This window comes from Aciduricibacillus chroicocephali, assembly GCF_030762805.1.
In the GTDB taxonomy this organism is placed as follows: domain Bacteria; phylum Bacillota; class Bacilli; order Bacillales; family Amphibacillaceae; genus Aciduricibacillus; species Aciduricibacillus chroicocephali.
The window spans coordinates 97501-153814 of record NZ_CP129113.1; the positions used below are offsets into that span (position 1 = coordinate 97501).

At 44.4% G+C, this 56314-nt stretch carries 69 protein-coding genes and 2 other annotated features (1 of these 71 cut by a window edge); of the genes, 68 read left to right on the top strand and 1 reads right to left on the bottom strand.

Annotated features, from left to right (window positions below; all coding sequences use genetic code 11):
- The 11 genes from QR721_RS00565 to QR721_RS00615 form a co-directional block, all read left to right on the top strand.
- Window positions 1-251 carry the 3' portion of a CtsR family transcriptional regulator gene (locus QR721_RS00565; RefSeq protein ID WP_348028164.1) on the top strand. The gene continues 220 nt to the left of window position 1, outside the view, so the window shows 251 of its 471 coding nt (coding positions 221-471); its start codon lies beyond the left edge, outside the window; it ends in the stop codon at window positions 249-251.
- A 13-nt stretch (window positions 252-264) separates the two neighbouring features.
- Window positions 265-807, top strand: coding sequence for a protein-arginine kinase activator protein McsA (gene mcsA, locus QR721_RS00570; RefSeq protein ID WP_348028166.1), 543 nt, complete (start codon window positions 265-267; stop codon window positions 805-807).
- A complete protein-coding gene (mcsB, locus tag QR721_RS00575) occupies window positions 804-1868 on the top strand; it encodes a protein-arginine kinase McsB (protein ID WP_348028168.1) in 1065 nt (354 codons plus the stop codon). Before mcsA ends, mcsB begins: the two co-directional genes overlap by 4 nt.
- 16 nt (window positions 1869-1884) lie before the next feature.
- Window positions 1885-4311 carry an ATP-dependent protease ATP-binding subunit ClpC gene (gene clpC, locus QR721_RS00580; RefSeq protein WP_348028170.1) on the top strand — a complete coding sequence of 809 codons (2427 nt, stop codon included), beginning with the start codon at window positions 1885-1887 and terminating at the stop codon, window positions 4309-4311.
- Between the two features lie 138 nt (window positions 4312-4449).
- Window positions 4450-5832, top strand: coding sequence for a DNA repair protein RadA (gene radA / locus QR721_RS00585; RefSeq protein ID WP_348028172.1), 1383 nt, complete (start codon window positions 4450-4452; stop codon window positions 5830-5832).
- A gap of 193 nt (window positions 5833-6025) precedes the next feature.
- On the top strand, window positions 6026-7126 hold the full coding sequence (locus QR721_RS00590; RefSeq protein WP_348028174.1) for a PIN/TRAM domain-containing protein: 1101 nt from the start codon (window positions 6026-6028) through the stop codon (window positions 7124-7126).
- Window positions 7127-7254: 128 nt separating this feature from the next.
- Window positions 7255-8724 (top strand): glutamate--tRNA ligase, encoded by a 1470-nt coding sequence (gltX, locus tag QR721_RS00595; protein ID WP_348028176.1) that lies wholly within the window; start codon window positions 7255-7257, stop codon window positions 8722-8724.
- 57 nt (window positions 8725-8781) lie between these two features.
- Window positions 8782-9006, top strand: a binding site (T-box leader).
- 89 nt (window positions 9007-9095) lie between these two features.
- The gene (gene cysE, locus QR721_RS00600) at window positions 9096-9770 is read left to right on the top strand and encodes a serine O-acetyltransferase (protein ID WP_348029750.1); all 675 of its coding nucleotides are present in this window, start codon (window positions 9096-9098) and stop codon (window positions 9768-9770) included.
- Complete coding sequence (gene cysS / locus QR721_RS00605) at window positions 9751-11151, top strand: cysteine--tRNA ligase (protein ID WP_348028178.1); 1401 nt, start codon at window positions 9751-9753, stop codon at window positions 11149-11151. Before cysE ends, cysS begins: the two co-directional genes overlap by 20 nt.
- A gap of 95 nt (window positions 11152-11246) precedes the next feature.
- Window positions 11247-11990 (top strand): 23S rRNA (guanosine(2251)-2'-O)-methyltransferase RlmB, encoded by a 744-nt coding sequence (rlmB, locus tag QR721_RS00610; protein ID WP_348028180.1) that lies wholly within the window; start codon window positions 11247-11249, stop codon window positions 11988-11990.
- Between the two features lie 2 nt (window positions 11991-11992).
- Window positions 11993-12505: an NYN domain-containing protein gene (locus tag QR721_RS00615; protein ID WP_348028182.1), complete on the top strand. Its 513-nt coding sequence runs from the start codon at window positions 11993-11995 to the stop codon at window positions 12503-12505.
- A 102-nt stretch (window positions 12506-12607) separates the two neighbouring features.
- Here the strand turns inward: QR721_RS00615 and QR721_RS13865 are convergent, their stop codons facing one another.
- Window positions 12608-12703, bottom strand: coding sequence for an archaellin/type IV pilin N-terminal domain-containing protein (locus QR721_RS13865; RefSeq protein WP_431189526.1), 96 nt, complete (start codon window positions 12701-12703; stop codon window positions 12608-12610).
- On the opposite strand from QR721_RS13865, the gene sigH reads away from it, so the two are divergent.
- The 57 genes from sigH to cwlD all read left to right on the top strand — a co-directional run bounded on the left by sigH (window position 12660) and on the right by cwlD (window position 56181).
- Entirely contained in the window at window positions 12660-13265 is a 606-nt protein-coding gene (gene sigH / locus QR721_RS00620; protein ID WP_348029751.1) for an RNA polymerase sporulation sigma factor SigH, read from the top strand. The two genes, QR721_RS13865 and sigH, sit on opposite strands and share 44 nt — an antisense overlap.
- Before the next feature lie 90 nt (window positions 13266-13355).
- The gene (rpmG, locus tag QR721_RS00625) at window positions 13356-13505 is read left to right on the top strand and encodes a 50S ribosomal protein L33 (protein ID WP_348029752.1); all 150 of its coding nucleotides are present in this window, start codon (window positions 13356-13358) and stop codon (window positions 13503-13505) included.
- A 49-nt stretch (window positions 13506-13554) separates the two neighbouring features.
- Window positions 13555-13728 carry a preprotein translocase subunit SecE gene (gene secE, locus QR721_RS00630; protein WP_348029753.1) on the top strand — a complete coding sequence of 58 codons (174 nt, stop codon included), beginning with the start codon at window positions 13555-13557 and terminating at the stop codon, window positions 13726-13728.
- 226 nt (window positions 13729-13954) lie between these two features.
- On the top strand, window positions 13955-14488 hold the full coding sequence (gene nusG / locus QR721_RS00635; protein ID WP_348029754.1) for a transcription termination/antitermination protein NusG: 534 nt from the start codon (window positions 13955-13957) through the stop codon (window positions 14486-14488).
- 150 nt (window positions 14489-14638) lie between these two features.
- Window positions 14639-15064 carry a 50S ribosomal protein L11 gene (rplK, locus tag QR721_RS00640; RefSeq protein WP_348028184.1) on the top strand — a complete coding sequence of 142 codons (426 nt, stop codon included), beginning with the start codon at window positions 14639-14641 and terminating at the stop codon, window positions 15062-15064.
- Between the two features lie 204 nt (window positions 15065-15268).
- Complete coding sequence (gene rplA / locus QR721_RS00645; RefSeq protein WP_348028186.1) at window positions 15269-15958, top strand: 50S ribosomal protein L1; 690 nt, start codon at window positions 15269-15271, stop codon at window positions 15956-15958.
- 49 nt (window positions 15959-16007) lie between these two features.
- Window positions 16008-16161 (top strand) — a sequence feature (ribosomal protein L10 leader region).
- 35 nt (window positions 16162-16196) lie between these two features.
- Window positions 16197-16697 carry a 50S ribosomal protein L10 gene (rplJ, locus tag QR721_RS00650; RefSeq protein ID WP_348028188.1) on the top strand — a complete coding sequence of 167 codons (501 nt, stop codon included), beginning with the start codon at window positions 16197-16199 and terminating at the stop codon, window positions 16695-16697.
- A gap of 70 nt (window positions 16698-16767) precedes the next feature.
- Window positions 16768-17130: a 50S ribosomal protein L7/L12 gene (gene rplL, locus QR721_RS00655; protein ID WP_348028190.1), complete on the top strand. Its 363-nt coding sequence runs from the start codon at window positions 16768-16770 to the stop codon at window positions 17128-17130.
- A 104-nt stretch (window positions 17131-17234) separates the two neighbouring features.
- The gene (locus tag QR721_RS00660; RefSeq protein ID WP_348028192.1) at window positions 17235-17837 is read left to right on the top strand and encodes a class I SAM-dependent methyltransferase; all 603 of its coding nucleotides are present in this window, start codon (window positions 17235-17237) and stop codon (window positions 17835-17837) included.
- Window positions 17838-18316: 479 nt separating this feature from the next.
- A complete protein-coding gene (rpoB, locus tag QR721_RS00665) occupies window positions 18317-21853 on the top strand; it encodes a DNA-directed RNA polymerase subunit beta (protein ID WP_348028194.1) in 3537 nt (1178 codons plus the stop codon).
- Between the two features lie 116 nt (window positions 21854-21969).
- The gene (gene rpoC, locus QR721_RS00670) at window positions 21970-25584 is read left to right on the top strand and encodes a DNA-directed RNA polymerase subunit beta' (protein WP_348028196.1); all 3615 of its coding nucleotides are present in this window, start codon (window positions 21970-21972) and stop codon (window positions 25582-25584) included.
- Window positions 25585-25725: 141 nt separating this feature from the next.
- Window positions 25726-25983 (top strand): 50S ribosomal protein L7ae-like protein, encoded by a 258-nt coding sequence (locus tag QR721_RS00675; RefSeq protein WP_348028198.1) that lies wholly within the window; start codon window positions 25726-25728, stop codon window positions 25981-25983.
- 133 nt (window positions 25984-26116) lie between these two features.
- Window positions 26117-26536, top strand: a complete 420-nt coding sequence (gene rpsL / locus QR721_RS00680) for a 30S ribosomal protein S12 (protein ID WP_348028200.1) — start codon at window positions 26117-26119, stop codon at window positions 26534-26536.
- Window positions 26537-26571: 35 nt separating this feature from the next.
- A complete protein-coding gene (gene rpsG / locus QR721_RS00685; RefSeq protein WP_348028202.1) occupies window positions 26572-27042 on the top strand; it encodes a 30S ribosomal protein S7 in 471 nt (156 codons plus the stop codon).
- Between the two features lie 41 nt (window positions 27043-27083).
- Window positions 27084-29162, top strand: coding sequence for an elongation factor G (gene fusA, locus QR721_RS00690; RefSeq protein WP_348028204.1), 2079 nt, complete (start codon window positions 27084-27086; stop codon window positions 29160-29162).
- 122 nt (window positions 29163-29284) lie between these two features.
- Window positions 29285-30475 (top strand): elongation factor Tu, encoded by a 1191-nt coding sequence (tuf, locus tag QR721_RS00695; protein WP_348028206.1) that lies wholly within the window; start codon window positions 29285-29287, stop codon window positions 30473-30475.
- A gap of 414 nt (window positions 30476-30889) precedes the next feature.
- Window positions 30890-31198, top strand: a complete 309-nt coding sequence (gene rpsJ, locus QR721_RS00700; RefSeq protein WP_348028208.1) for a 30S ribosomal protein S10 — start codon at window positions 30890-30892, stop codon at window positions 31196-31198.
- A gap of 28 nt (window positions 31199-31226) precedes the next feature.
- Window positions 31227-31856, top strand: a complete 630-nt coding sequence (gene rplC / locus QR721_RS00705) for a 50S ribosomal protein L3 (RefSeq protein WP_348028210.1) — start codon at window positions 31227-31229, stop codon at window positions 31854-31856.
- Between the two features lie 26 nt (window positions 31857-31882).
- Window positions 31883-32506 carry a 50S ribosomal protein L4 gene (gene rplD / locus QR721_RS00710; RefSeq protein ID WP_348028212.1) on the top strand — a complete coding sequence of 208 codons (624 nt, stop codon included), beginning with the start codon at window positions 31883-31885 and terminating at the stop codon, window positions 32504-32506.
- On the top strand, window positions 32506-32793 hold the full coding sequence (gene rplW, locus QR721_RS00715) for a 50S ribosomal protein L23 (protein WP_348028214.1): 288 nt from the start codon (window positions 32506-32508) through the stop codon (window positions 32791-32793). The genes rplD and rplW overlap by 1 nt, the downstream gene beginning before the upstream one ends.
- Window positions 32794-32824: 31 nt before the next feature.
- Window positions 32825-33655 (top strand): 50S ribosomal protein L2, encoded by an 831-nt coding sequence (rplB, locus tag QR721_RS00720; protein ID WP_348028216.1) that lies wholly within the window; start codon window positions 32825-32827, stop codon window positions 33653-33655.
- Window positions 33656-33709: 54 nt separating this feature from the next.
- Window positions 33710-33988 (top strand): 30S ribosomal protein S19, encoded by a 279-nt coding sequence (gene rpsS, locus QR721_RS00725; RefSeq protein ID WP_348028218.1) that lies wholly within the window; start codon window positions 33710-33712, stop codon window positions 33986-33988.
- A 19-nt stretch (window positions 33989-34007) separates the two neighbouring features.
- Window positions 34008-34349, top strand: coding sequence for a 50S ribosomal protein L22 (gene rplV / locus QR721_RS00730; RefSeq protein ID WP_348028220.1), 342 nt, complete (start codon window positions 34008-34010; stop codon window positions 34347-34349).
- A 3-nt stretch (window positions 34350-34352) separates the two neighbouring features.
- Window positions 34353-34994, top strand: coding sequence for a 30S ribosomal protein S3 (gene rpsC, locus QR721_RS00735; protein ID WP_348028222.1), 642 nt, complete (start codon window positions 34353-34355; stop codon window positions 34992-34994).
- Window positions 34995-35012: 18 nt separating this feature from the next.
- Window positions 35013-35447: a 50S ribosomal protein L16 gene (rplP, locus tag QR721_RS00740; RefSeq protein WP_348028224.1), complete on the top strand. Its 435-nt coding sequence runs from the start codon at window positions 35013-35015 to the stop codon at window positions 35445-35447.
- Window positions 35437-35637: a 50S ribosomal protein L29 gene (rpmC, locus tag QR721_RS00745; RefSeq protein WP_348028226.1), complete on the top strand. Its 201-nt coding sequence runs from the start codon at window positions 35437-35439 to the stop codon at window positions 35635-35637. The genes rplP and rpmC overlap by 11 nt, the downstream gene beginning before the upstream one ends.
- 21 nt (window positions 35638-35658) lie before the next feature.
- Window positions 35659-35922, top strand: a complete 264-nt coding sequence (gene rpsQ, locus QR721_RS00750; RefSeq protein WP_348028228.1) for a 30S ribosomal protein S17 — start codon at window positions 35659-35661, stop codon at window positions 35920-35922.
- A 37-nt stretch (window positions 35923-35959) separates the two neighbouring features.
- Window positions 35960-36328, top strand: coding sequence for a 50S ribosomal protein L14 (gene rplN, locus QR721_RS00755; RefSeq protein WP_231095143.1), 369 nt, complete (start codon window positions 35960-35962; stop codon window positions 36326-36328).
- Window positions 36329-36362: 34 nt separating this feature from the next.
- Window positions 36363-36674, top strand: coding sequence for a 50S ribosomal protein L24 (gene rplX / locus QR721_RS00760; protein WP_348028230.1), 312 nt, complete (start codon window positions 36363-36365; stop codon window positions 36672-36674).
- A gap of 27 nt (window positions 36675-36701) precedes the next feature.
- Window positions 36702-37241 carry a 50S ribosomal protein L5 gene (gene rplE, locus QR721_RS00765; protein ID WP_348029755.1) on the top strand — a complete coding sequence of 180 codons (540 nt, stop codon included), beginning with the start codon at window positions 36702-36704 and terminating at the stop codon, window positions 37239-37241.
- A gap of 27 nt (window positions 37242-37268) precedes the next feature.
- Window positions 37269-37454 carry a type Z 30S ribosomal protein S14 gene (locus tag QR721_RS00770; RefSeq protein ID WP_348028232.1) on the top strand — a complete coding sequence of 62 codons (186 nt, stop codon included), beginning with the start codon at window positions 37269-37271 and terminating at the stop codon, window positions 37452-37454.
- 30 nt (window positions 37455-37484) lie between these two features.
- Window positions 37485-37883, top strand: coding sequence for a 30S ribosomal protein S8 (gene rpsH, locus QR721_RS00775; protein ID WP_348028234.1), 399 nt, complete (start codon window positions 37485-37487; stop codon window positions 37881-37883).
- A 30-nt stretch (window positions 37884-37913) separates the two neighbouring features.
- Window positions 37914-38450 carry a 50S ribosomal protein L6 gene (gene rplF / locus QR721_RS00780; protein WP_348028236.1) on the top strand — a complete coding sequence of 179 codons (537 nt, stop codon included), beginning with the start codon at window positions 37914-37916 and terminating at the stop codon, window positions 38448-38450.
- Between the two features lie 32 nt (window positions 38451-38482).
- A complete protein-coding gene (gene rplR, locus QR721_RS00785) occupies window positions 38483-38845 on the top strand; it encodes a 50S ribosomal protein L18 (RefSeq protein WP_348028238.1) in 363 nt (120 codons plus the stop codon).
- Between the two features lie 17 nt (window positions 38846-38862).
- Entirely contained in the window at window positions 38863-39369 is a 507-nt protein-coding gene (rpsE, locus tag QR721_RS00790) for a 30S ribosomal protein S5 (protein ID WP_348028240.1), read from the top strand.
- Window positions 39370-39382: 13 nt separating this feature from the next.
- Window positions 39383-39565, top strand: a complete 183-nt coding sequence (gene rpmD, locus QR721_RS00795; RefSeq protein ID WP_348028245.1) for a 50S ribosomal protein L30 — start codon at window positions 39383-39385, stop codon at window positions 39563-39565.
- A 30-nt stretch (window positions 39566-39595) separates the two neighbouring features.
- Window positions 39596-40036 (top strand): 50S ribosomal protein L15, encoded by a 441-nt coding sequence (rplO, locus tag QR721_RS00800; RefSeq protein WP_348028247.1) that lies wholly within the window; start codon window positions 39596-39598, stop codon window positions 40034-40036.
- Window positions 40036-41325 (top strand): preprotein translocase subunit SecY, encoded by a 1290-nt coding sequence (gene secY / locus QR721_RS00805; protein WP_348028249.1) that lies wholly within the window; start codon window positions 40036-40038, stop codon window positions 41323-41325. Before rplO ends, secY begins: the two co-directional genes overlap by 1 nt.
- Before the next feature lie 33 nt (window positions 41326-41358).
- A complete protein-coding gene (locus QR721_RS00810; RefSeq protein ID WP_348028251.1) occupies window positions 41359-42003 on the top strand; it encodes an adenylate kinase in 645 nt (214 codons plus the stop codon).
- Between the two features lie 317 nt (window positions 42004-42320).
- Complete coding sequence (gene infA / locus QR721_RS00815; RefSeq protein ID WP_348028253.1) at window positions 42321-42539, top strand: translation initiation factor IF-1; 219 nt, start codon at window positions 42321-42323, stop codon at window positions 42537-42539.
- Between the two features lie 31 nt (window positions 42540-42570).
- Complete coding sequence (rpmJ, locus tag QR721_RS00820; protein ID WP_010095733.1) at window positions 42571-42684, top strand: 50S ribosomal protein L36; 114 nt, start codon at window positions 42571-42573, stop codon at window positions 42682-42684.
- Between the two features lie 89 nt (window positions 42685-42773).
- A complete protein-coding gene (gene rpsM, locus QR721_RS00825; RefSeq protein WP_348028256.1) occupies window positions 42774-43139 on the top strand; it encodes a 30S ribosomal protein S13 in 366 nt (121 codons plus the stop codon).
- A gap of 22 nt (window positions 43140-43161) precedes the next feature.
- Window positions 43162-43554, top strand: a complete 393-nt coding sequence (gene rpsK, locus QR721_RS00830) for a 30S ribosomal protein S11 (RefSeq protein WP_348028258.1) — start codon at window positions 43162-43164, stop codon at window positions 43552-43554.
- Between the two features lie 225 nt (window positions 43555-43779).
- Window positions 43780-44724 carry a DNA-directed RNA polymerase subunit alpha gene (locus tag QR721_RS00835; RefSeq protein ID WP_348028260.1) on the top strand — a complete coding sequence of 315 codons (945 nt, stop codon included), beginning with the start codon at window positions 43780-43782 and terminating at the stop codon, window positions 44722-44724.
- 49 nt (window positions 44725-44773) lie between these two features.
- Window positions 44774-45127, top strand: coding sequence for a 50S ribosomal protein L17 (gene rplQ, locus QR721_RS00840; protein ID WP_348028262.1), 354 nt, complete (start codon window positions 44774-44776; stop codon window positions 45125-45127).
- Between the two features lie 147 nt (window positions 45128-45274).
- A complete protein-coding gene (locus tag QR721_RS00845; protein WP_348028264.1) occupies window positions 45275-46114 on the top strand; it encodes an energy-coupling factor ABC transporter ATP-binding protein in 840 nt (279 codons plus the stop codon).
- The gene (locus QR721_RS00850) at window positions 46090-46959 is read left to right on the top strand and encodes an energy-coupling factor ABC transporter ATP-binding protein (RefSeq protein ID WP_348028266.1); all 870 of its coding nucleotides are present in this window, start codon (window positions 46090-46092) and stop codon (window positions 46957-46959) included. Before QR721_RS00845 ends, QR721_RS00850 begins: the two co-directional genes overlap by 25 nt.
- Complete coding sequence (locus QR721_RS00855; protein ID WP_348028268.1) at window positions 46956-47756, top strand: energy-coupling factor transporter transmembrane component T family protein; 801 nt, start codon at window positions 46956-46958, stop codon at window positions 47754-47756. Before QR721_RS00850 ends, QR721_RS00855 begins: the two co-directional genes overlap by 4 nt.
- A 14-nt stretch (window positions 47757-47770) precedes the next feature.
- Complete coding sequence (gene truA / locus QR721_RS00860; protein ID WP_348028270.1) at window positions 47771-48526, top strand: tRNA pseudouridine(38-40) synthase TruA; 756 nt, start codon at window positions 47771-47773, stop codon at window positions 48524-48526.
- A 170-nt stretch (window positions 48527-48696) separates the two neighbouring features.
- Window positions 48697-49134, top strand: coding sequence for a 50S ribosomal protein L13 (rplM, locus tag QR721_RS00865; protein ID WP_348028272.1), 438 nt, complete (start codon window positions 48697-48699; stop codon window positions 49132-49134).
- A gap of 19 nt (window positions 49135-49153) precedes the next feature.
- Window positions 49154-49546: a 30S ribosomal protein S9 gene (gene rpsI, locus QR721_RS00870; RefSeq protein ID WP_348028274.1), complete on the top strand. Its 393-nt coding sequence runs from the start codon at window positions 49154-49156 to the stop codon at window positions 49544-49546.
- 733 nt (window positions 49547-50279) lie between these two features.
- Window positions 50280-51518, top strand: a complete 1239-nt coding sequence (locus tag QR721_RS00875) for an EAL and HDOD domain-containing protein (protein WP_348028276.1) — start codon at window positions 50280-50282, stop codon at window positions 51516-51518.
- 161 nt (window positions 51519-51679) lie between these two features.
- Window positions 51680-52252 (top strand): helix-turn-helix domain-containing protein, encoded by a 573-nt coding sequence (locus QR721_RS00880; RefSeq protein ID WP_348029756.1) that lies wholly within the window; start codon window positions 51680-51682, stop codon window positions 52250-52252.
- An 11-nt stretch (window positions 52253-52263) separates the two neighbouring features.
- Window positions 52264-53220, top strand: a complete 957-nt coding sequence (locus QR721_RS00885; protein WP_348028278.1) for an LCP family protein — start codon at window positions 52264-52266, stop codon at window positions 53218-53220.
- A gap of 75 nt (window positions 53221-53295) precedes the next feature.
- Entirely contained in the window at window positions 53296-53727 is a 432-nt protein-coding gene (locus QR721_RS00890) for a nucleoside deaminase (RefSeq protein ID WP_348028280.1), read from the top strand.
- A gap of 142 nt (window positions 53728-53869) precedes the next feature.
- Entirely contained in the window at window positions 53870-55336 is a 1467-nt protein-coding gene (locus QR721_RS00895) for an MFS transporter (protein WP_348028282.1), read from the top strand.
- Between the two features lie 107 nt (window positions 55337-55443).
- The gene (gene cwlD, locus QR721_RS00900) at window positions 55444-56181 is read left to right on the top strand and encodes an N-acetylmuramoyl-L-alanine amidase CwlD (RefSeq protein ID WP_348028284.1); all 738 of its coding nucleotides are present in this window, start codon (window positions 55444-55446) and stop codon (window positions 56179-56181) included.
- Window positions 56182-56314: the final 133 nt, after the last annotated feature.

A 56314-nucleotide genomic window follows, 5' to 3' on the forward strand; every position in this document is an offset into this window, starting at 1 on the left:
AGCATGAAGATCAAGCAGCCCTTATTGATGATGTCATTGGGATGATCGGGGATAGTGTAAGCCAACAGGCAGCAGTAGACGTCCTTGAAAGATTGGCTGAGGAAGAAGTCATTTCTCCTCGGGAGGCCAGAATCATGCTAAGTGCAGTGGAACGTAATACATTATCATTCCAGTTGCCATTACGTGATGAAGTTCGTGCAAGGATTCTTAAGGCAATGCTTTCAGCTTTAAAGTATATGAATGAGTCATAAAGGGGGATGGGTGATGGAGTGTCAAGATTGTCATGAACGTGATGCTACCCTCCACTTTGCACAATCTGTAAATGGACAGAAAAAAGAAGTGCATCTTTGTGAACAATGCGCCAAGGAAAGAGGGTACTTGTCCGGGCAAGAAGATGGCTATTCATTGCAGGACCTTTTGTTTGGTCTGTTTAATATGGAACCGGCATCTCAGAAGACAGAGCCGGTAAGTCAAAAGGAACCGACAAGATGCCCGAAATGCGGTATGAGCTTTACGGAATTTAAAAGGATTGGTAAGTTCGGCTGTGCTGAATGCTACTACACCTTCTCTGACAAGCTAGACCCAGTATTCCGGCGCGTACATAGTGGTAATATTCGTCATCAAGGTAAAATTCCAAAACGCAAGGGTGGATCTCTGCATATTAAAAAGCAGATACTCGGTTTAAGAAGCGAGCTTCAGCATTTAATTGAACAAGAGAACTTTGAGGAAGCCGCCGAGGTTCGTGATGAAATTCGCGCACTGGAAAGGAAGCAGACTGAACATCGGGAAGCAGGTGATGAAAGATGAGCCTGAATCATTTTATTGATGAAGCGTTGAGCCCGTGGATGAGAGAAGAAGGCCCGGACAGCGATATCGTCATGAGTAGCCGAATCAGACTGGCACGCAACTTCAGTGATGTTGTTTTTCCAATCATTGCAGATGAGCGTGAATTGCGGCGAGTGACAGATTTCATAGGAAATGAATTTGCTGACAAGTCCTTCAAAGAATATGAGAATTTCGAATATGTGCAGATGGCTAATTTGTCCACCATTGAAAAAAGGATGCTTATCGAGAAACATTTAATCAGTCCAGTGCTTTTGAAACGCACAGGTACATCAGCAATGCTGATTTCTGAGAATGAACAAGTATCCATCATGGTAAATGAAGAAGATCATATTCGACTGCAGCTTTATCTTCCAGGTTTTCAACTAGAGGAAACATTGAACCGAGCCTTTGAGCTTGATGATTGGTTGGAGCAAAAGATTGACTATGCATATGATGAAAAATGGGGCTATCTATCAAGCTGCCCAACGAATGCTGGTACTGGAATGAGAGCTTCTGTCATGATGCATTTGCCGGGTCTTGTTATTACGAGGCAGGTTAATCGCCTTATTCCCGCAATTAACCAACTTGGCCTTGTTGTCCGTGGCTTGTATGGTGAGGGAAGTGAAGCAAGAGGGAACATATTCCAGATATCCAATCAGATTACGATGGGCAAGTCGGAAGCAGATATTGTTTCAGATCTCGAGAGCATCGTCCGGCAATTGATAGACCATGAAAGAAAAGCTCGAAAGCATCTGCAGGAACAATCAGGTATGCGGCTTGAGGACAGAATATTCAGATCATACGGGGTGCTTCAGCATAGCCGGATTCTTGATTCCAAGGAGGCTGCAAAATGCCTCTCAAATGTTCGACTAGGAATTGATTTGGGAATAATCAAGGAGATTTCCGGTCAAATATTGAATGAGTTAATGATCCTTACTCAACCAGGTTTCTTGCAGCATTATGCAGATGGCGTTCTTGCTGCAGAGGATCGGGATGTATTGCGGGCAACGCTTGTGCGTGAGCGCTTGTTAATGGAGAATTGAACTGGAGGAATGCGATATGATGTTTGGACGTTTTACGGAAAGAGCTCAAAAAGTACTGGCACTTTCTCAGGAAGAGGCTGTCAGGCTCGGCCATAATAATATCGGGACAGAACATATTCTGCTCGGACTGATCCGCGAGGGTGAGGGAATAGCAGCTAAAGCATTGCAGTCACTCGGACTCGAGGCAGAGAAGATTCAGGAAGAAGTAGAAGAGCTGATTGGCACTGGTCAGCAGTCAATGCAGACAATCCATTACACACCGAGGGCAAAAAAGGTCGTTGAGCTTTCACAGGATGAAGCTCGCAAGCTTGGCCATTCTTATGTCGGGACAGAACATATTCTGCTTGGGTTGATTCGCGAAGGTGAGGGTGTAGCAGCTCGTGTGCTGAACAATCTTGGAGTAAGCTTGAACAAAGCACGCCAACAAGTTTTGCAGCTTCTTGGCAGCAATGAATCACAAGCTGGAAGACAAGGGCGCAATCAGGCAGCTACAGCAAGCACACCAACCCTAGATTCTTTGGCGAAGGACCTTACTGCAAGCGCACGTGACGGCAAGGTCGATCCGGTTATTGGCCGTGACAAGGAAATAGAGCGTGTCATTCAGGTGCTCAGCCGCCGTACGAAGAATAATCCTGTACTTATTGGAGAACCAGGTGTTGGTAAAACAGCTGTTGCTGAAGGTCTCGCTCAGCAGATCGTCGATAATGAAGTTCCTGAAACGCTTCGTGATAAGCGTGTCATGACACTCGATATGGGTACTGTTGTAGCTGGAACTAAATATCGCGGTGAATTTGAAGATCGTCTCAAGAAAGTGATGGAGGAGATTCGCCAGGCAGGCAATGTCATTCTGTTCATTGACGAATTGCATACATTAATTGGGGCTGGCGGAGCTGAAGGTGCTATTGATGCATCAAACATCTTGAAGCCTGCTCTATCACGAGGGGAAATTCAGTGTATCGGTGCGACTACATTAGAAGAGTACCGCAAATATATTGAAAAAGATGCAGCACTTGAACGTCGTTTCCAGCCAATTCAGGTTGATGAGCCAACAGTTGAGGAAACGATTCAGATTCTTAAAGGACTTCGTGATCGTTATGAGGCCCATCATCGTGTGAAAATTACAGACGAAGCAATTGAGGCGGCTGCGAACTTGTCAGAGCGTTATATAACTGAGCGCTTCCTTCCGGATAAAGCAATCGACCTGATTGATGAGGCTGGTTCTAAAGTACGGCTTAAGTCGTATACAATTCCACCAAACTTAAAGGAATTGGAGCAGAATCTAGATTCAGTTCGCAAGGAGAAGGACGCAGCTGTTCAGAGCCAGGAATTTGAAAAAGCTGCTTCATTGCGGGATTCTGAACAACGACTTCGTGAAGAACTTGAAGAAACAAAGAACGAATGGAAAGAAAAACAGGGCCAGGAAAATACAGAGGTCACTGTTGATGATATCGCAAGTGTCGTTTCTATCTGGACAGGAATTCCAGTTGCTAAGATGACAAAGGATGAAAGTGATCGTCTTCTCAGCATGGAGGAAACACTTCATAACCGTGTTATCGGGCAAGGTGAGGCAGTTACTGCAATTTCTAAAGCAATCCGAAGAGCGCGTGCGGGCCTTAAAGATCCAAAGCGACCAATTGGCTCGTTCATTTTCCTAGGTCCGACAGGGGTTGGGAAAACAGAGCTTGCGAGAGCTCTTGCCGAAGTTATGTTTGCTGATGAAGATGCCATGATTCGAGTTGATATGTCCGAGTATATGGAGAAGCACTCGACTTCGCGTCTTGTAGGTTCACCTCCTGGATATGTCGGTTATGAAGAGGGTGGCCAGCTTACAGAGAAAGTACGCCGCAAGCCATACTCTGTTGTGCTACTCGATGAGATTGAAAAAGCGCATCCAGAAGTATTTAACATCCTGCTCCAAGTACTTGAAGATGGTCGTCTGACGGATTCCAAGGGCCGTGTCGTAGACTTCCGTAATACAGTCATTATTATGACTTCCAATGTGGGAGCAAGTGAGCTGAAGCGGAATAAATTTGTCGGCTTTAATGTAGGAGACGAAGCGCAAGATCACAAGGATATGAAGTCTAAAGTGATGGGTGAGCTGAAGAAGACATTCCGTCCTGAATTCCTGAATCGTATCGACGAGATCATTGTGTTCCATTCACTTGAGAAGAAACATATGAAGGATATTGTGACATTGATGATCGACCAATTGCAGAAGCGTCTGCATGAGCAGGAAATCGACTTCACATTGACGGATAAAGCTATCGATAAGATTGTTGAAGATGGTTATGATCCTGACTATGGAGCTCGTCCGCTTCGTCGTTCTTTACAGAAGAACATCGAAGACCTGCTCTCCGAAGAGTTGCTGAAAGGATCTTTGAACAAAGGTGAAAAGGCAAAAATTGGACTGAGCAAAAAAGGTGAATTTACTGTACTCCCTTAAAAATTGGGAAAAGCCGGCAGATTTCGACACTGTCGGCTTTTCATATGTCTGCATATGGCGGATATTGAAAAAGGATTGTAATTTTTCGGCGGTGATTTTTCTATATAATGGATATATGGTGAAAGGGTGAAAAAAAGATTGGCCAAGCGTAAAACAAAGTTTGCATGTCAGGAATGTGGTTATGAATCTGCTAAATGGATGGGCAAATGTCCAGGGTGCGGTAAATGGAACACTTTTGTAGAAGAAGTAGAAATGACAGGAGCCTCTGCCAGTCGCCATACGTTTGGTTTTGGGCGTGATCAGTCCTTCAAAAGCAAACCTGAGAAAATTACGGCTATCGAGTCTGAGAAGGAACCTCGTGTCAAAACAGCCATGCCGGAATTCAACCGAGTCCTAGGTGGTGGTATTGTACCAGGTTCTCTTGTCTTGGTTGGGGGCGACCCGGGAATTGGCAAGTCCACACTTTTGCTTCAGATTTCTGCCCAGCTGGCAGATAAGGAGTTATCGGTTCTCTATATTTCTGGTGAGGAATCAGTAAGACAGACAAAATTGCGTGCAGATCGACTCGATATCGGCTCAGATCAGCTATATGTTCTGGCGGAAACGAATCTGTTTGATATTGCAAAACAAATTGAAGAGATCAAGCCGTCGTTCGTTGTAATTGATTCAATCCAGACAATTTTTAAAGAAGAAGTGACAAGTGCACCTGGTAGCGTATCTCAAGTCCGAGAGTGTACAGGTGAATTAATGAAAATCGCTAAGATGAATGGTATCCCAATTTTCATTGTCGGTCATGTTACAAAAGAAGGGTCTATTGCCGGACCGCGTATATTGGAACATATGGTGGATGCTGTACTTTACTTTGAAGGAGAAAGACATCACACTTACAGGATCCTCCGAAGCGTTAAAAACCGTTTTGGCAGTACGAACGAGATGGGAATCTTTGAGATGAAGGAAGAGGGTTTGAGAGAAGTGCTCAACCCGTCAGAGATTTTCCTGGAGGAGCGTTCTCAAGGAGCGGCAGGATCAACAATTGTTGCATCCATGGAAGGTACACGGCCTGTACTTGTCGAGATTCAGGCATTGATTTCGCCGACAAGCTTTGGAAACCCACGCCGAATGGCCACTGGGGTGGATCATAACCGAGTACCGCTGCTGATGGCTGTGCTTGAGAAACGTGTAGGGCTCATGCTGCAAAATCAGGATGCATATATTAAAGTAGCGGGCGGTGTAAAGCTTGATGAACCAGCAATAGACCTTGCCATAGCAGTTGCGATTGCTTCAAGCTTCCGAGATCAGCCAACAGAGCCACAGGATATTTTCATTGGCGAGGTTGGATTAACAGGAGAAATCCGCCGTGTCTCAAGAATTGAGCAACGAGTCCAGGAAGCGGCGAAACTTGGATTCAAACGTGTAATTTGCCCTGCGAAGAACCTGGAGGGCTGGACAGTACCGAACAATTTACAAGTAGTCGGGGTGAACTCTGTCCGTGAAGCTCTCGACGTTGGGCTTGGCAAGTAAAGTTGGGCAATAAAGAAGGGATTTTGTCCGAAATAAGGCAGTTTTGTAAAATCCAAGTAACTTAAATGGGATTGGCCTGTTTAAAATTGACTGGGAAAAATCGCTATGTTATGTTTTAGTGGATAAACTTTAAAAATAACAGATTAGTGTTTAATCATAAAGGGAATTATATATATGCTGGGAGGTGACGATTATGCTAAAAAAGATAGTACACTTGTTCTTTATTGTGCTTGGCGGGATGATGGGTTACTTATATCTCCCTGCTGTAGCGACACTTGCCGGACTCGGTGATTCACGTATTGCGACTTCTTCAATCTTTGGATGCATTGTCGGCGCTATTATTCTTTTTCTTCTCTCTTATTTTGTTGCGGACTATTTGGTCGATTTCTTCAAATGGGTGGAAGACGGACTTATTCGAATTCCGGCTGCGGATCTTTTCTTTGGGACGATCGGTCTCATCCTAGGCCTTGTCGTTGCTTTTCTAATCACGATTCCGCTTCAGGAAATCAAGTTTCGTATATTTTCTCAAGTACTGCCAATCTTTATTACCATTTTGGCAGGGTATATGGGCTTCCAGGTCGGGTTCCGGAGACGTGATGAGTTTACGAATCTGCTGAATCGAAAAGAAAGAAGACGGACGAAAGAAGAACATCAAGAAGAACAGAGGGAAATGGCAGGTGCTCAGCCTAAGCCTAAAATTCTTGATACGAGTGTCATCATTGACGGGCGTATCGCGGATATCTGTCAGACGAGTTTCCTTGAAGGGACGATTGTAATTCCTCAATTCGTGCTTGGTGAACTGCAGCATATTGCGGATTCATCCGATGCATTGAAGAGAAATCGGGGACGCAGAGGCCTCGATATTCTGAATCGTATCCAAAAAGAGCTGCCGATTCATGTTGAAATCTACGAAGGCGATTTTGAGGAAATTGCTGAAGTGGACAGTAAGCTTATTAAGCTGGCAAAAGTTATGGATGGTATCGTTGTTACAAATGACTTCAATCTGAATAAGGTTTGTGACTTCCAGGGTGTACCTGTATTGAACATTAATGATTTAGCCAATGCAGTTAAGCCTGTCGTGCTTCCTGGAGAACAGTTAGAAGTTCAGGTCATCAAAGATGGCAAGGAACACAATCAGGGTGTTGCCTATCTTGACGATGGTACGATGATTGTCGTGGAAGAAGGTAAAGAGTATATCGGTAAAACAATCAAAGTGTTGATTACAAGCGTACTGCAGACTTCTGCCGGCCGGATGATCTTCGCCAAGCCGAAATTACTTGAAAAAGCCCAGTAAATTCGGTATAACTTAATAGGATAAACAAAAAGTGATAACATAGATGTGTTATCACTTTTTATTTCTGGTTATGAACGGTTCAGCACATTTATTCAGGTAATTCTGCTCATTAAGAGAGGGGCATGGAAATGACAAACGAAGTACGAGTGCGCTATGCACCAAGTCCAACAGGACATTTGCATATCGGTAACGCACGCACAGCATTGTTCAATTATTTGTATGCAAGACATTTCGGAGGCAAAATGGTTCTTCGTATTGAAGATACAGACCAGAAGCGTAACGTGGAAGGCGGCGAGGAAAGCCAGCTGCATTTCTTGAAATGGCTCGGCGTGGAATGGGATGAAGGTGCTGACTTGGGCGGTGACTATGGTCCATATCGCCAAATGGAGAGATTAGACCTTTACAAGAAATATACGGACGAGCTTCTTGAACGTGGGCTCGCCTACAAGTGTTACATGACAGAAGAGGAACTGGAAGCGGAACGTGAAGAACAGCGAGCTAATGGTCAGGTACCAAAGTATTCTGGGAAGCATCGTAATTTGACAGCAGAACAGATTGCTGAGTTTGAAGCTGAAGGCCGTAAGCCATCTATCCGTTTCCGCGTACCGGAAGGCGTTACTTATACGTTTAACGACCTTGTACGCGACAATATTACATTTGAATCAAGTGACTTCGGTGACTGGGTAATTGTGAAAAAAGACGGCATTCCGACTTATAACTTTGCAGTTGCAATTGACGACCACCTAATGAAAATCAGCCATGTGCTTCGTGGTGAAGAGCATATTTCCAATACGCCAAAGCAGATGATGATCTATAATGCATTCGGTTGGGAGCCTCCACAGTTCGGCCATATGACGCTAATTCTGAATGAAGACCGCAAGAAATTGAGTAAGCGTGATCAGCATATTGTCCAGTTCATTGAGCAGTACAAGGATCTTGGCTATTTGCCGGAGGCTCTCTTCAATTTCATTTCTCTTCTTGGCTGGTCTCCAGTTGGTGAGGAAGAGATCTTTAATCGTGAAACATTGATTGAGATTTTTGACCCAGCGAGACTTTCTACATCAGCGGCTATTTTTGATGCTCAGAAACTGAAGTGGATGAACAACGAATATATTAAAGCTTCCGATGTTAAAGATGTCATTGCATTGGCTATGCCATATCTAATTGAAGCAGGAAGACTCCCTGCCGATATGGATGATGAGCAGCGTACTTGGGCTGAGCGTGTAATTGCGCTCTATCGCGAACAACTTCGTTATGGAGCGGAGATAGTCGATCTCACAGAGTTGTTCTTTAAAACTGATATTGATTATGATGAAGAAGCTATGGAAATTCTAAACGAAGAACAAGTACCAGAAGTTCTTCAAGTATTTACAGATAAGCTGATTCACCTTGATGACTTTACAGGTGATGAGATTAAGGCACAAATCAAAGCAACTCAGAAGGAAACAGGTCATCGTGGCAAGAAGCTGTTCATGCCAATCCGTGTAGCAACTACTGGACAGGTACATGGCCCTGAGCTTCAGACAGCGATTGAGCTGCTTGGTAAAGAGGTTGTTCTTTCGCGCCTTGACCAGCTTCTGAAAAAACTTGAAGCCTAATATCACTGTCACTGCACAGTTGATATTTTGAAACATACATTGAATTAAATCCAATACATGAAAGCATTGACGAGGAGAAGTAGCGGGAATAGTGTACCCATTCAGAGAGAGCTGCATTTGCTGAGAGCGGCTTTGGGAGCACCCTGTGAAATGCACCTCTGAGTCTGTTGTGGAAATTCAGTACATGGCAGCGGAAGTTCCGGCCGTTATCCGGAATGGAGCAGGAGGGAAGGTTTGATAGTCCCTCAAGCAGAGTGGAACCGCGCTTCAGGCGTCTCTGTGCAATTCGTTGCACAGAGACGCCTTTTTTATATACAGTCTGTTCTCTTGGTCACGGAGGCAGGCAAAAGGGGGGAATGATCGGAATGAATATGTTCAGGCGGATGAAAGAAGACATGGATACCGTATTTCATCAGGATCCGGCAGCAAGGACTTATATTGAAGTATTCTTGACTTATTCAGGGTTGCATGCAATTTGGTCACATCGGGTTGCCCACTTTTTCTATAAGCGGAGATTCTATTTTATTGCTCGGGTAATTTCTCAAATAAATCGTTTCTTTACTGGAATAGAGATTCACCCTGGAGCAACGATTGGAAGGCGCTTCTTTATTGACCACGGTATGGGAGTTGTAATTGGGGAGACGTGTGAAATAGGAAATGATGTGACAATCTATCAAGGGGTGACGCTTGGCGGTACTGGTAAAGAGAAAGGTAAGCGCCATCCTACAATCAAGGATTATGCACTTATTGCAACTGGAGCCAAGGTTTTGGGTTCTATAACGGTAGGAGAAGCTTCTAAGGTGGGAGCGGGGTCTGTCGTTCTGAAAGATGTTCCTGATCATTCGACTGTTGTGGGTATTCCAGGCCGTGTTCGTGTACAAAATGGTAAAAGAATTGGGCCAAGTGATTTGGATCATCATAAGCTTCCGGATCCGATGGCTGATCGTTTAAATGAGCTGAAGCTGCAAATAGAGCGGATGCAGGGAGAATTGAATATGTTAAAAGAAAAAGAGGAGCGGAAAAAAGATGCCAATCCGAATTTATAATACACTGACAAGACAAAAGGAAGACTTCAAACCAATTGTGGATGGAAAGGTCAGCATGTACGTATGTGGACCGACTGTTTACAATTATATTCATATCGGGAATGCACGTCCGGCTATCGTTTTTGATACAGTGCGCCGATATCTTGAGTATAAAGGGTATGAAGTTGACTATGTACTCAACTTTACAGATGTTGATGACAAAATTATAAATCGCGCCAATGAGCTTGGTGAGTCAGTGACAGAACTGGCAAATCGCTATATTGATGCTTACCTTGAAGATGTGAAGGCTCTCGGCGTAAAAGAAGCTACTTATAATCCGCGTGTCACAAATACGATGCAGGAAATTATTGATTTTGTGGCTGGACTGATTGATAAGGGCTATGCTTACGCGGTTAATGGAGATGTATATTTCAAACCACGAGCTTTTGACGGGTATGGGAAACTGTCCCACCAGTCAATTGACGAACTTCGTTCTGGTGCACGTATCCAGGTAGGTGATATTAAAGAGGATCCGCTTGACTTTGCACTCTGGAAAGGAGCAAAGCCCGGCGAGATTGCCTGGGAAGCACCTTGGGGAAGCGGCCGTCCGGGTTGGCATATTGAATGCTCGGCAATGGCGAAGAAGTACCTTGGAGAAACGATCGATATTCATGCTGGAGGGCAGGATCTTGCCTTCCCGCATCATGAGAATGAGATTGCTCAGTCCGAGGCACTAAACGAGAAAACCTTCGCTAACTATTGGATGCATAATGGATACATCAACATTGATAATGAGAAGATGTCCAAGTCACTTGGCAACTTTGTGTTGGCAAGGGAGTTAATAGAGAAGTTCAATCCGGCAGTGATTCGCTTCTTCATGCTGAGTGTCCATTACCGGAATCCAATTAACTTCTCCGAAGAGTTGCTTGGTGCTGCAGCGAACGGTCTCGACAGAATCAAGACAGCATATTTCAATCTGGAACATCGCAAAGGTGCGAGCACTAATCTCCCAGAAGGCCAGAAAGAGTGGCAGGAGAAGCTGGCAATGTTTAAGTCCCGATTCGAAAAAGATATGGACGATGACTTTAATACAGCGAATGCGATTGCAGTTCTTTTCGATATTGCCAAAGAGGCGAATGTTTATTTGCAGGAGAGACAGACTTCTGTAGAGACGATTGAAGCATTCCAGAGTACGATCCAAAGTCTGCTAGATGTTCTGGGTATCGGTCTTGAAGGAGAAGCAGAACTACTTGATGAGGAAATTGATGCGTTGATTGAAGAGCGAACACAAGCACGCAAGGACCGCAACTTTGCACGTGCAGATGAAATCCGTGATAAACTTAAAGAGATGAATATTATATTGGAAGATACGCCACAAGGTGTGCGCTGGAAACGTGGCTGAATAAGCGATAAATTTGAATCATAGGCGGGACTGGTAAATGAGACCAGCCCGCATTTTTTAAAGATCATTAGAAGTTTAAAAAAGGAGATTAAATCATGGAACAGGAAATCATCATTGGCAGAAATGCTGTAACGGAAGCTTTACGATCTGGTCATTCTGTTAACAAAGTACTCATTTCCTCAGGGCTCAATCCGAATACGCAGTCACAGATTAGCAAGCTGGCTAAGCAGGCAGGAACTATCATCCAGCAAGTACCAAAAAATAAACTGGATCAGATTTCGAGTGGGAACCATCAGGGGATCATAGCCTATGCCGCAGCTTATGCATATGCAGAAGTGGAAGATCTTTTCAAAGCAGCAGAGCAGAAAGGCGAGGAGCCATTCTTTATTATTCTTGATGAACTTGAAGATCCCCATAACCTCGGTTCAATTTTGCGAACAGCAGACTCTGTTGGGGCGCACGGGGTTATCATTCCAAAACGTCGTTCGGTCGGTTTGACGGCAACTGTGGCTAAGACGGCTGCCGGTGCCCTTGAACATGTACCTGTAGCTCGTGTAACAAATATGGCTAGAGTCATTGATCAATTGAAGGAGCGGAACGTATGGGTTGTCGGAACAGATGCGGACGGGAAGGAAGACTATCGCCAGCTTGACGGCACTTTGCCAATTGCGCTTGTCATTGGTAATGAGGGAAAAGGCATGTCAGCTCTTGTGCGGAAGAAGTGTGACTGGCATGTTAGGTTGCCGATGATAGGGCATGTGTCATCGCTTAATGCATCTGTTGCCTGCAGTCTATTGCTTTATGAAGTATTTCGCAGCAGGCATCCGCTTGGTGAGTAGAGATGAACATACTCGTAGTGGATGGCTACAACATGATCGGTGCCTGGTCGGAACTGCAACAGCTTAAGGACAAGGAGCTTGCAAAAGCGCGTGATCTGCTCATTGATTGGATGGCGGATTACCAGGCATACTCCGGTTCCAGAGTGATTGTTGTTTTCGATGCATATGAAGTGAGAGGGCTGCAGACGAACTTAAAGACTTATGATGTCGAGATTATTTTTACAAAGGAGCGAGAGACGGCGGATGAATGTATCGAGCGTCTTGTCAAATCGCTGAAAAACGTCAAAAACCAAGTATATGTGGCAACTTCCGATTTTGCGGAGCAACGGACAATCTTTGGACAAGGGGCCCTTCGCAAGTCTGCAAGAGAACTCTATATTGAGTTGAAGAATATTGAGAGAGAGATCGCAATAGAAATAGAAGAGTACTCTGCCGGGAAGTTTCAGCCCAAAATCCCTCTCGATCCCAAAGTGAGAAAAGCATTTGAAAAGATGCGCAGAGGTATGAAATATTAATTTTTTTTAATAGGCAGAATGCGACAGAATGTGTCATTGACCGGTTGGAAGCGCTTACTGTATAATATTTACTTATAACGGTGATCAGCAGGGCGGGGGGTCTTATACGGTGATAGCTAAAGAAATGGTAATTGCAACAAAGAGTAAAAATGCAATGATTGATGATGAACTTCTGCAGCGTATCCGGCTTGGTAACAGTCAGGCGGTCGACTTGCTCATTCATAAGTACAAAAACTTTGTGCGGGCAAAAGCTCAGACTTACTTCTTGATCGGGGCTGACCGTGAGGATATAATCCAGGAAGGCATGATTGGATTGTATAAAGCAATCAGGGACTTTGATGGAGACAAGCTCACGTCGTTCAAGGCATTTGCCGAACTGTGCATTACTAGGCAGATCATTACAGCGATCAAGACAGCAACTAGGCAAAAGCATATGCCTCTTAACTCCTACATATCTCTTGATAAACCGATTTTTGATGAAGAATCCGAGCGCACTCTGTTTGATGTGATAGAGGAATCAACCGCAGTCAACCCGGAAGAGCTGCTTGTGAGCAGAGAGCGGTTTGGTGATATGGAAATTAAGCTTTCTTCAGTGCTAAGCAGTTTGGAGAAACAAGTTCTTCATCTTTATCTGGACGGCTGTACATACCAGGAGATTTCCGAGAAATTAAATCGCCACATCAAGTCAATTGACAATGCTCTTCAGCGTGTAAAACGAAAACTTGAACAGCTCATGGAGACAAGCGAAATGCAACATTGAGCGGTAAAGGGGTACTTCCGGATATTGACAGGGTTTGGACAACCTGCTACATTTGTAGAAGCATATAAACCCGAATTGCGGGGTGAAACGGTGAATGTAAAGATTGTTTTGAGCTGTGCCGAGTGCAGCAGCCGCAATTATACAACGACGAAGAACAAAGCCGGAAATCCGGAACGTATGGAAGTCCGGAAGTTTTGCAAAGCATGCGGCAAGCATACTATGCACCGGGAAACGAAATAATCTCGTGCACATCACATGCTATGCAAAGTATGGGGGTACAAAGATGAAAATCTTCAAATTCTTTAGGAATGTCTCTCGGGAGATGTCCAAGGTCAGCTGGCCCAAAGGACGGGAATTATTCAATTACACTGTGACTGTCATTGCGACAGTGTTGTTTTTTGCCGTATTCTTCGGCCTTGTCGATTTCGGCATTTCCGAAGCATTGAACACATTCTTTGAATAATCTTCCTTGCATTATGCTATAATGTATTCGAATTGAATAGATTTCTTATAAAAAACCCGGTATTGACGGGTTTTTTAATATGCTTTTTTATTGCTGGTTATTATTGCTGTTTTTGATGAACGGATTCATTAAGTAGATTTGCTTGCGGATGAAATTTTTCTCCGCCAGTCATTATTTAGACAATGGTCAGAGGGAGGGAAAAGGACAAGCGAATTGTCCTGTTTTTATGGAGAAAAACTGGTATGTCATTCATACGTATTCCGGATACGAGAACAAAGTGCGCACGAACCTTGAACGTCGCGTCGAGTCAATGGGGATGCAAGATAAGATTTTTCGTGTGATTGTCCCGGAAGACGAAGAAACTGAAATCAAGGACGGAAAGAAGAAAGTTACAAAGAAGAAATTCTTCCCGGGTTATGTTTTGGCGGAAATGATCATGACGGACGATTCATGGTATGTTGTACGTAATACACCTGGTGTAACAGGATTCGTTGGTTCCAGCGGTCAGGGTGCCAAGCCGACACCGCTTTTGCCAGGTGAGGCAGAAACTGTTCTAAAACGAATGGGCGTAACTGACAAACCTGTTCAAAGTGATTATGAACTAAATGAAACAGTACGTGTCATGGAAGGTCCATTCGCGAACTTCGAAGGAACAATTGAACATATTGATATCGATAAAGCGAAGCTTAAAGTACATGTCAATATGTTCGGTCGTGAAACACCGGTTGAACTTGATTTCAACCAAGTTGAAAAATTATAGAGTTTTTCAAAGGCTGGTTGCATTATATCAATATGTATGCTAAAATTTTTATGTTATTCATGTCCTATATGATTTTGAGACAAGGACAACGATGAGTGGGAGGGGACAATCCCCAATTACCACATCACGGACTTTAAGGAGGTGTGTCTCGTGGCTAAAAACGTAATCAAGGTTGTTAAATTGCAAATTCCTGCAGGTAAAGCCAACCCGGCACCACCAGTTGGACCGGCATTGGGTCAAGCAGGTGTTAACATCATGGGATTCTGTAAGGAGTTCAACGCACGCACGCAAGATCAGGCGGGCTTGATCATTCCGGTTGAAATTTCTGTATTTGAAGACAGATCTTTCACATTCATCACTAAGACTCCGCCAGCTGCAGTTCTTCTTAAGAAAGCGGCAGGAATCGAAACAGCTTCAGGCGAACCAAACCGCAATAAAGTTGCCACTGTCAAGCGTGACAAGGTAAGAGAAATTGCTGAAACAAAAATGCCTGACTTGAACGCTGCTAGTGTTGAAGCAGCAATGCTAATGGTTGAAGGTACTGCACGCAGCATGGGTATTGTGATCGAAGACTGATCACCCATTATCATAGCAGGTTGCGATTTTGGTCTCCATTCTCGCAACCTTTTTTATGAATTGCATGTCATCCCGATTGAAAATAATCCGCGCATGGTTCTCCATGGCGGCTGATCGCCTCAGGCATCTGATGAGTGTGTGATGTACACGCTTGTTCAAGTGGGAGGGTAAACCCGCACGACCACATACGAGGAGGAAATATAAATGGCAAAAAGAGGTAAGAAGTATCAAGAAGCTTCCAAGCTGATTGATCGCACTAAATCATATGATGTAAACGAAGCAATTGAATTGGTCAAGAAGACAGCTAAAGCAAACTTCGACGAAACTGTAGAAGTAGCTTTCCGTCTTGGAATTGACCCTAAGAAAGCTGACCAGCAAATCCGTGGCGCAATGGTATTGCCACACGGTACTGGTAAAACACAAAGCGTCCTAGTTTTCGCTAAAGGCGAAAAAGCGAAGGAAGCTGAAGCAGCAGGTGCTGACTATGTTGGAGATTCAGACATGATCAACAAAATCAACCAAGGCTGGTTCGATTTTGATGTAATCGTTGCAACTCCTGACATGATGGCTGAAGTTGGTAAGCTTGGCCGTGTCTTGGGACCAAAAGGCCTTATGCCAAACCCTAAGACTGGAACAGTTACTTTCGAAGTTGAAAAGGCTGTTAATGAAATCAAGGCTGGTAAAGTTGAATACCGCGTTGATAAGTCTTCTAACGTACATGTTCCAATCGGAAAGATCTCTTTCGAAGACAACAAGCTTGCTGAGAACTTGCTTGCGATCGTCGACACAGTGATCAAAGCTAAACCACAGTCTGCTAAAGGCACATACATCAAGAACGTAGCCATCGCTTCAACAATGGGCCCTGGCGTAAAAGTTGACGTATCTGGTCGCTAATTGACTGTTGACACAGCTTTGCATATGGGATATAATCATATGCGTTGCATAAATTAAATACGTTGTACCGTAGACAGCAGGTGCCTGGTTAACCAGGCTTAATTTCCTGCCGAGGTGTTGATAACATATATCGCCGGCCACGCCTGGCTGGTATTTGTGATTAAGCCTCCTCATGTCTATGTGGAGGCTTTTTCTTGAGATTCCGAACGGTATGATGAATCTAACAGGAGGTGCAGGAATGTCCAGTGTACTCGAAACAAAAAAAGCACTAGTACAAGAAATCGCTGACAAGTTCCGCGCGAGCCAGTCTACAGTAGTTGTAGATTATCGTGGACTTGATGTAGGCAAAGTTACACAGTTGCGTAAAAATCTTCGTGAAGCCGGCGTTGAGTTCCATGTTTACAAGAACACAATGACTCGTCGTGCTGCTGAAGCTGCGGAACTTGGCGAACTTTCCGAACATTTGGTGGGACCGACAGCTATTGCTTTCAGCAATGACGATGTCATCGCTCCAGCGAAAGTATTGAGCGCATTTGCTAAAGAAAACGAAGCTCTTGAAATTAAAGGCGGCGTAATTGAAGGCAAAGTCGTTACAATCGATCAAATCAATGAACTTGCAAGCCTTCCAAACTACGAGGGTATGGTTTCTATGTTGCTTAGCGTATTGCAGGCACCAGTACGAAACTTTGCTTATGCTGTTAAGGCAGTCGGCGAACAGAAGGAAGAGCAAGGCGCATAATTACTGCTTAAAAGCAGAAGCCATTTAAATTTGGCTTATTACAATTTTAAAATACAGGAGGAAACAAATCATGACGAAAGAACAAATCATCGACGCGATTAAAGAAATGTCCGTTTTGGACTTGAACGACCTTGTTAAAGCAATTGAGGAAGAATTCGGCGTAACAGCTGCTGCTCCAGTTGCAGTTGCAGGCGCTGCTGGTGGAGATGCAGGCGCTGAAAAGACTGAGTTTGACGTAGTTCTTTCTGACGCAGGTGCTTCTAAGATCAAAGTTGTTAAAGCTGTTCGCGAAATCACTGGTCTTGGTCTTAAAGACGCAAAAGACCTCGTTGATAACGCTCCAAAAGCAATCAAAGAAGGCGTTTCTAAAGAAGAAGCTGAAGAAGTTAAGTCTAAGCTTGAAGAAGCAGGCGCTTCTGTAGAAGTTAAGTAATTTCAATATATAAATCGAAAGCTCGTCGTTTTCATAGCGACGGGCTTTCATTCTCATTAACAACTATCTTCCTTTTTTATAAATTCAGAAAAGCAGGTGCCTGAATGTCCGAGCATTACTTTTCAAAAAATCCCCATTCCAAAAGTTCACCAAAAAACTGGCACTACAATTTGAGGGGCCGTGATTTCCGTTTTGCCAGTGATGCTGGCGTGTTCTCTAGAGATACGGTAGATTTCGGTTCACGTCTTCTGATTGAATCATTCACTTTACCTCAAGTGTCAGGTGAGTTGCTAGATCTCGGTTGTGGCTACGGCCCAGTAGGGATAGCGCTTGGAGGAGCATATCCTGAGAGGCAAATTGTCATGTCGGACATTAATGAGCGGGCAGTAGAACTGGCTCGTCAAAATGCTGCTGACAATGGTATTGAAAACGTCGAGATCTTGCAAAGCGATGGTTTTTCAAATTTGAAAGAGCGTTCATTTGCAGCAATTCTTCTCAATCCACCTATCCGAGCAGGGAAATCAGTTATTCATAGTATGTTTGAGTACGCTGCTAAAGCAATTATTGAAGGCGGCGAGTTCTGGATTGTAATTCAGAAAAAACAAGGAGCTCCTTCTGCGAAAGAAAAGCTGGAAAGCCTTTTTGGGAAAGTTGAAACTGTAACAAAAGATAAAGGCTATATCATATTCAAATCTTCAAAAGTTTGACTCCTTATATCGTTTGTGGTAGTATATTAAAATGCTACTATAGACTTTTTATGTCAAGAACATTTTTCTCTCATTTTAGTGTATTTTTAGTACAACAGTGGGAGAGACTGTAGCAATACTGACATAATAGACCGGGATTCCGGTAGAGTTTCAATATTTTGAATAACTGAACCCGGAGGCGCTGCTGATTTTCTTGGTCACAATTGAGATAAGGTTTTCATTGGAAACCTTTTTTTAATTTCCTTCCAAGACAATGCGCGCCGCAGATTGCATGCATTCTGCCTACGGGTTGAATGCGTGAATGGGTAGGCTCCGCCAGCGGTTGTTTATCCAATTTTGCTGTGAACAATTACATATGTTCCGGCGATGAATCCAGAAATACGAGAAACATGGCATCAGCTCTGTGTTTTTCTATTATAATTTAAACATTTTTCACTTTATAATACGTTGAAAAATGCATGATTTGAGGGGTGAAGCAGTTGACAGGTCATCTAGTGCAATATGGTCGGCACCGCCAACGAAGAAGTTACGCACGCATCAGCGAAGTTTTGGAACTGCCAAATCTGATTGAAATTCAGACAGCTTCCTATGAGTGGTTCCTTGAAGAAGGATTGCGTGAAATGTTCCAGGATATTTCACCAATTGAGGACTTCGCAGGTAATTTGTCACTCGAATTTGTAGACTACAGTCTGGGAGAACCAAAGTATCCAGTAGACGAGTCGAAGTCGAGGGACGTAACATACAACGCGCCTCTGCGTGTGAAAGTTCGTCTTATTAATAATGAAACAGGCGAAGTGAAGGAACAGGAAGTCTTCATGGGTGATTTCCCGCTCATGACAGATACTGGTACGTTTGTGATCAATGGCGCCGAGCGCGTTATCGTTTCACAGCTCGTGCGATCCCCTAGCGTTTATTATAATGAGAAAATCGATAAAAACGGAAAGCGTGTCGTGGCGGCAACAGTTATCCCGAATCGGGGTGCTTGGCTTGAATTCGAAACAGACGCCAAAGATGTTGTGCACGTAAGAATCGACCGTACGCGCAAGTTGCCGATCACAGTTCTCCTCCGTGCACTTGGTTTCGGTACAGACCAGGAAATCATTGATTTGATTGGTGATAACGAATACCTGAAAAATACTTTGGAGAAGGACAGCACTGAAAATAGTGAAAAGGCGCTTCTTGAGATTTATGAGCGTTTGCGTCCGGGTGAACCGCCAACTGTTGAAAATGCAAAGAGCTTGCTCATCTCACGCTTCTTTGATCCGAAGCGATATGATTTGGCTCATGTTGGTCGCTATAAGATGAACAAGAAGCTTAATATTAAGAACCGTTTGTTCAACCAGGTTCTTGCAGAGACAATTGTAGACCCTGAAACAGGTGAAGTGCTTGCTGAGCGTGGCGATCGCTTGGAACGCAAGCTTCTCAATAAAATTATCCCTTACCTTGAACGCGAAGAGGATATGGTTGGTGAAGTAGTTGTTGAGCCACATGAGGGTATTGAAGAGTCTCCGGTTCGATTGCAATCCATTAAAATTATGGATCCGACAGATCCGAATGGCGAGCGTGAGCTGACTGTCATCGGTAATGCAAATGTAGATACGAGCATTAAGCATGTAACTGCGAGTGATATTCTTTCGGCAATCAGCTATTTCTTCAATCTTTTGCATAGAGTCGGTGACACGGACGATATTGATCATCTCGGAAACCGCCGCTTGCGTTCTGTTGGTGAATTGCTTCAAAACCAATTCCGTATTGGATTGTCCCGTATGGAACGTGTTGTTCGTGAAAGAATGTCGATTCAGGATACATCAAGCATTACTCCACAGCAGTTGATTAATATTCGTCCTGTTATTGCTTCTATCAAGGAATTCTTTGGAAGCTCTCAGCTCTCACAGTTCATGGATCAGACGAACCCGCTTGCAGAACTGACGCATAAACGTCGTCTTTCAGCACTCGGACCTGGTGGTTTGACACGTGAGCGTGCTGGTATGGAAGTACGTGACGTTCACTATTCACACTATGGACGCATGTGTCCGATTGAAACACCGGAGGGACCGAACATCGGTTTGATCAACTCACTCTCTGCCTATGCGAAAGTGAATAAGTTTGGCTTCATTGAAACGCCTTACCGCCGAGTTGACCCGGATACCGGACGTGTTACAGCAGCAATCGATTATCTAACTGCTGATGAGGAAGATAACTATGTTGTCGCTCAGGCGAATGCACCGCTTACCGAAGATGGCAGTTTTGAAAATGAAGAAGTCATCGCACGTTTCCGCGGTGAGAACACTATCGTGCCGCGTGAACAGATCGACTATATGGATGTATCTCCGAAACAGGTAGTATCAGCAGCGACAGCTTGTATCCCATTCCTTGAAAATGATGACTCCAACCGTGCACTCATGGGTGCGAACATGCAACGTCAGGCTGTTCCGCTCCTTAAGCCTGAAGCGCCAATCGTTGGTACAGGTATGGAGTACGTAGATGGAAAAGATTCTGGAGCAGCTATTATTTGCCGTCATGATGGAATTGTTGAACGTGTTGAAGCGAAAGAAGTACTTGTTCGTCGTATCTCTGAAGTGGATGGCAAGGAGGTTGAGGGTGACCTTGACCGCTATAAGCTTCAAAAGTATGTGCGTTCCAACCAAGGAACTTGCTACAATCAGCGACCAATTGTCGCTGAAGGAGACCGCGTGACAAAAGGTGAAGTTCTTGCCGATGGTCCATCAATGGAAAATGGTGAACTTGCGCTTGGTCGCAACGTACTCGTAGCATTCATGACTTGGGAAGGTTACAACTACGAGGATGCAATCATCATGAGTGAGCGCCTCGTGAAAGATGATGTATATACTTCCATTCACATTGAGGAATACGAGTCTGAATCCCGCGATACAAAGCTGGGACCTGAAGAAATTACACGAGACATCCCGAATGTTGGTGAGGATGCACTTAAGAACCTTAACGAACAGGGTATCATCCGTGTTGGTGCAGAGGTTAAGGATGGCGACATTCTTGTTGGTAAAGTAACGCCTAAAGGTGTAACCGAACTTTCTGCTGAAGAACGTCTTCTTCACGCGATCTTTGGTGAAAAGGCGAGAGAAGTCCGTGATACATCACTCCGTGTGCCGCACGGTGCTGGCGGAATTGTCCTTGATGTCCGAATCTTTAACCGTGAAGATGGCGATGAGTTGCCACCGGGTGTAAATCAGCTTGTACGTGTATACATTGTTCAGAAGCGCAAAATCCATGAAGGTGACAAGATGGCCGGACGTCACGGAAACAAGGGTGTAATTTCCAAGATTCTTCCGGAAGAAGATATGCCATTCATGCCTGATGGCACACCAGTTGATATCATGTTGAACCCATTGGGTGTACCTTCACGTATGAACATCGGACAGGTATTTGAGCTCCATCTTGGTATGGCAGCAAGAGCGCTTGGCATTCATGTCGCCTCGCCAGTATTTGACGGAGCTACAGAGGAAGATGTTTGGGATACACTTGAAGAAGCTGGGATGGCGAGAGATGCGAAAACGGTACTTTATGATGGACGTACCGGAGAAGCATTTGACAATCGCGTTTCAGTAGGAGTTTCTTACATGATCAAGCTTTCCCACATGGTTGATGACAAATTGCACGCACGTTCAACTGGACCATACTCACTTGTTACACAGCAGCCGCTCGGCGGTAAAGCGCAGTTCGGTGGACAGCGCTTCGGTGAGATGGAAGTATGGGCTCTTGAAGCTTATGGCGCAGCTTATACACTTCAAGAGATTCTTACAGTTAAGTCCGATGATATTGTCGGTCGTGTACAAACTTACGAATCTATTGTTAAGGGCGAAAATGTCCCTGAGCCGGGAGTGCCTGAATCATTCAAGGTACTGATCAAGGAATTGCAAAGTCTTGGTATGGATGTCAAGATGCTTGCTGCTGATGAATCTGAGATCGACCTGCGCGAACTTGAAGACGAGGACGATGCTGAGTCTGCAGGTAAGCTTAATCTTGATATAGAAGGTTAATTTGACCGTACAACCAAGAATTTGATAATAAGGGTTTGCCGGCATCCGAAAGTCTGAGTCGGTGCTGGCTTTCCCATTGTTGAGACAATACGGACCTTATAAGGGAGGTAGGCTCCTTGCTGGATGTTAATAATTTTGAGTATATGAAAATAGGATTGGCTTCACCTGATAAAATCCGTTCTTGGTCCTTCGGCGAAGTGAAAAAGCCGGAAACGATCAACTACCGTACATTGAAGCCTGAGAAAGACGGTTTGTTCTGTGAACGTATTTTCGGACCTACAAAGGACTGGGAGTGTCACTGCGGAAAATACAAGCGTGTCCGTTATAAAGGCGTTGTTTGTGACCGTTGCGGCGTTGAAGTAACGAAGTCAAAAGTTCGCCGTGAGCGCATGGGTCATATTGAACTAGCTGCTCCAGTTACACATATCTGGTATTTCAAAGGCATTCCGAGCAGAATGGGGCTTGTTCTTGACATGTCACCAAGAGCGCTTGAAGAGGTTATCTATTTTGCTGCCTATGTTGTCACAGATCCTGGAAGCACACCGCTTGAGAAGAAGCAGTTGCTTTCTGAAAAAGAATACCGAGCGTACTATGACAAGTATGGCAATACATTCAAGGCCCAAATGGGAGCGGAGGCAATTCGTAAGCTTCTTCAGGATATCGACCTTGATAAAGAGGCTGAGGTTCTGAAAGAAGAGTTGAAAACTGTTTCCGGACAGCGCAGAACACGTGCGATTCGCCGTTTGGAAGTTGTTGAAGCTTTCAGAGGTTCAGGCAACGACCCATCTTGGATGGTCCTCGATGTGCTGCCAGTTATCCCGCCGGAGATCCGTCCAATGGTCCAGCTTGATGGAGGCCGTTTTGCGACCTCTGACTTGAACGACCTCTATCGTCGTGTAATTAACCGTAACAATCGCCTGAAGCGTCTCCTTGATCTCGGAGCGCCTAGCATTATCGTCCAAAACGAAAAGCGTATGCTGCAGGAAGCTGTAGATGCGTTGATTGATAACGGCCGCCGCGGGCGTCCAGTAACAGGTCCGGGTAATCGTCCGCTTAAGTCTCTTTCTCATATGCTTAAAGGTAAGCAGGGGCGTTTCCGCCAGAACTTGCTCGGTAAGCGTGTTGACTACTCTGGCCGTTCTGTAATTGTTGTTGGTCCGCATTTGAAGATGTACCAATGTGGTCTTCCAAAAGAAATGGCACTTGAATTGTTTAAGCCTTTCGTTATGAAAGAGCTTGTTGAAAAGGGAATTGCCCACAATATCAAGTCAGCCAAGCGGAAAATCGAACGTGTCCACCCTGATGTTTGGGATGTACTCGAAGATGTCATTAAGGAACACCCGGTATTGCTTAACCGAGCTCCTACGCTCCACAGACTAGGTATCCAGGCTTTCGAGCCAACGCTTGTTGAAGGACGTGCAATCCGTTTGCACCCACTTGTATGTACAGCATATAACGCCGATTTCGATGGAGACCAGATGGCTGTTCACGTGCCACTTTCTGCAGAGGCACAAGCAGAGGCTAGACTTCTTATGCTCGCAGCGCAGAACATCTTGAACCCGAAAGACGGTAAGCCAGTTGTAACACCTTCACAGGATATGGTTCTTGGTAACTACTATTTGACTATGGAACGTGAAGAGGCTGTTGGTGAAGGTACTATCTTCAAAGATATAGACGAAGCGTTGATCGCCTATCAGAATGGCTACGTCCATCTTCATACGCGCATCGCAGTACATGCTTCATCTTTGAAAAACAAGACGTTCACAGAGGAGCAGAACAACCAGCTGCTTCTAACAACTGTCGGTAAACTTGTTTTCAACGAAATTCTTCCGGAATCATTCCCGTTCATCAATGAACCGACGAAGAGCAACCTTGAAATCAAGACGCCTGAGAAGTATTTCCTTGAAAAAGGTACTGATGTCAAAGAGGTTATTAAATCTCAAGAGACAATTCAGCCATTCAAAAAGGGTATTCTCGGGGATATTATCGCTGAAGTGTTCAAACGCTTCAAAATCAGTGAAACTTCTAAGATGCTTGACCGTATGAAGGATCTTGGTTTCAAATACTCTACGAAGGCCGGTATCACTGTAGGTATTGCCGATATCGTAGTATTGAAAGAAAAAGAAGTTATCCTCGAAGAAGCACAGAGTAAAGTTGATAAAGTCTTGAAGCAATTCCGTCGCGGTCTTATTACCGAGGAGGAACGCTACGACAGAGTTATCTCTATCTGGTCTGAAGCGAAGGATACGATCCAAGATAAATTGATGAAGTCCCTTCATAAACGCAACCCGATCTTCATGATGAGTGACTCCGGAGCCCGTGGTAACGCGTCTAACTTCACTCAGCTCGCAGGTATGCGTGGTTTGATGGCGAACCCGTCTGGCCGAATCATTGAACTTCCAATCAAGTCGAGCTTCCGAGAAGGTCTTACAGTACTCGAGTACTTTATCTCGACACACGGTGCACGTAAAGGTTTGGCTGATACGGCGCTTAAGACAGCTGACTCGGGTTATCTGACTAGACGATTGGTCGACGTTGCTCAGGATGTTATTGTCCGTGAAGCAGATTGTGGTACTGACCGTGGTTTAACAATCAGTTCTTTGACAGATGGAACAGAAATGATCGAGCCGTTGTTTGACCGACTTGTTGGAAGAACAGCCTTCGAAGATATCAAACACCCTGAAACTGGAAATACGATCGTCGCTGCAGATGAAATCATTTCTGAAGATCAGGCTGTTGAAATCACTAAGGCGGACATTGAGGAAGTCGTTATTCGTTCCGTATTCACATGTAATACGAAACATGGCGTCTGCCAGAAGTGTTACGGTCGCAACTTGGCAACTGGATCCGATGTAGAGGTTGGCGAAGCGGTTGGAATTATCGCTGCTCAGTCAATCGGTGAGCCAGGAACACAGCTTACAATGCGTACATTCCACACAGGTGGTGTAGCCGGAGCGGATATTACGCAGGGTCTTCCACGTATCCAGGAATTGTTTGAAGCCCGTAACCCTAAAGGGGAAGCTGTCATCAGTGAAATCTATGGGGTTGTCAAAGAAATCAAGGAAGTTAAAGACAAACAGGAAATCGTCGTACAGGGTGAAGTGGAACAGAAGTCATATGAAGTTCCTTACAATGCCCGCATGAAAGTGGCGGAAGGCGATGAAGTGGAAGCGGGCATGGCGCTCACTGAAGGTTCTATCGATCCGAAGCAGCTGTTGCGTGTACGCGGTGTTCAGGGTGTTCAAGACTATATCCTTCGTGAAGTTCAGCGTGTTTACCGTATGCAGGGTGTAGAAATTGGCGACAAGCACGTAGAAGTAATGGTGCGCCAGATGCTTCGTAAGATCCGTGTTGTTGATTCTGGCGATACAAACGTACTTCCAGGCTCACTTCTTGAAATTCACCAATTTAAGAAGGCAAATACGGATGTGCTTAAAGCTGGGGAGCAGCCGGCTGTTGGTAAGCCTGTACTTCTCGGTATTACAAAGGCATCCCTTGAAACAGAGTCCTTCCTGTCAGCAGCATCCTTCCAGGAAACAACTCGTGTCCTGACTGACGCTGCAATTAAAGGTAAGCGTGATGAACTACTTGGATTGAAAGAGAACGTTATTATCGGTAAACTTGTTCCTGCTGGTACAGGAATGCAGCGATACCGACGCATTAAAGCCGAGCTTGATCTTCCTAAAGGAGAAGAGTCGGCACAGCAAGAAGAAACAGAAACAATTCAGTAAATAAGAGGCAGGAGAACTGCCTCGTGAATTTATAAATTGGAAGCACCAAATTTGCTTATTTTTTATTGACATCAAAAAATGATGGTGGTAATATAAGCAAGGTGCTTCCGATATATTTGTTGCTTTGGAGGATATGTATCCATGTCTTATGAAAAAGTAGCTCAAAATCATTCGCGAATGATAATTGGTTTGAAGCAGACGCTCAAGGCCATGGAAAATGGTCAGGTTAGCGAAGTGGTTATCGCCGAGGATGCAGATGCGGCAATAACAAAAAAAGTTTCCAACAAGGCAGAGCAATTGGAAATACCGATTGTAAATGTCGACTCGATGAAAAAGCTGGGCACAGCTTGTGGAATCGATGTTGGAGCATCAACTGTAGCGATTACACGATCGAAATGACATGTCAGGTCGTTAAAGCTTCGTTTTTTTTACTCTATTAATAAACACCCGGTCGTGTGGTCTTATGGAATGCCATTAAACCAAGCATTAAACCGGTTGAATTTTTATTCGATTATCGAAGGGAGGACATATCATGCCTACAATTAACCAGCTAGTACGCAAAGGTCGTGTCAGCAAAGCAAAGAAAACTGACTCTCCTGCGTTGAACAAAGGTTACAACAGCTTCAAAAAGAAGTTGACTAATGACAACTCTCCACAAAAACGTGGTGTTTGTACGCGTGTCGGCACATTGACTCCGAAGAAACCGAACTCGGCTCTTCGTAAATATGCTCGTGTGCGTTTGTCAAACAACATGGAGGTAACTGCTTACATTCCAGGAATCGGTCACAACCTACAAGAGCACAGTGTTGTACTGATCCGTGGCGGTCGCGTAAAGGATTTGCCGGGTGTACGTTACCATATCGTTCGTGGTGCGCTTGATACAGCAGGTGTCGATGGACGCATGCAAAGCCGTTCTAAATACGGTGCTAAGAAACCAAAAGAGAAAAAATAATAATATAATTGCTTTTCCAGAAAGGAGGAATTACTATGCCACGTAAAGGTCCAGTTACTAAACGTGACGTATTGCCGGATCCGCTTTACAACTCTAAGTTGGTGACTCGTCTCATCAACCAGATCATGATTGATGGAAAGCGCGGCAAAGCTCAAACAATTCTTTACAAGGCGTTCGAGTTGGTTCAGGAAAGAAGTGACCAGAGCGCTATGGAAGTATTTGAGCAAGCTATGAAAAATGTAATGCCTGTATTGGAAGTCCGTGCACGCCGTGTCGGAGGTTCTAACTACCAGGTGCCAGTTGAAGTACGCCCTGAACGCCGTCAGGCTTTGGGACTTCGCTACATCGTAAACTATTCCCGTCTTCGCGGTGAAAAAACGATGGAAGAGCGCCTTGCCAATGAAATTCTTGATGCTTCAAACAACACAGGTGCTTCAGTTAAGAAACGTGAAGAATTGCATAAAATGGCTGAAGCCAACAAAGCATTCGCTCACTATCGCTGGTAATCTCTACTACAATTACTTAGTCACTAGGAGGAGAAGTATACATGGCAAGAGAGTTCTCCTTGGATAAGACACGCAATATCGGTATCATGGCGCATATTGACGCCGGAAAGACAACGACTACCGAGCGTATTCTTTTCTACACAGGACGTATTCACAAGATCGGTGAAACTCACGAAGGTGCTTCCCAGATGGACTGGATGGAGCAGGAGCAGGAACGTGGTATTACAATCACTTCCGCTGCGACAACAGCCCAGTGGAAAGGTCATCGAATCAACATCATTGATACACCAGGACACGTAGACTTCACAGTTGAAGTTGAACGTTCCCTGCGTGTACTTGATGGCGCGGTTACTGTACTTGATGCTCAGTCAGGTGTAGAACCACAGACAGAAACAGTATGGCGCCAGGCTACAACTTATGGCGTTCCACGTATCGTATTCATCAACAAGATGGATAAAATCGGTGCAGACTTCCTTTACTCTACAGGAACACTAAAAGACCGTCTTGGAGCTAATGCTCATCCGGTACAGCTTCCAATCGGAGCTGAGGACAACTTCGAAGGCATCATCGACTTGATCGAAATGGAAGCTCACTTCTATACTGATGACCTTGGAACAACAGATGAGTCTCGTGAAATTCCTGATGAATACAAGGACAAGGCTGAAGAGCTTCGTGCTGGACTAATCGAAGCAGTTTCAGAACTTGATGAAGAGCTTATGGAGAAATTCCTCGAAGGGGAAGAAATCTCCAACGAAGAATTGAAAGCTGCAGTCCGTAAAGCTACATTGGATGTAGAATTCTACCCAGTGTTCTGTGGTTCTGCTTTCAAAAACAAAGGTGTTCAGCTAATGTTGGACGGCGTACTTGATTATCTTCCAGCTCCAACAGATGTTGCTGCAATTGAAGGTACTATTCCAGGCACAGAAGAAAAGATTACACGCCCTGCAGGCGACAACGAGCCATTCTCTGCTCTTGCTTTTAAAGTAATGACAGATCCATTCGTTGGTAAGCTTACATTCTTCCGTGTGTACTCAGGTACACTTGAGTCTGGCTCTTACGTCAAGAACTCTGTAAAAGGCAAACGCGAACGCGTTGGTCGTATCCTTCAGATGCACGCAAACTCTCGTGAGGAAATCCCTGTCGTATACTCTGGTGAGATTGCAGCAGCAGTCGGCCTAAAAGATACTACAACAGGTGACACACTTTGTGATGAGAAGAATGAAGTAATCCTTGAGTCTATGGAGTTCCCTGAACCAGTTATTAGTGTTGCAATTGAACCTAAAACTAAAGCAGACCAAGACAAAATGGGTATTGCTCTTTCTAAGCTAGCTGAAGAAGATCCAACTTTCCGTACAGAAACAAATCCTGAAACAGGCCAGACAATCATCTCTGGTATGGGTGAACTTCACCTTGATATCATTGTTGACCGTCTAAGACGTGAATTCAAAGTGGAAGCAAACGTGGGCGCGCCACAGGTTGCTTACCGTGAGACATTCCGCACAGCTGCCGAAGTTGAAGGTAAATTTGTACGTCAGTCTGGTGGACGCGGTCAGTACGGTCACGTATGGGTCAAGTTCGAACCAAACGAAGAAGGCGCTGGCTTCGAATTCATCAACAACGTTGTTGGTGGTGTTGTTCCGCGTGAATACATCCCATCTGTTGGCGCTGGTATCGAAGAGTCAATGGCAAATGGTGTACTCGCAGGCTATCCGCTAATCGATATCAAAGCTTCATTGTTTGATGGAAGCTACCATGATGTCGACTCCAACGAAATGGCCTTCAAAGTTGCCGCTTCAATGGCTTTGAAAGCAGCTAAAGCTAAGTGTAACCCTGTTCTTCTTGAGCCAATGATGAGAGTAGAAATCGTCATTCCTGAAGAGTACATGGGAGACATCATGGGTGATGTAACTTCACGCCGTGGACGCGTTGAAGGTATGGAAGCTCGTGGTAATGCACAGCTAGTTAAAGGTTTCGTTCCACTTGCTGAAATGTTTGGTTACGCAACAGCTTTGCGTTCTAACACACAAGGTCGTGGTACTTACACTATGACATTCGATCACTATGAAGAAGTGCCGAAGAGCATTTCTGAAGAAATCATCTCCAAAAACGCTGGCAAATAATTGATTTTTGCAAGTGTGTAGGATATAACTTGTATTGAGATGTGGAAACGGATCCCGGGCCGCTTCTTCATCATGGTACAAACCCACTTTAAATTTGCTTATAAACCGAGGAGGATATACAAATGGCTAAAGAAAAATTTGACCGCTCGAAAGACCACGTTAACATTGGTACTATTGGACACGTTGACCATGGTAAAACAACTCTAACTGCTGCTATCACTACAGTTATGAACAAAAGAAACGGTTCTGGTGTAGCTATGGCTTACGACCAAATCGATGGTGCTCCTGAAGAAAAAGAACGTGGTATTACTATCTCTACTTCTCACGTAGAATATGAAACAGAAACTCGCCACTATGCACACGTTGACTGCCCTGGTCACGCTGACTATGTTAAAAACATGATCACTGGTGCTGCACAGATGGACGGAGCAATCCTTGTTGTATCTGCTGCTGATGGCCCAATGCCACAGACTCGTGAGCACATCCTTCTTTCTCGCAACGTAGGTGTGCCTGCAATCGTAGTATTCCTTAACAAAGTTGACATGGTTGACGATGAAGAGCTTCTTGAACTAGTTGAAATGGAAGTTCGTGATCTTCTTTCTGAATATGACTTCCCTGGCGATGATGTTCCAGTTGTTTCTGGTTCTGCTCTTAAAGCTCTTGAAGGCGATGCAGATTACGAAGAAAAAATCGTTGAACTTATGAACGAAGTTGATGCTTATATCCCAACTCCAGCTCGTGAAAACGATAAGCCATTCATGATGCCAGTTGAGGACGTATTCTCTATCACTGGACGTGGTACAGTAGCTACTGGTCGTGTTGAGCGCGGTGAAGTTCGTGTTGGTGATGAAGTTGAAATCATCGGTCTTAACGAAGAAGCTGGCAAAACAACTGTTACAGGTGTTGAGATGTTCCGTAAGCTTCTTGACTACGCACAAGCTGGTGACAACATCGGTGCATTGCTTCGCGGTGTAACTCGTGATGACATCAACCGTGGTCAGGTTTTGGCTAAGCCCGGTTCAATTACTCCACACACAAACTTCAAAGCTGAAGTTTATGTTTTGTCAAAAGAAGAAGGTGGACGTCATACTCCATTCTTCGCTAACTACCGTCCGCAGTTCTACTTCCGTACAACTGACGTAACTGGTGTTGTTCAGCTTCCAGAAGGAACTGAAATGGTAATGCCTGGCGATAACATTGAAATGGGCGTTGAGCTTATTTCTCCAATCGCGATCGAAGAAGGTACACGTTTCTCCATCCGTGAAGGTGGACGTACTGTTGGATCAGGCGTTGTAACTACAATCCAGAAGTAATTTCTAAACAATAAGCAGGTTTCCTTGCGTGACGACGTGAGGAAACCTGCTTTTTTATTTAATATAGGAGGCGTGAAATTCTACGGTGAGATAGAACCGTTATTAGAGAGAGAAGTAATGCCAAGTTTTGTAGATTACCCAATTCATAAAGGTGTAAACCTTTTTTGATTAAAAATGCCCGAAATCCCTTGCTTTATGGGCTCTGCGTCCGTATAATATGTAGATGTGCAATCAGTTTGTGTGTCTAAGAGAAAAAGGTTGCATTATCAGCATTTATTCTATATACTATGAATGTTGGTCATGAAGCGATGAAGTGGAAGGTTGTTGGCACACCCGGCCCCTTTGCCTTGGCGGGGTCGTCAAGAAATTTCCACGGAGAATGTCTATTAACAAATGGGCGAAGGAGGGAAAATGATGGCAAAAGATAAAATCCGTATCCGCTTGAAAGCATACGATCACCGTATTCTGGATCAGTCCTCGGAGAAAATTGTTACAACAGCGAAACGTTCTGGTGCTAATGTATCCGGTCCGATTCCACTGCCAACTGAGAAGAGTGTTTACACTATTCTTCGTGCAGTCCACAAGTACAAAGATTCTCGCGAACAGTTCGAAATGCGCACACATAAGCGCTTGATCGATATTATCGATCCGACACCACAAACAGTCGATTCGCTAATGCGTCTTGATCTGCCTTCTGGTGTTGACATCGAAATCAAACTATAATTTTTCTATTTAACAGGAGGTGTAACGGATGACGAAAGGAATCTTAGGTCGTAAAATCGGCATGACTCAGCTATTTGCCGAGACAGGCGAGTTGGTCCCTGTAACTGTAATCCAAGCTGAGCCAAACGTAGTTCTTCAAAAGAAAACTGCTGATACAGACGGCTATGAAGCAATCCAGATTGGCTTTGCTGACTTGAAGGAGTCTCGCTCCAACAAAGCACAGAAAGGTCACGCTGCAAAAGCTGAAACAGCCCCTAAGCGCTACGTTCGTGAAATCCGTGACGCTGATCTTGATAGCTATGAGCTTGGTCAAGAAGTCGGCGTTGATATTTTTGAAGCAGGAGACATCGTAGATGTAACTGGTACTTCAAAAGGTAAAGGATTCCAAGGTTCAATTAAGCGCCATAATCAATCACGCGGACCAATGTCTCACGGTTCACATTACCACCGTGCTCCAGGTTCAATGGGTCCAGTTGATCCAATGCGTGTATTCAAAGGCAAAAAACTTCCAGGTCACATGGGTTCCGTTCAGGTTACAATCCAGAACCTTGAAATTGTCAGCGTTGATGCTGAAAAGAACCTTATCCTTGTAAAAGGTAACGTACCTGGTGCGAAAAAATCTTATGTTAAGATTACGAGTGCGGTTAAAGCTAAATAATCTCGTACAGGAAGGGAGGAAATGTCATGCCTAAAGTAACAGTTTTCAAACAAGACGGATCTCAAACAGGGGATTTCGAATTGAATGAAGCAGTATTCGGCATCGAGCCAAATACACACGTATTGCACGAAGCAGTTCTTATGCAGCGCGCGTCCCGCAGACAGGGTACACACGCAGTAAAGAACCGTTCTGAAGTTCGCGGCGGAGGACGCAAGCCTTGGCGCCAAAAAGGAACTGGACGCGCTCGTCAAGGTTCCATTCGCTCACCACAGTGGGTTGGAGGCGGAGTTGTCTTCGGACCAACACCACGTAGCTACAGCTACAAGCTTCCTAAGAAAGTTCGTCGTTTGGCATTGCGCTCTGCATTGTCTTCTAAAGTACAGGAGAACAGTCTTGTAGTATTGGAAGGTCTTGCAATCGATGCTCCAAAGACAAAGGAAGTTGTTAAACTTCTAAGCGCTTTGAACGTAGAAAAGAAAGCTCTTATTGTTACAACTGAAAAAGACGAAAACGTTTTGCGTTCTGCAAACAACCTTCAGTCTGTTAAGGTTTTGACAGTAGAAGAAGTAAACGTACTTGATCTTCTAACGCATGACCAGTTGATCATTACTAAAGACGCCGCTGAAAAAGCAGGGGAGGTGTTCGCGTAATGAAAGAACCACGTGATATCATTAAGCGCCCCGTCATCACTGAGCAATCAGCTGACTTGATGGCTGACAAAAAATACACTTTTGAAGTGAGCCCGGAAGCAAACAAGACTGAAATCAAGTTTGCAATTGAGCACATCTTCGGTGTAAAGGTACAAAAAGTGAACACTTTGAACGTAAAAGGCAAATTCAAGAGAATGGGCCGCTACGGCGGATATCGCTCTGACCGCAAAAAAGCGATTGTCCAGCTAACTGAAGAAAGCAAAGAGCTCGACTTCTTCGAAAGCTGAGCCAACCAATACATGAAGGAGGGAAACAACGATGGCGATTAAAAAATTCAGACCTACATCGAATGGTCGACGCAATATGTCCGTTTTGGACTTCGCAGAGATCACAACCGATAAACCTGAAAAATCCCTACTTGCACCGCTTTCTAAGCGTGGCGGACGCAACAACCAGGGTAAACTGACAATGCGTCACCAAGGTGGCGGTCATAAGCGTCAGTATCGCATTATCGACTTCAAACGCGACAAAGATGGAATACCAGGACGCGTTGCTACAATTGAGTACGATCCAAACCGTACTTCAAATATTGCTCTAATCCACTATGCTGATGGTGAGAAGCGTTACATTCTTGCTCCTAAAGGCCTTAAAGTGGACATGAAAATTGTATCTGGACCGGAAGCTGACATCAAGGTCGGTAATGCTTTGCCACTTGCAAACATTCCAGTCGGTACAGTAATTCACAACATTGAACTTAAGCCTGGCCGCGGCGGACAGCTTGCTCGTTCTGCTGGTGCAGAAGCACAAATCCTTGGCCGTGAAGAAAAGTACACTCTTGTACGTCTTGCTTCTGGTGAAGTTCGTCTTATTCTATCCACTTGCCGTGCTACAATCGGCCAGGTAGGAAACCTTGAACATGAACTTGTACGCGTTGGTAAAGCTGGACGTTCACGCTGGTTGAACAAGCGCCCAACAGTCCGCGGTTCCGTAATGAACCCGAATGATCACCCACACGGTGGTGGTGAAGGACGCGCGCCAATCGGTCGTAAATCTCCAATGTCTCCATGGGGCAAGCCGACACTTGGTTACAAGACACGCAAACGCAACAAGCATTCCAGCAAGTACATCGTTCGTACTCGCAAAAAATAATCACCTGGGAAACGTATCTTTGATCGTTTCTTATGTTGGAAAGGAGGCCTATCCATGGGTCGCAGCCTGAAAAAAGGACCTTTCGCAGATGACCATCTTCTTAAGAAAGTTGATGCTCTGAACGAAGGCAACAAAAAGCAAGTGATTAAAACATGGTCACGCCGTTCCACTATTTTCCCGACTTTCATTGGCCACACAATTGCTGTTTATGACGGACGTAAGCACGTTCCTGTCTATGTAACAGAAGACATGGTTGGACATAAGTTGGGTGAGTTTGCCCCTACACGTACGTATAAAGGGCATGCTGCAGATGACAAGAAAACTAAACGCTAATTGAGAGGAGGCACTCCACATGCAAGCTAAAGCTGTTGCTAAATCAGTTCGTATTGCTCCTCGCAAAGTACGCCTGGTCGTCGATCTGATCCGTGGTAAAAAAGTTGGCGAAGCGATTGCAATTCTGCGTCATACACAGCGCGGCGCTTCTCCAGTTGTAGAGAAAGTACTCAACTCTGCGATCGCTAATGCAGAGCACAACTACGAGATGAACGCTGACAATCTTGTGATTTCAGAAGCATTCGTAAACGAGGGCGCAACGATGAAACGTTTCCGTCCACGTGCACAAGGCCGTGCAAGCAAAATCAACAAGCGCACTAGCCATATCACAGTAGTCGTTACTGAGAAGAAGGAGGGATAATCAGTGGGTCAAAAAATTCACCCGACTGGTCTTCGTGTTGGTATCATCAAAGACTGGGAATCCAAATGGTACGCTGACAAGGATTATGCAGATCTTTTGCATGAAGACATCAAAATCAGAGAATATCTTGACACGCGTCTAAAAACAGCTGCTGTTTCTTCTGTAGAAATCGAGCGTGCTGCAAACCGTGTTAACGTCACAATTCACACTGGCAAGCCAGGCATGGTCATTGGTAAAGGCGGTTCCGAAGTCGAAGCACTTCGCAAATCCCTCAACAATTTGACTGGCAAACGTGTTCATATCAATATCGTTGAAGTTAAGCGCATTGATATCAATGCTAAGCTTGTTGCAGAAAACATCGCTACACAGCTTGAAAACCGTATTTCATTCCGTCGTGCACAAAAGCAGGTTATCCAACGTGCAATGCGTGCAGGTGCAAAAGGAATCAAAACACAGGTTTCAGGTCGTCTTGGCGGAGCAGATATCGCTCGTGCTGAACATTACAGCGAAGGTACTGTACCACTTCACACACTTCGTGCAGACATCGATTATGGTACTGCAGAAGCAGACACTACTTACGGAAAACTCGGTGTTAAAGTGTGGATCTACCGTGGAGAAGTCCTTCCAACTAAAAACAACAAATAAGGAAGGAGGCAGACACTTATGTTGATGCCTAAACGTGTTAAACATCGTAAGCAACATCGTGGCCGCATGAGAGGCCAAGCAAAAGGCGGTACTACTGTAGCTTTCGGAGAATTCGGTATGCAGGCTACTGAAGCTTCTTGGATTACAAGCCGTCAAATCGAAGCTGCTCGTATCGCAATGACTCGTTACATGAAACGTGGCGGTAAAGTTTGGATCAAAATTTTCCCAGACAAACCTTACACTGCAAAGCCTTTGGAAGTTCGTATGGGTTCCGGTAAAGGTGCGGTTGAAGGCTGGGTTGCTGTAGTAAAACCTGGTAAGGTATTGTTTGAAATCGCTGGTGTATCTGAAGAAGTTGCTCGCGAAGCGTTGCGCCTTGCTTCACATAAACTGCCGATCAAAACAAAGTTTGTAAAACGTGAAGAAATTGGTGGTGATATCAATGAAGGCTAATGAAATCAAAGAACTAACCACTGCCGAAATTGAACAGAACGTCAAGTCTCTTAAAGAAGAGCTTTTCAACCTGCGCTTCCAGCTTGCAACAGGACAGTTGGAAAACACTGCACGCATTCGTGAAGTCAGAAAGTCTATCGCTAGACTTAAGACTGTTGCTCGTCAGCGTGAATTGAGCGCAACTAACTAATAACGGGAGGAGGCTGTCTCAATGAGTGAACGCAACAATCGTAAAGAGTACACTGGACGTGTTGTTTCTGATAAGATGGACAAAACAATCACTGTACTTATCGAAACTTATAAGTTCCATAAATTGTACGGCAAGCGCGTTAAATATTCTAAGAAATTCAAGGCTCATGATGAAAACAACCAGGCTAAAACTGGCGATATCGTTCGCATCATGGAAACTCGTCCACTTTCTGCAACAAAGCGTTTCCGCTTGGTAGAAGTAGTCGAAGAAGCAGTAATTATCTAATTTCGCTCGGAAGATTTCCGAAGGGAGGTAAAAGCGCATGATCCAACAGGAGACTCGCTTAAAAGTAGCAGATAACTCTGGTGCTCGTGAAGTACTTACAATTAAAGTGCTTGGTGGTTCAGGACGCAAGACTGCCAATATTGGTGATGTTATTGTGTGCACTGTCAAACAAGCAACACCAGGCGGCGTTGTCAAAAAAGGTGAAGTTGTTAAAGCGGTAATCGTTCGTACTAAGTCAGGTGCACGTCGTAAAGACGGTTCGTACATCAAGTTCGACGAAAACGCAGCAGTTATCATTCGTGATGACAAGAGCCCAAGAGGTACTCGTATCTTCGGACCGGTTGCTCGTGAATTGCGTGATGCAAAATTCATGAAAATCGTTTCCCTAGCTCCAGAAGTACTATAAAGCTAAAGCAAAACCCAGCAGGGAGGTGCACTACATGCATGTAAAAAAAGGCGACAAAGTCAAAGTATTGTCCGGTAAAGATCGCGGTAAAGAAGGTGTAATCCTTGAAGCTTACCCGAAGAAAGACCGCGTTCTCGTTGAAGGTGTTAACATGGTTAAGAAACATGCAAAGCCTTCACAGGACAATCCGCAAGGCGGAATCCTCAATAAAGAGGCTGCAATTCACGTTTCTAACGTATTGCCAATCGATCCTAAGACAGGTGAACCTACTCGTGTCGGCTACGAAGTGCGCGACGGCAAAAAAGTCCGCGTTTCTAAGAAGTCGGGCGAAGTTCTCGATAAGTAAGTTTTCAAGTGAAAGGAGGGCGACATGATGAACTCGCTAAAGAAGAAATATGAAGAAGAGATTGCTTCTTCACTTACAAGCAAATTCAACTACAAATCTGTTATGCAAGTGCCTAAATTGGAAAAAATCGTAATCAACATGGGTGTTGGTGACGCTGTACAAAACTCCAAAGCACTTGATACGGCTGTTGAGGAGCTGGCTTTGATCTCTGGTCAGAAGCCTGTAATCACTCGTGCCAAGAAATCCATCGCAGGCTTCCGTCTTCGTGAAGGCATGCCGATTGGTGCAAAGGTAACGTTGCGCGGCGAGCGCATGTATGAATTCTTGCAAAAGCTGATCTCCGTATCACTTCCGCGTGTACGTGACTTCCGCGGTATTTCCAAGAAATCATTCGATGGTCGCGGCAACTACACTCTTGGTGTTAAAGAACAGCTAATTTTCCCGGAAATCAACTACGATAAAGTAAACAAAGTCCGCGGTATGGACATTGTCATCGTAACTACTGCCAACACTGATGAGGAAGCACGTGAGCTTCTTGGTCAAATGGGCATGCCTTTCCAGAAGTAAGATTTCATAAGAAGAGGAGGGAAAACTGTGGCTAAGAAATCCATGATCGCCAAGCAACAGCGCCCGCAAAAGTTCCAAGTACGTGAATATACACGTTGCGAACGCTGTGGCCGTCCGCACTCTGTAATTCGCAAATTCAAGCTTTGCCGTATTTGCTTCCGTGAACTTGCCCATAAAGGTCAAATTCCTGGTGTCAAAAAAGCAAGCTGGTAAACCCCCATTCAGGGAAGGAGGTAATGAATAATGGTTATGACTGATCCTATTGCAGATATGCTCACTCGCATCCGCAACGCCAACATGGTAAAGCATGAAAAGCTTGAGCTACCTGCTTCCAACATCAAAAAAGAGATTGCTGATATTCTAAAGCGCGAAGGTTATATCCGCGATTACGAGTACATCGAAGACAACAAGCAAGGTGCTTTGCGCATCTTCCTTAAGTACGGTGCTAACGAAGAACGCGTTATTACTGGAATTAAGCGTATCTCTAAGCCTGGTCTTCGTGTTTATGCGAATGCATCCGAAATGCCTCGCGTATTGAACGGTCTAGGTACGGTAATCGTTTCTACATCCAAAGGTGTGCTTACTGATAAAGAAGCACGTTCGCAAGCTGTCGGCGGCGAAGTTTTGGCATACATCTGGTAATTCATTTTCATTTGACAGGAGGTGCAAGACATGTCACGTATTGGACTTAAGCCAATTACTATTCCACAAGGCGTGGAAGTTAAACTTGATCAGCATACAATTTCAGTTAAAGGCCCGAAAGGCTCTTTGACTCGTAAATTGCATCCTGATATGCAAATCAACATCAGCGAGAGCGAAATTAATGTTGCTCGCCCAAGCGATGCAAAAGAACATCGTTCATTGCATGGTACAACTCGTAGCATCATCAACAATATGGTTGTAGGTGTCAGCGAGGGGTATCAGAAAGAGCTTGAAATCATCGGTGTAGGTTACCGTGCTCAGTTGCAAGGTTCTAAGCTTGTAATCGGTGCTGGTTACTCTCATCCGGTTGAGATTGATAAAATCGAAGGCATCGAGTTTGAAGTACCAAAACAGACTCAGCTTTTCGTAAAAGGTATTGATAAGGAACTCGTTGGTAAGATTGCTGCAAACATCCGTGCAATCCGTCCGCCAGAGCCGTATAAAGGTAAGGGTATCCGCTATGCTGGCGAACATGTACGCCGCAAAGAAGGTAAAACTGCCAAGTAAGAATTGAAACAAAGCAGAAAGGAGTGACTTGAATGATTACTAAGCAGGATAAAAACGTTACTCGTAAAAGACGCCATGCTCGTGTACGCAAAACTGTAACTGGTACTGTAGAACGTCCACGTTTGAACGTTTATCGTTCAAATAAGAACATCTACGCTCAGTTGATCGATGACGCTAACGGCACAACAATTGTGAGTGCATCTACTGTTGATAAAGAGTTCGGCTCTGATGCAACTGGAAACGTAGAAGCAGCGAAAAAAGTTGGAGAACTAATCGCGAAGCGTGCTCAGGAAAAAGGTTTGAAGTCTGTAGTCTTTGACCGCGGAGGATACCTTTACCACGGACGTGTGAAAGCATTGGCTGAAGGTGCTCGTGAAGCAGGACTTGAATTCTAATTGTTAAGGGAGGGACAATGATGCAAAAGGTTATTGATCCAAGCAACTTGGAACTTGAAGAACGCGTTGTTACAATCAACCGCGTAGCTAAAGTAGTAAAAGGTGGTCGTCGTTTCCGTTTTGCTGCACTTGTTGTAGTCGGTGACAAGAATGGCCATGTCGGCTTCGGTACTGGCAAGGCTCAGGAAGTACCTGACGCTATCAAAAAGGCAGTTGACGACGCCAAGAAAAATTTGATTGAGGTTCCACTCGTAGGAACTACAATTCCACACGATATCCATGGACGTTTTGGTTCCGGTAACGTATTGATGAAGCCGGCAGCAGAAGGTACTGGGGTTATCTCCGGTGGTCCGGTTCGTGCGGTACTAGAACTTGCTGGTGTTGGTGACATCCTTACTAAATCTTTGGGTTCAAACACACCAATCAACGTAATCCGCGCAACTCTGAACGGTCTCACAAACTTGAAGCGTGCAGAAGAAGTTGCAAAACTTCGCGGCAAGTCTGTTGAAGAACTGCTAGGTTAAGGAGGGAAAGTCGATGTCAAACAAACTGGAAATTACCCTCAATCGCAGTGTGATCGGTGCTAAAAAGGACCAGAAGCTCACTGTACAAACACTCGGTCTCAAAAAAATCCGTCAATCCGTTTTGCGTGATGATACGCCAGCAGTCCGCGGCATGATCAACAAAGTATCTCACCTTGTAACGGTTAAAGAGGTTTAATATTTTACTAAACAAAGAGGAGGTGCTCGGATGAAACTACATGAATTGCATTCAGCAGAAGGCGCACGTAAAACTCGCAACCGTGTTGGACGTGGTACGTCTTCAGGTAACGGTAAAACTTCAGGTCGCGGTCATAAGGGTCAGAAAGCACGTTCTGGCGGTGGAGTACGCCCAGGATTTGAAGGTGGACAAATGCCTTTGTTCCAACGCTTGCCTAAACGCGGCTTCACTAACATTAACCGTAAAGACTATGCAATCGTTAACCTTGATACGTTGAACCGTTTCGAGGACGGTGCAGAAATTACACCAGAATTCCTAAAAGCTCAAGGCGTTGTAAAAGACCTTAAAGCTGGTTTGAAAATTCTTGGTCAAGGTTCTGTAGACAAGAAGTTCACAGTTAAAGCGAACAAATTCTCAGCTTCTGCTAAAGAGGCGATTGAAGCAGCGGGCGGTAAAACCGAGGTGATCTAATGTTCCGCACAATTGCGAATTTCATGCGGGTAAAAGACATCAGAAACAAGATTATATTTACTCTCTTGATGCTGATCGTTTTCCGCTTAGGTACCTATATTCCTGTTCCTTATACGAACAAGGAAGCAATTAACTTCATGAATCAGCAGAACGTATTTGGTTTCCTGAATACTTTCGGCGGTGGAGCTTTGAAGAATTTCTCCATCTTTGCGATGGGAATCATGCCTTACATCACAGCTTCGATTATCATGCAATTGCTTCAGATGGATGTAGTACCAAAATTCACGGAATGGAAGAAGCAAGGTGAAGTCGGGCGTAAAAAAATCGCCCAAATCACCCGCTATGCAACAATTGTCCTGGCGTTTATCCAGGCAATTGCTTTATCGATCGGGTTCAATACGATGGCTGGTGGTATGCTTATTAGCGATTCCAGTTGGAGCAAGCTTCTTATGATTGCAGTTGTCTTAACTGCAGGTACAGCTTTCCTAATGTGGGTCGGCGAGCAAATTACAGCAAACGGTGTTGGGAACGGGATTTCCATTATCATCTTTGCAGGTATTGTTGCAGCTATTCCAAACGGAGCGATGCAGCTCTACAGCCAGTATTTCACCAACCCGGGTGAGGATCTGTTTATCAATATTGTGATTGTGGCACTGATCGTACTTGTCATTATCGCTGTTACAGTTGGGGTCATCTTTATCCAGCAGGCACTAAGGAAGATTCCAATTCAGTATGCCAAGAAGGTTGTAAACCGCTCTCCAGTGGGCGGTCAATCTACTCACTTGCCACTGAAAGTGAATGCAGCTGGCGTTATTCCGGTTATCTTTGCGGTAGCCTTCATTATGGCTCCACGAACGGTTGCTGGATTCTTTAAAGGAGATGTCGCCAGCACGATAGAGCGTATTTTCGACTATACACAGCCGATTGGTATGGTACTGTATGTAGTGCTTATTATCGCGTTTACTTACTTCTACACATTTGTCCAGGTTAATCCTGAACAAATGGCGGAGAATCTGCAAAAACAAGGCGGCTATATTCCGGGCATCAGACCTGGTAAAAAGACAGAAACATATCTTACTACTGTCATCAATCGTCTGACTTTCGTAGGGGCGCTGTTCCTGGCGGCCGTTTCTGTATTGCCTATCTTGCTTGGCGGGCTTGCCAATTTACCGGAATCGGTACGTGTTGGCGGCACAAGCTTGCTCATCATCGTTGGGGTTGCGCTTCAGACAATGAAGCAGCTAGAAACTCAGCTGGTGAAAAGGCATTATAAAGGTTTTATCAGGTAGAGGTTTTGCTGCCGCGAAAGCGGGGAAAAATAGTTGAATTTGATTTTGATGGGTCTGCCTGGAGCCGGTAAAGGTACTCAGGCAGAAAAGATCAGTACAGAGTTTGGCATTCCGCATATTTCCACTGGCGATATGTTCCGCTTGGCGATCAAAGAGGAAACACCGCTTGGAAATAAGGCGAAAGGCTACATGGACAAAGGTGAACTTGTTCCAGATGAAGTCACAATTGGGATTGTGGAAGATCGCTTGAAGAAGGGTGACTGCGCTAAAGGGTTCTTGCTTGATGGCTTTCCGCGTACGATAGCACAGGCTGAGGCTTTGCAAACACTTCTTACAAATCTGAATAAGAACATTGATCATGTATTGCATATTGATGTGCCAGAGGAAAAACTAGTGGAGCGCCTGACCGGTCGTAGAGTTTGTCCAACATGCGGAGCGACCTACCACGTAATCTATAACCCTCCAAAGACTGAGGGCGTATGTGATCGTGATGGTTCGCAGTTGATTCAGCGAAAGGATGATTCGCCAGAAACGGTTAAGAACCGTCTTGCGGTCAATCTTGAGCAGATGCAACCGTTATTGGATTTTTACAAGGATAGAGGTTATCTGGAAACAATTGATGGAGATCGGGATATTAACGAAGTCTTTAAAGACGTTCGTAACCTGATCGAGAAGTAATCACTGCTTCCAATCATTGCCTCGGGGATGAAATTTCCCGTTAGAAAAGGTATAATGTTTGGGTGACTTTGATTTGTTTCTCCAGTTGCACCAGTTGCCTGATCCCGGATAAGCCCAAGTGAAGGCGATGTTCGTCTGATCGAAGCTGACTCAGTTCCTCAATCAGGTCAAATTGTTCGTAATCTGCCAATGCAACCATTGGCAAGGCCGGAACAGTTTTTCATGATACCGGTCGCATCAAAGCTGGGATATTGCTTTGGCAAAGGACCAGGGATTAAACGAGGTTGTGACTGATTTGATGAAGGGAGATCAACACATTGGCGAAAGATGATGTAATTGAAGTGGAAGGCACTGTTATTGACACATTGCCAAATGCAATGTTCAAGGTCGAGCTTGAGAATGGCCACACAGTGCTGGCACACGTTTCCGGTAAGATCCGCATGCACTTTATCCGGATCCTTCCTGGAGATAAAGTAACGGTTGAACTTTCTCCGTATGATTTGACAAAAGGGCGAATCACGTACCGTTATAAATAAGCGAGCTCCGATATAAAAGGAGGTAGGGACGATGAAAGTAAGAGCGTCTGTAAAACCTATTTGCGAAAAGTGCAAAGTGATTAAGCGCAAAGGCAAAGTAATGGTCATTTGCGAAAATCCAAAACACAAACAAAAACAGGGCTAAGCCTAGAGCACAAGCTTTTCTTATCCTGAATTTGTTCCATATAATCGGCTAGTGGCCGACCAAAAGATTAACAGGAGGTGCATCGATCAATGGCACGTATTGCTGGTATTGATATTCCACGTGACAAGCGCGTGGTCATTTCATTGACATACATTTACGGAATCGGCAAAAAGACATCCCAGGATATCCTTGCTGAGGCCGGCGTTTCAGAAGATACTCGTGTTCGCGACTTGACTGAAGACGAATTGGGACGCATCCGTAAAGTAATCGACCAATATACGACTGAAGGTGATCTTCGTCGTGAAGTATCCTTGAACATCAAGCGTCTGATTGAAATCGGAGCTTACAGAGGTGTTCGTCATCGCCGCGGTCTTCCGGTTCGTGGTCAGAAGACAAAGAATAACTCACGTACACGTAAAGGCCCACGTCGTACTATGGCTAACAAGAAGAAGTAAGTAAAGGAGGTAAGCTGAAGACATGGCTCAAAAAAAGGGAAATACACGCAAACGTCGCGTGAAAAAGAATATTGAGACTGGTGTTGCTCATATCCGTTCCACTTTCAACAACACGATCGTGACAATTACGGATACTCAAGGTAACGCTGTATCTTGGAGTTCTGCAGGTTCACTTGGCTTCAAAGGTTCCCGTAAGTCTACTCCGTTTGCTGCTCAGATGGCTGCTGAAACTGCTGCAAAAGGCGCAGTTGACAATGGCATGAAGACTTTGGAAGTAACAGTTAAAGGACCTGGTGCAGGTCGTGAAGCTGCAATCCGTTCACTTCAGGCTGTAGGTCTTGAAGTAACTGCGATTATTGATGTTACTCCAGTTCCTCACAACGGCTGCCGCCCGCCAAAACGTCGTCGCGTATAATTATACGTATAAAATTTGCCAACTATCCCCATACTGGGTGCAGAGGCTGAATGCTCAAGACATGGCGGGACTTCATTTATTCTGAGGACACCTTGTCTTGGCTTTCTGTTTGGCAAAGGCGTATGAAAAGAAGACTATAGAGCAGTAAAGCTAACTGCCTATTTGAGGAATTTCGGCCAGAATTTTTCTTGCCGGGGTTTCGACGTTTTAAAGGAGGGCTTTGGATTGATCGAAATTGAGAAACCTAAGATTGAAACGGTTGAGATCAGCGATGACGGTTCGTTTGGCCGCTTTGTCGTTGAACCGCTTGAGCGTGGATATGGTGCAACTCTAGGAAACTCCTTGCGTCGTATCCTGTTATCCTCACTACCAGGCGCTGCTGTCACATCTGTTCAGATAGATGGAGCACTTCACGAGTTTTCAACTGTGGACGGTGTAGTTGAAGACGTGACGACAATCATCTTGAATCTGAAAAAACTTGCATTGAAAATCTACTCCGACGAAGAGAAGGTGTTGGAGATTGACGCTCAAGGCGAGGGGCAAGTAACTGCTGCCGACCTGACATATGATAGTGATGTAGAAGTCCTCAACCCGGATCTTTTGCTTGCTACTTTGAATTCCAAAGGCAACCTTCATATGAAAATCACTGCTAAGCGCGGTCGTGGCTATCGTCCTGCTGACTTGAATAAGAAGGAAGATCAGCCGATCGGCGTCATCCCGATTGACTCCATTTTCACTCCTGTGTCTCGTGTGACTTATCAGGTAGAAAATACACGTGTCGGTCAAAGCGCCAACTTTGACAAGCTTACTTTTGAAGTTTCAACTGATGGAAGTATCCGTCCAGAAGAAGCTGTCTCTTTGGGAGCAAAGATCTTTACTGAGCATCTGAATATCTTTGTTGGGCTTACGGATGAAGCGCAAAACGCAGAAATCATGGTAGAAAAGGAAGAAGATCAGAAAGAGAAAGTGATGGAAATGACCATCGAAGAGCTTGATCTTTCCGTTCGTTCCTATAACTGCCTGAAGCGTGCCGGAATCAATTCGGTACAGGAACTTGCGAACAAGTCTGAAGATGACATGATGAAAGTCCGCAACCTCGGACGCAAGTCTCTTGAAGAAGTGAAACAGAAGCTTGAAGAGCTTGGGTTGGGTTTGCGCAACGACGACTGATTGAGTTTCAGACTACAATATAGATTATTGGAGAAGGAGGGAATACCCCATGGCTAGAAAACTAGGTCGTACTACAGATCACCGCATGGCTTTGCTTCGTAACCTTGCTTCGGATCTAATTATCCACGAGCGTGTTGAAACAACACTTGCGAAGGCAAAGGAATTGCGCTCTGTCTCTGAAAAAATGATCACTCTTGGCAAGCGTGGAGACCTTCACGCACGTCGTCAAGCTGCGGCATTTTTGTACAATCAGGCAGCGAACGAGAATGAGAACGTTGTTCAAAAACTTTTTGATGACGTTGCAAAACGCTACGAAGAGCGCCAAGGTGGATACACTCGTATCCTTAAATTGGGTCAGCGTCGTGGTGACGGTGCAGAAATGGCAATCATCGAGCTTGTTTAATGATTCCATGCATCAAAGGGCAGGACTGAATCTCTTCTTTCGCAAGAGGTGCATCCCGGCCCTTTTTTTGCATCTGCATATTTTTTGAAAACGCCGTTAGTAGGCAGACAATGCTTCTTTTGAAGAGCTGGGGGAGGTTGAGCAGAGATGAGCAAGACGATCGCAGAGTTCCGTAATGTTTCCTTCAGATACGACGAGGAACAGCCTTGGGTATTGAAGAACGTTTCCTTTACGATCAGAGAGAATGAGTGGGTAGCCATCATTGGTCATAATGGTTCTGGTAAGTCTACAATCGCTAAGCTGATGAACGGACTTCTCTTTCCGGAAGAAGGAGAGATCTTCATAGACGGATTGGCAGTAAATGAAGAAACCGTATGGGATGTTCGAAGAAATGTCGGTATGGTATTTCAGAATCCAGATAATCAATTTGTTGGTACAACGGTACAAGATGATGTGGCGTTTGGTATGGAGAATCGCGGTTTTCCGAGAGAGCAGATGATTCAGCGCATTAAAGAGACGCTGCATGCTGTCAGGATGGACAAGTATTTGCTGACTGAACCTCATAGGCTATCTGGAGGACAGAAGCAGCGCGTAGCCATTGCTAGTGTTTTGGCAATTTCTCCGCAAATTCTTATACTCGACGAGGCTACAGCTATGTTGGATCCAAAAGGAAGAAAGGAAATCATGGAGACGGTTTCCGAAGTGCAGAGAACTCAGGAGCTTTCCTTGATTACAATTACACATGATTTACACGAAGTTGTTCAGGCAGAACGTGTAATTGTCATGAATGAAGGCCAAATCTGGAAAGAAGGCACACCACGAGAGATTTTCCTGGAGAAAGAGGCACTCCGGCAAATCGGTCTTGACGTGCCATTTGTGACGTTGTTGGCAAATGAATTAAATAAGCACGGTTTACAAATTGCTGATGAACCGCTGAATCACGAGGAGCTATTGGAGGACTTATGGACATTGCATTCAAAGATGTAAGCTATATTTATCAGCGCAATACGCCATTTGAACACCGGGCCCTCGACAAATTAAGCTTTGAAGTACCCTCTGGCTCTTTTCTTGCAGTTATTGGGCATACGGGTTCAGGAAAATCGACACTTATTCAGCATTTGAATGGTCTTGTGCAACCAACTGAGGGAGAAGTGCGGATTGGCGACTTTGTGTTAAAGGCTGGACAGAAGAATAAGGATTTGAAAAGGCTTCGTAGCAAGGTTGGAGTTGTTTTTCAATACCCGGAACACCAGCTTTTTGAAGAGACAATTGCGAAAGATATCGCTTTTGGGCCGACAAATTTTGGTGTGGAGCAAGAGGAAATCGAAAGGCGTACCAAGGAGATCCTTCCGGCAGTCGGGTTATCCGAGAAGTATTTGGAACGCTCGCCGTTTGATTTGAGTGGGGGTCAAATGCGCCGTGTTGCAATTGCAGGCGTTTTGGCTTCTAAACCGCGCGTGCTCGTACTTGATGAGCCAACAGCAGGTCTGGACCCTCGTGGTCAGAAAGAAATCATGGACATGTTCTATGATCTCCATGTGCGTGAAGGTCTTACTACTGTACTGGTTACTCACAGTATGGAAGACGCGGTTAAGTATGCTGATGAAGTACTGATTATGAGTGGTGGGAAAAAGTACTTGCAAGGAAAACCGGAGGAAGTTTTTGCACAGAAAGAACGGCTTAATGCTGTACAGCTTGATGTCCCGGAGATGGTGCAGTTCCTTAATGAACTAAAAACAAGAACAGGTATAGATCTGCCATTCCACAAACAGGATATTACTGAACTCGCCGCTGAAATTGCCGCCAAGATCGGGAAGGGGGCGAGTGAATGAGCAGCTCTTTAATAATTGGTCAGTATGTGCCGGGTACTTCATTAGTTCACAGAATGGATCCGCGCACGAAGATAACTGTCATTTTCTTCTTTGTCTTTCTCGTATTCTTTGCGAATAATGTGCTTAGCTATGGAGTACTCCTCGTTTTTGCTCTTTTAAGCGCATTTATTACCCGGATTCCTGTTCGCTTTATTGCGAAGGGTCTAAAGCCGATATGGTTTCTGATCGCCTTCACCTTCATTTTACATCTTATCGTAACAAAGGAAGGGGCTGTATTGGCGGAATTCTGGAAGTTTAAATTGTATTCCGGAGCACTCATTCAAGGGGTGGCTATTTCTGTTCGCTTTTTCCTGCTTATCCTTATGACATCTTTGCTTACGTTAACGACAACACCGATTGAAATTACAGATGCGATGGAAGACATGCTTGCTCCGTTGAAGAAAATACGATTCCCGGTTCATGAGCTTGCGCTTATGATGTCTATCTCTCTTCGATTTATCCCGACTCTTACTCAGGAAACGGATAAAATTTCGAAAGCACAGGCTGCACGCGGGGTGGATTTCCGTACAGGAAAGCTAAAGGATCGAATTCAAGCTGTAATTCCATTGCTTGTTCCACTCTTTGTCAGTGCATTCAAGCGAGCGGAAGAACTTGCGATGGCAATGGAAGCCCGTGGCTACAGAGGCGGCGAAGGTAGAACGAAGTTGCGTGAACTGAAAATGACCGGACGCGATTACACTGTTCTTACTTTCTTCATCATCGTAGTGGCAGGCCTGTTTCTGACACGGACGTATTAGAAGGTGGTGGCATAATGCCAAGAATTAAATGTTTGCTAAGCTATGACGGTACAAATTATGCCGGCTTTCAGTTTCAGCCGAATCAGCGTACTGTTCAAGGGGAGATAGAGAAGGCGCTGACGACATTCCATAAAGGTACATGGACACGTATCCATGCATCAGGCAGGACAGATGCAGGGGTTCATGCACGTGGTCAGGTCTTTCATTTTGATACGGCATTCAACGTGCCGGATGAGAACTGGAAACGCGCCTTGAATACATTGTTGCCCGATGATCTCCATATTCAACACGCAGAGCATGTTTCAGAGGACTTCCATGCTCGCTATAGCGCAGTTGAGAAGGAATACCACTACTTTATCAGAACGGGCATATATGATGTGTTTAAGCGTAATTATACCCATCACATAGCTTATCCACTCGATCTTGGAGCGGTGCGTGAAGCTTGCGGCAGACTTCTTGGAACGCATGATTTCACTACTTTCTCATCAGCGAAGTCGACTGCAAAAGGTTCCTGTGTGCGTACCTTGCATGAAGTCTCCTTCTTAGAACAGGGTGATACTTTAGAATTCATTTTCCGTGGTAATGGATTCTTGTATAATATGGTTCGCATTATTATCGGTGTTCTGCTTGATATTGGAAAGGGTAAATTTGAACCCGGCATTATCGATGAAATGCTGGAGAAAAAAGACCGCCAGATTCACAGAAAAACGGCTCCGCCACAAGGCTTACACCTGTGGAAGGTCAGCTATCCAGATAATCTTTTGAAATAGCATTTTTCCTTTAAAAAAAGCTGGCGAAAGCTTGACTTGTATTGCTTTTTCCTTTAAGATTATTATTGGCATTTTATTTCTAAACCATGATTAGCCCCGGAATCTAATTATGTTGAAGATATAGAAATAACGGACTCAAGAAAAATTGAGATTGATGGAGGATATTACTCATGCGTACAACTTTCATGGCAAATGAGCAAAACATTGAACGCAAATGGCTCGTAATCGATGCCAAAGGCCAGCGTCTTGGACGTTTGGCGAGCGAAGTTGCTGCGATTCTTCGCGGCAAGAACAAGCCGACATACACACCGCATTGCGATACTGGCGACAACGTCATCATTATCAATGCTGGTGAAATCGAACTTACAGGTAACAAGCTTTCTGATAAGCTTTACCGCCATCACACTGGTCATCCAGGCGGTTTGAAAGAGCGCACTGCTGAAGACTTGCGTTCTAAGAACCCTGAGCGTATGATCGAGCTTGCTGTAAAAGGCATGCTTCCAAAAGGTCCTCTTGGCCGCAAAATGGGCAAGAAGTTGTTTGTTTACAGAGGCGCAGATCACAAGCATGAAGCACAAAAACCAGAAGTTTACGAACTTCGCGGTTAATTAAAAGGAGGCAATTCCATTGGCACAAGTACAATACTACGGCACAGGCCGTCGCAAAACATCTACTGCTCGTGTACGTTTGGTACCAGGCAGCGGCCAAATCCTTATTAATGGCCGCGAAGCAAAGAACTATTTCCCGTATGACACTCAACTGCTTATCTTGAATCAGCCGCTTGCTGCGACTGAAACAGAAGGCACTTACGACGTTCTCGTTAACGTTCATGGCGGTGGTCTTACAGGTCAGGCTGGCGCAATTCGCCACGGCATCGCTCGTGCATTGCTTAAAGCAGATCCTGAATACCGTGCAGCATTGAAGCGTGAAGGTTACCTTACTCGTGACGCTCGTATGGTTGAGCGTAAGAAGTACGGTCTTAAAGGCGCACGTCGTGCACCACAGTTCTCAAAACGCTAATTCAACTTTTCAAGACTCTTTCCACTTGTTGGAAAGAGTCTTTTTACTTTTCTTTTTTATTTGCAGCATGAAGCTTGGAGAAGTGTTGGAATGGGATACTTTTTGTGTTCATCACACTCATTTATTTTCATGCTTAGGTTGTAACTACAGAGGCGTTTATTTCTAAGCCTTTTTTACTCAACGATTTTAGCTATAAACGTACCTGATGTGATAACAGATTACTCTTCTTACGAACTTCTGCAAAACTATCTCCAAATGAAAAAATGAATATTTCTTTGTATTAAGAGCGAGATAGTTATAAGCAATACCTACAGTTATCTTAGGTGGTTTAGAATGCATATAATATCAGCTTATTTTAACAGGCTATAATACTGTACTGGTTATAGTAATCAATAGACCAAGATTTTATAAAATTGTTGAAAAGGGTAAAGACAAATGAGTCGATTGTGATTTCTTATGTTTTAGTTAGTAAGGCTACTTTATTAAAATGAAAACATACTACGGTGCTGAAGAGTCTGCATATATTTCGTCGTATTTGATGTTTTAGATATAAAACGAATTTGTCGTTTATCGTTTTTTATTATGAAAATCAGAGTAATTGGCTGATTTTGGTCTGAAAGTCATGGTATAATGACTGGAGATGCATAAAGACGGAATGAAAAATAAGCAAATAGGCACTGCAAAAAAACGCGCCGTGGCTTTATGGAAATGAACTTTAAGTGGGGTTGGGAAAATGCCGAATATGAATATTTTTGTAGGGCGTCAGCCAATCCTTAACCGGAGAGGCGATATCTACGCATATGAATTGCTCTATCGGAACAGTGAACAGAATACATTCCCTGATGTAGACCCGGAAAGGGCGACACTTGGTGTACTTGTTAATACCTTCCTTTCAATAGGTGTGGATCAGGTCGTAAATCACAGGCTATCATTTATTAATTTTCCACAAGGTCTTTTGGAGAAGAGTCTGTTCACAAAGCTAGATCCCAACCAAGTCGTTATTGAAATATTGGAAGATGTAGAATTTACGCCCCTTGTCATTTCTCGTATTGCTGCTTTTAGAGAAGCGGGTTTTAAGGTTGCGCTTGATGACTATATTCTTCAAAAAAAACATATGAAGTATGCTACAGAGCTTTTCAGCCTTATCAATTTCATAAAAGTTGACTATCTTAATTCGAGTGTTATGGAAAGACGGCGTGTTGAGTCACTTAAAGAAAGATTTCCGCATATTGCTCTATTAGCGGAAAAAGTCGAGACAGAAGAAGATTTTGAAGATGCTAAGGCTCGTGGGTATACACTTTTCCAAGGTTATTTTTTCGCAAAGCCGGAAATTGTCAAAAGCCGCGAAATTCCTTCTAATATTGCTTTGCATTTCCATGTGATCCAGCAGCTGAATTCATCAGATGCGAATATAGATAGGATCTCCGGATTAATTGAGCATGATGTTTCTCTATCCTATAAATTTCTTCGTTATATCAATTCTTTAGCATTCGAGATTCCGAACAAAGTAGCCTCTATTCGTCAGGCAATTATGCTAATGGGAATTGATGAAGCAAGAAAGTGGATGCAAGTACTTGTCCTTTATGATATGGGTCAAGGAGCGGGTAATGGACGAAACAGAGCACTAGTCGATTATTCGCTGTCACGAGCCAAGTTTTGCGAGTTGGTAGCAAAAGATAAAGGGAAGAAAAACTCCGATGAGTACTTCCTTACTGGTATGTTTTCACTTATTGATGCGATCATGAGGACAAGACTGGAAGATATTCTTGCCTTGCTTCCGCTTTCTGATGAGGTGACACGGACTCTTAACGGTGAGCATACTGAGATTTTTGACTACCTTGAACTGGCCAAAGCCATGGAGGTGCTTGACTTGGATAGGGTGAAAGAGTATGCCCGGAAGATCGGCATCTCTATAGATGATCTGAGTGAGCATTCCAAGAGAGCACAGCGTTGGATGTCCCAATTTGATTAAGTTTCAAAAAACTCCCTTATCTACTGACCAAGTCTGTAGATAAGGGAGTTTTTTGTTGCAGCGAGTGTTGACAACTTGTCAACAAATGTCTATACTTGCGGAGTGAATTTTTGATTTGAAGTTAACGGAACAAGCTTGAGAATTAGGTGGGGAAATAATTGATGGATGCTGGGAAGAAAATCGGGCAGTTATTACATGAACGCGGTATGTCCATGCGTTCACTTGCACGCCGGAGTGGAATCGATGCGGCAACCATTTCGCGGCTTGTAAAAGGTGAGCGCCGTCCGACACTTCATCATCTTAAGGAAATAGCAGCTTGTTTTGATATTCCAGTTCGTTTCTTTGTTGAAGAAGAAGAGCAGTCGCTGTCCTTTAGTGAAGAGGTTAGCCACTTGTTGCCGGACGGCCATGTTTCCATGGAGACAGTTGAGCATTACCTGAAAGTCTGTCAAAAGGGGGCGGCAACAGTGGAAGGCAGACACAAAGTTATGTCAGAATTCCTGCCAAAGCTTGAGCAGATTGCAGGTCAGGGCTCCTTCATCAACAGGTTAAAGCTTTTCTACCAGCGCTTTTCTGATCGAAAAGGAACGAAGCAAGAGCTAGTATTGATGGGCGGTGTCTTACTCTACTTCATTATGCCATATGATGCGATACCAGATTACCTTTTCCCAATTGGGTATTTGGATGATGCATTGGCAGCCCAGCTTGTTGCAAGAAAACTTTCTGATGAATAAGGTGATTAAACATGATATCAAGAAAAGAACGTGAACGCAGCAAGAGAAAGGGAAAAGGTTTTAAAAGATTTTTTCTATTGTTGATTTTGATCGTTGTTGCCGGTGCAGTTATATTCGGCTTTATGGAATATCGCAAAGGGCTTAAAGAAGCGGGCGATGGCAGTTATAAGAATGACGGTGAGCAATTTGGTGAGTTTGACGGTGAAACACCAAAGTCTGGGGAAATTAAAATTCTCATGATCGGAAATGATGCTCGTCAAAAAGATGGCGGTCACGGAAGATCTGACACGATGATGATCGGGTATTACAATCAAAAGACGAATGAAACAAAACTCGTATCCCTAATGCGTGATCTCTATGTAGATATTCCTGGTCATGGAAAGCAGAAACTCAATGCGGCTTTCAGTATAGGCGGTCCTGAACTTGTCCGTCAGACAATCAAGGAGAACTTCGGTGTTGATATCAATTACTATGCTGTTGTCGACTTTGCCGGTTTTCCGAAGCTAATTGATTTGCTCGCACCCGAGGGTATTAAGGTGAATATTCCTGAAACGATGTCTTACGGCATTGGTATGACATTACATCCGGGTGAGCAAACGCTGAATGGCAAGGAGACACTCGCTTACGTACGTTTCCGTCATGATGCACAGAGTGATTTTGGCCGTGTGAAAAGGCAGCAGGAAGTACTTGAAAAGGTGAAAGAGCAAGCGCTTCGTGCACAGACTATTGTCAAATTGCCAAAGCTGCTTGGTCTCACAGACCCTTATGTAGATACGAATATTAGTAATGGCACATTGTTCTCAATTGGAAAAGGCATGCTGTTGCACAATTCCAAAGGTGTAGAGACGATGAGCTTACCAGTAGCTGGATCGTACTCTGATTTACGTACAGATGTCGGTTTGGTATTGAACGCGGATATTCAACAAAACAGTCAGGCTTTGCAACAGTTCCTTTCAGGTAGTAAATAGACCCTCTGGTGCTGGCACTTTCCAAGTATCTGTTGTATGGTATGGGGAAATGCAACTTGATCAGGGGGAATAAAAATGGAGCATACTAAATTTCTTCGCCAGGCAATAGAGCTGGCACTTGCGAATACAGATGAGAGCGGAGCACAGCCGTTCGGATCCGTCATTGTAAGGGATGGGGAAGTGATCGCAACCGGTGTCAATGAAATTGCAGCTCACAATGATCCGACAGCTCATGCTGAGATTCAGGCAATACGTAAAGCATGTGAGAAGTTGGAGCAACCTGAGCTTTCCGGTTGTGTGCTATATGCGAGCAGCCGACCATGCCCACTATGTGTAGAAGCAATCGGGTGGGCGAACTTAGATGCAGTCTACTACGCGGCTTCGTTTGAAGAAGCAGGGGAAGCGGGATTTGAACCGTCTGCAGATTGGCAGCGGCCGTTTGAGCGTATCGATATGAATGGTATGCAGCTCGAACCATTCCGTAAATGGGACGCTGTGAAAAATTAAATATATCTGTTATTAACCGTTGAGCAGTCTGTTCCGAATGAGGAGCTGGCTGCTTTTTGCACGTTTAAATAGTTTGTTTTCCGGGAATTAGAACTCATCGGCAGGCACATGCTAAAAATGTGTGAGATAAGAAGGAGGAATTATGAAAGACAATATAGACAACACCCAGATCGACACAAATGGAATTGAAAAGGAAGACATCACTGTTGTTGACCCGCAAATGGCACGTAAGGCGGTCTTTGCGGCCGGCGTTGGGAATGCAATGGAATGGTTTGATTTCGGTATTTATTCGTATCTTGCTGTAACAATGGGCAAAGTGTTTTTCCCCAATATGACAGGTACATCTCAACTTGTCTATACATTTGCCACGTTCGCAATAGCTTTCCTCGTCCGTCCTTTTGGCGGCATGTTCTTCGGTATGCTTGGAGACCGTCTTGGGAGAAAGAAGGTACTCTCCATCACTCTTATTATCATGGCATTAGCTACATTAAGTATCGGCTTGATTCCGAGCTATGATTCAATTGGTGTGACGGCGACTGTCTTACTCCTCATCGCCCGGCTTGTACAGGGGTTTTCCACTGGCGGTGAATATTCGGGTGCGATGACCTTTATTGCGGAATCCACTGCTGATAAGAAACGAGGCTTCATGTCAAGTGGTCTAGAAGTCGGTACGCTTGTCGGCTATATTGCAGGAGCAGGACTTGTAACATTGCTAACATTTATTATAGGTGATGAAAAGATGCTTGCCTGGGGTTGGCGTATTCCTTTCCTGATTGCTGCACCAATTGGATTTATCGGTCTTTATCTGCGTGCACATTTGGAAGAAACACCGGCATTTAAAGCAATGGAAGAGGAGCAGGCTGAGGAACGCGATCATGTATCAATGAAAGATATTTTTCTATATCATCGTAAATCGTTGCTGATCGCTGTCGCAATTGTCATGTTCTACAACATTGTTTATTATATGGTTCTATCCTATATGCCATCCCATTTGAGCGCTGTACTTGGCTATGGTGATACGAAGGGACTTCTGCTTATTCTTATTGTGATGTTCATTATGATCCCAATCGTACTGGCAATGGGGTATTTCAGTGACCGGATCGGTATTAAGAGAATTCTCATTGCTGCACTGATTGGCCTGCTCGTATTGTCAATACCAGCGTTCAAGCTAATTGGCAACGGGAACAATCTGCTTGTTTTTAGTGGTCTAATGATTCTTGCTGTCCTGCTCGCGGCTTTCCAGGGGACGATGCCATCTCTCTTGCCGTCATTATTCTTCACAGATGTTCGTTATGGAAGTCTAGCCATCACGTATAACATATCAGCATCTCTCTTTGGCGGTACAACACCTCTTATCATTTCATGGCTAATTAAAGAGACATCGAATCGGACAATGCCAGCGTTTTATATGATGGCTGCCTGTCTGATTGGTATTATTGTTGTTGCTTTATTCGTCGAAGAAACATCAGGAAAAGCATTGCGAGGTTCTCCGCCAGCTGTAGAGGGTAAATCCGAAGTACATGAAGCGTACAAGGAATCCAAAGATGAAATCTGGTGGGAGGAAGAAAAGCAGGAAATTGAAAGAAAGATGGAAGAATCACCACAGTGAAGGAGTAATCTCCTCACTGTTACATATCCGATTCGTTTATATTAAAGGTCATAATCATTCTCGCTCCGCCATAAAGTATGGCAAGGCATGTTAAAGGGGCGAGTGTGATGATGAAAGCGAGACAAATGATTCTATGGGGGTTGGGCCTGCTTACGCTCGCTTTCCTGATTCAATATCCAATCCAGAAGACAGATACAACATGGAAGTCATGGTCGTTGCCTTTATCAGGCAAGACAATTGTTATCGATCCTGGACATGGTGGATTTGATGGGGGAGCGGTCGGAAGGGACAAGACTGAGGAGAAAGAGATTTCTTTGCTGATTTCAAAACGACTCCAGGATTATCTCCAGCAGGCAGGTGCGCTTGTTTTTATGACGAGAGAAACGGATAAAGACCTTGCGACAGATCAGAAAAAGCGAATCGCAAGCCGAAAGTCTGAAGATATCCGTAACAGGCTCAAAATGATTCATGGGAAGAAGGCGGACTTTTTCGTTACTGTTCATTTGAATGCTTTACCGGATGGTCAATGGAAGGGTGCACAATCCTTCTACTATCCGAGCTTTGATGAGAATCAATTGCTAGCGACTTTTATACAAGATGAAATTAAGAGAAATCTTGAAAATACAAATCGGCAGGCACTCGGTATACAAGGTATTTACTTACTGAAACATGCTAAAGTTCCAGGTGCACTTGTAGAAGTCGGGTTTCTTTCTAATTCCGAAGAACTGCAAATGTTGAAGAGCGAGAAGTATCAGGAACAGATGGCGGGAAGCATCTATAACGGGATTCTTCGCTATGTGACAGAAAAAGATGAGGCAAAGCAAAAGAGTACAGATGCGAACTGATGCTCTATAAGCGCTTAAGCCTGCAATTTTACTGAATTATGTTATACTTCCCGTATGGAGAAGCTTCCGAATTTTGGCATTCAGGAGATGTATTTCCTGAATGCTTTCTGCTGGATACAGATCAAAGAGGACG

Bases quoted from the DNA above. Each gene is read 5' to 3' on its own strand.
- mcsA (WP_348028166.1), top strand. From the start codon at position 265: ATGGAGTGTCAAGATTGTCATGAACGTGATGCTACCCTCCACTTTGCA.
- mcsB (WP_348028168.1), top strand. From the start codon at position 804: ATGAGCCTGAATCATTTTATTGATGAAGCGTTGAGCCCGTGGATGAGA.
- clpC (WP_348028170.1), top strand. From the start codon at position 1,885: ATGATGTTTGGACGTTTTACGGAAAGAGCTCAAAAAGTACTGGCACTT.
- QR721_RS00590 (WP_348028174.1), top strand. From the start codon at position 6,026: ATGCTAAAAAAGATAGTACACTTGTTCTTTATTGTGCTTGGCGGGATG.
- gltX (WP_348028176.1), top strand. From the start codon at position 7,255: ATGACAAACGAAGTACGAGTGCGCTATGCACCAAGTCCAACAGGACAT.
- cysE (WP_348029750.1), top strand. From the start codon at position 9,096: ATGTTCAGGCGGATGAAAGAAGACATGGATACCGTATTTCATCAGGAT.
- cysS (WP_348028178.1), top strand. From the start codon at position 9,751: ATGCCAATCCGAATTTATAATACACTGACAAGACAAAAGGAAGACTTC.
- rlmB (WP_348028180.1), top strand. From the start codon at position 11,247: ATGGAACAGGAAATCATCATTGGCAGAAATGCTGTAACGGAAGCTTTA.
- QR721_RS00615 (WP_348028182.1), top strand. From the start codon at position 11,993: ATGAACATACTCGTAGTGGATGGCTACAACATGATCGGTGCCTGGTCG.
- sigH (WP_348029751.1), top strand. From the start codon at position 12,660: ATGATTGATGATGAACTTCTGCAGCGTATCCGGCTTGGTAACAGTCAG.
- nusG (WP_348029754.1), top strand. From the start codon at position 13,955: ATGGAGAAAAACTGGTATGTCATTCATACGTATTCCGGATACGAGAAC.
- rplA (WP_348028186.1), top strand. From the start codon at position 15,269: ATGGCAAAAAGAGGTAAGAAGTATCAAGAAGCTTCCAAGCTGATTGAT.
- rplJ (WP_348028188.1), top strand. From the start codon at position 16,197: ATGTCCAGTGTACTCGAAACAAAAAAAGCACTAGTACAAGAAATCGCT.
- rplL (WP_348028190.1), top strand. From the start codon at position 16,768: ATGACGAAAGAACAAATCATCGACGCGATTAAAGAAATGTCCGTTTTG.
- QR721_RS00660 (WP_348028192.1), top strand. From the start codon at position 17,235: ATGTCCGAGCATTACTTTTCAAAAAATCCCCATTCCAAAAGTTCACCA.
- QR721_RS00675 (WP_348028198.1), top strand. From the start codon at position 25,726: ATGTCTTATGAAAAAGTAGCTCAAAATCATTCGCGAATGATAATTGGT.
- rpsL (WP_348028200.1), top strand. From the start codon at position 26,117: ATGCCTACAATTAACCAGCTAGTACGCAAAGGTCGTGTCAGCAAAGCA.
- rpsG (WP_348028202.1), top strand. From the start codon at position 26,572: ATGCCACGTAAAGGTCCAGTTACTAAACGTGACGTATTGCCGGATCCG.
- fusA (WP_348028204.1), top strand. From the start codon at position 27,084: ATGGCAAGAGAGTTCTCCTTGGATAAGACACGCAATATCGGTATCATG.
- tuf (WP_348028206.1), top strand. From the start codon at position 29,285: ATGGCTAAAGAAAAATTTGACCGCTCGAAAGACCACGTTAACATTGGT.
- rpsJ (WP_348028208.1), top strand. From the start codon at position 30,890: ATGGCAAAAGATAAAATCCGTATCCGCTTGAAAGCATACGATCACCGT.
- rplC (WP_348028210.1), top strand. From the start codon at position 31,227: ATGACGAAAGGAATCTTAGGTCGTAAAATCGGCATGACTCAGCTATTT.
- rplD (WP_348028212.1), top strand. From the start codon at position 31,883: ATGCCTAAAGTAACAGTTTTCAAACAAGACGGATCTCAAACAGGGGAT.
- rplW (WP_348028214.1), top strand. From the start codon at position 32,506: ATGAAAGAACCACGTGATATCATTAAGCGCCCCGTCATCACTGAGCAA.
- rplB (WP_348028216.1), top strand. From the start codon at position 32,825: ATGGCGATTAAAAAATTCAGACCTACATCGAATGGTCGACGCAATATG.
- rpsS (WP_348028218.1), top strand. From the start codon at position 33,710: ATGGGTCGCAGCCTGAAAAAAGGACCTTTCGCAGATGACCATCTTCTT.
- rplV (WP_348028220.1), top strand. From the start codon at position 34,008: ATGCAAGCTAAAGCTGTTGCTAAATCAGTTCGTATTGCTCCTCGCAAA.
- rplP (WP_348028224.1), top strand. From the start codon at position 35,013: ATGTTGATGCCTAAACGTGTTAAACATCGTAAGCAACATCGTGGCCGC.
- rpmC (WP_348028226.1), top strand. From the start codon at position 35,437: ATGAAGGCTAATGAAATCAAAGAACTAACCACTGCCGAAATTGAACAG.
- rpsQ (WP_348028228.1), top strand. From the start codon at position 35,659: ATGAGTGAACGCAACAATCGTAAAGAGTACACTGGACGTGTTGTTTCT.
- rplN (WP_231095143.1), top strand. From the start codon at position 35,960: ATGATCCAACAGGAGACTCGCTTAAAAGTAGCAGATAACTCTGGTGCT.
- rplX (WP_348028230.1), top strand. From the start codon at position 36,363: ATGCATGTAAAAAAAGGCGACAAAGTCAAAGTATTGTCCGGTAAAGAT.
- rplE (WP_348029755.1), top strand. From the start codon at position 36,702: ATGAACTCGCTAAAGAAGAAATATGAAGAAGAGATTGCTTCTTCACTT.
- rpsH (WP_348028234.1), top strand. From the start codon at position 37,485: ATGGTTATGACTGATCCTATTGCAGATATGCTCACTCGCATCCGCAAC.
- rplF (WP_348028236.1), top strand. From the start codon at position 37,914: ATGTCACGTATTGGACTTAAGCCAATTACTATTCCACAAGGCGTGGAA.
- rplR (WP_348028238.1), top strand. From the start codon at position 38,483: ATGATTACTAAGCAGGATAAAAACGTTACTCGTAAAAGACGCCATGCT.
- rpsE (WP_348028240.1), top strand. From the start codon at position 38,863: ATGATGCAAAAGGTTATTGATCCAAGCAACTTGGAACTTGAAGAACGC.
- rpmD (WP_348028245.1), top strand. From the start codon at position 39,383: ATGTCAAACAAACTGGAAATTACCCTCAATCGCAGTGTGATCGGTGCT.
- rplO (WP_348028247.1), top strand. From the start codon at position 39,596: ATGAAACTACATGAATTGCATTCAGCAGAAGGCGCACGTAAAACTCGC.
- secY (WP_348028249.1), top strand. From the start codon at position 40,036: ATGTTCCGCACAATTGCGAATTTCATGCGGGTAAAAGACATCAGAAAC.
- rpmJ (WP_010095733.1), top strand. From the start codon at position 42,571: ATGAAAGTAAGAGCGTCTGTAAAACCTATTTGCGAAAAGTGCAAAGTG.
- rpsM (WP_348028256.1), top strand. From the start codon at position 42,774: ATGGCACGTATTGCTGGTATTGATATTCCACGTGACAAGCGCGTGGTC.
- rpsK (WP_348028258.1), top strand. From the start codon at position 43,162: ATGGCTCAAAAAAAGGGAAATACACGCAAACGTCGCGTGAAAAAGAAT.
- rplQ (WP_348028262.1), top strand. From the start codon at position 44,774: ATGGCTAGAAAACTAGGTCGTACTACAGATCACCGCATGGCTTTGCTT.
- QR721_RS00845 (WP_348028264.1), top strand. From the start codon at position 45,275: ATGAGCAAGACGATCGCAGAGTTCCGTAATGTTTCCTTCAGATACGAC.
- QR721_RS00850 (WP_348028266.1), top strand. From the start codon at position 46,090: ATGGACATTGCATTCAAAGATGTAAGCTATATTTATCAGCGCAATACG.
- QR721_RS00855 (WP_348028268.1), top strand. From the start codon at position 46,956: ATGAGCAGCTCTTTAATAATTGGTCAGTATGTGCCGGGTACTTCATTA.
- truA (WP_348028270.1), top strand. From the start codon at position 47,771: ATGCCAAGAATTAAATGTTTGCTAAGCTATGACGGTACAAATTATGCC.
- rplM (WP_348028272.1), top strand. From the start codon at position 48,697: ATGCGTACAACTTTCATGGCAAATGAGCAAAACATTGAACGCAAATGG.
- QR721_RS00875 (WP_348028276.1), top strand. From the start codon at position 50,280: ATGCCGAATATGAATATTTTTGTAGGGCGTCAGCCAATCCTTAACCGG.
- QR721_RS00880 (WP_348029756.1), top strand. From the start codon at position 51,680: ATGGATGCTGGGAAGAAAATCGGGCAGTTATTACATGAACGCGGTATG.
- QR721_RS00885 (WP_348028278.1), top strand. From the start codon at position 52,264: ATGATATCAAGAAAAGAACGTGAACGCAGCAAGAGAAAGGGAAAAGGT.
- QR721_RS00890 (WP_348028280.1), top strand. From the start codon at position 53,296: ATGGAGCATACTAAATTTCTTCGCCAGGCAATAGAGCTGGCACTTGCG.
- QR721_RS00895 (WP_348028282.1), top strand. From the start codon at position 53,870: ATGAAAGACAATATAGACAACACCCAGATCGACACAAATGGAATTGAA.
- cwlD (WP_348028284.1), top strand. From the start codon at position 55,444: ATGATGAAAGCGAGACAAATGATTCTATGGGGGTTGGGCCTGCTTACG.